The sequence below is a fragment of the Vibrio sp. MEBiC08052 genome (assembly GCF_001506075.1).
GTDB lineage: Bacteria > Pseudomonadota > Gammaproteobacteria > Enterobacterales > Vibrionaceae > Vibrio.
Genome location: NZ_KQ947475.1, coordinates 1762331 through 1820001 on the forward strand (window position 1 = coordinate 1762331; position 57671 = coordinate 1820001).

Here is a 57671-nt window from a genome sequence, read left to right on the forward strand (position 1 = left end):
GCCGCAGCTTTCATCGTGGCAATCTGCGCCGGACTCAGGATAGGCGCCGGGTTATCCGGCTTGGTGGTGATTTCATCGGGTAATTGCGCGGCTTGCCCGCCATAAGCCACCGCACTACCGGCACTGCCGCCGGCGTTGAGGTTAATCGCCGGGCCGGAGAGGTTGACACTGCCGCTGTCGATACTGATAAAACTGCCCCCGGCGGATAAGGTCAAACCGGAGCCCGCCTCAGCAACGATTTTGGCCCCGCTTTTCAGGGTGATGGCACTGCCGGTCTCAACCACCGTCAGGCTGCCGATTTGCTGCGCCAGCGAGCCGCCGATATCGTGGGTCTGGTCTTGGGCGATTTTCAGGCGCTGCTCACCATCAACGGTGAGATGGTCATTCATCTTGATGTGCTCGTAACGGTCGTTTTCCACCGTTAAATGACTGTCGTGACGGATCAGCGTGGTGGCGTCGTTTTCAATCAGCGCTTCGGTGTCTTTCTGGGCATGAATGGCGACTTTTTCATGCTCGGACTGGTCTTCAAAACTCAGCTCGTTAAACCCTTCGCCCTGGTGGGTCTCGGTGCGCAGCACAGTTTTGGTTTTGTGCTCGGGCAACGGGTAAGGCGGTACCTGACTGGCATTGTAAGCCCGCCCGGTCACCAGTGGCTGGTCCGGGTCGCCGTCAAGAAAATCCACAATCACTTCGTGGCCGATGCGCGGCACGGCAACCATACCGTACTGACTGCCCGCCCACTGTTGTGACACCCGCACCCAGCAAGAGCTCAGCTCATCGCCGTTGCTTTCGCGGTCCCACGGGAAATGCAGTTTCACCCGGCCATGCTCGTCACAGTAAATTTCTTCTCCGGCCGGGCCGACCACGGTCGCCACCATCGGGCCGTCCACCCGGGGTTTATTTTCCACCGGTGAGCGCCATAAGTTATCGCCGGGAATGGCGGTAAACTGGTTGGCATAGGTGGTGGCCCCGCTGCCGCCGGACTCTTCCAGTGCCTGCGGCTGACTGCCCTGATGGTCAATCCCGACAATCAGCCAGGGGCGGTTCATTGCGGTATCGAGATGGTCGCTGAGGTCAAACCGCACTCCGGCCTGAAGCATCGCCTGATTACTTTGACCGCTGGCGGTATGCGCCTCACGCCGCAGCGCATCAAGGCGGATTTGGCTGAATGCTTTGCCGGTCGCGTCATCTTTATAGCGCCCCGGCGCATCGAAGTGCTCGTAAGTGGTGAGCTGGTAATCGAGCTGGCTGCCTTCAACGCTCTGTTTAAAACTGTAGGTCGGCTTTTTAAAACTGTAGTCCTGCAACCACACCGCACTGACTTCAGACTGCTTGCGCGCCGTCATCGCAGAGACATACGGCGTGTCAGAAACGCCACCGGACAGCACGTTATACGGCACCGTGCCGCCGAGGCGGGTAAAGCCTTCGGCATTGTCGGTCACCACCAGCGTATGTTTGTCGGTGTCATGGGTGAAGGTGTACATCAGCCCTTCTTCAGCCGCCAGGCGGTGGAAGAAATCCAAATCGGTTTCGCGGTATTGCACGCAGAACTCACGCGGCGGGCTTTCCCGTTTGGTGGAAAAGGCATAGTCGGTGATGTTCATTTCCTGCAGCAGGACGGAGAGGATTTGTGGCACGCTTTTTTGCTGGAAGATACGGCTGTTATGGCGCAGCGAGAGCCGCTCGAATGACGGCACCAGCGTCAGGGAATAGAAGGTGTGGTGATGACCGGTATCACCTCGGCTGAAGTTACGGATAATGCCGTGGACCTTTTGCACCACCTTGCCGCTGCGCAGCACTTCGAGCAGTGCCGTGGTATCGACCATCTGCTCAAAGCTCAAATCACTGTTGCGACTGGCGAGTTCGAGATGATAACGATAGCCATAAACCGGTTGCCCGCCGGCGGCCACTGAAGCTGAAACAGATTCAAATCCCTGATAGTCACGCACCACCAATGACGTATCATTGACCCCATTGATCGTGAGCCTGAAACCTAACGTTGCCATGCAGAAAACCTTTGATGTTTTATGTGAGAATGTCGCTCAAAACGACCCACCCCTATCGTATTGAAACACAATGAATATGATGAGCATATTTTTAGCACTGATGATAAATTTTGAAGCAAGATCTCAATGTAAACCATATTGTTACATCACCTTCAGTGCTCCACCCTCTACACCACTGTTCCGGTAAATCGCCCTTTTCTACCATAACGGCACCGATAAACTCCCCAAACAGCCCACACGAAAGAAAACGTTCCCATTTACATTTACATCATTAAACAGACTGAATATGCGTATATTTCACCTAAAAACCCGACATCGCCAGATAAAACCGATCAACTTTATAGATAATCACCATAAATTACTAACCAAAAAATCAATAGTATGAAATAAGTCAAACTTACCAACACAAAAATAGGGAACGATCCCAAAAAGTGATCTAACCGAAAGTTTCATTCAACCGGCAAATGTAATCTCTAGATTCATCACCAAGATGAAATCAATAAAATTCAATCAATGATTGTCTCCCCGGAAAATAATAAATGTGGATTAAACCACTTATGGGGCTAAAGAATGAGTAACTTTTACGGAGTATAACGATGAAAACAAGTGGTATTTTGAAATTATCAGCAGTCGCCCTACTAACTTCTGCCGCACTCAATGTTCATGCCGGAACCAGCGTGACCAATGAAATGGGTACCTTCGCGATCCACGGTGATGTTGAGTTTAATAACGACTACCGTAACCAAGAAACAACCGGGCCCGATACCACCACTTATGACCAGAATGGCCGTCTTTTGATTGGTGTTTCCGGCACGCGGGATGTGGGTAGCAATGGCTATATCAATGCGAACGCTGAAACATTACTGCATTTGGATGGTGACATTAGTGCCGATGATGCCTGGATTGCAATCGGTGAGAAAGCCGACTGGGAAATTAAAATGGGACGCTTTGAAGCGTATGATTTATTCCCGGCGGGTCAAGATACGTTTGTGAATTACGCGCAAGATGTCTATATGACGAAGTATGCCCGCGGACGCAGTGATAATGGCCAGATTAACCTGTCCAAAACCACTGAACGTGTCTACTTCGAACTGAGTACCAACTTTATGGCCAACGATGACACGAATAAAAATGCAAGAAATAATGCTGTGTTTCTTCGTCCGGTCGTCGCTGCCACACTAACTGACTCATTAAAATTAGCCGTCGGTGCCGAGGTGAATGCAACGGCGGATGCAGAAGATGCTGCGAACGATTTTTCCGGTTATGGTGCAACCCTGAATTATACGACGGGCGACTTCAATATGAACGTGAGCTATGCGACTCGTGACTTTGATGACACCAAGAACCAGGAAGATACCACTTACGGTGTGAACGCTCAGTATCAAAACTTCTTTATTGCTTATGTCTATGGCGAAACCGATACAGGAAAAACCTCAAAAAGCACAACGGTCTATTCCTCGTATAAATTCGCCAATATTATGGATGTAGAAGACCTCGCTCTGTATGCCGGCGGCTATTACTCTGACGTAAAAGACTCAGACAATACCGATAGCGGTTTACGTCTGCGCGTCAAATATCTGTTCTAAATTTTAACGACACTGCCTGTCCGCCCTATATCTGTAGTAACCGATTCGGTTCTCAATCACAGATATGGGGCTGACTCTTTATATCTGGACCGATTCAGTCGATTGAATTGATCAGCGGCACGATCTCTTCCAATGATGCAAAGCATTGATCAGCCAGTGCAAAACGAGGATCCGGATGGAGATCGTTGACAACAAATGTCGTCATCGAAGCAGCTTTGGCTGCGATCATTCCTGTTACACTATCTTCAATCACAAGACACTTTTCAGGCGTAACTTCGAGTTTTTGCGCAGCGCTTAAATAAACGGCCGGATGCGGTTTGCCATATGCTTCATGGTCAGCGCTACAAATTTGGTTGAAATAGTCTTTTATTTCCAGACGCTGAAGCACAGCCTCGATGATTTCCGGTCCGGATGAAGTCGCCAAACCAATGCGATAACCAGCCTGTTTTAGCGCATTCAGAAGTTGATGAACGCCTGGCAGTGAACGGCCATGCTCCCTAACCTGAATGATCAGTTTCTGTATAATTTCCTGAGCCAAAATGGCAGGATCCACCTCAAGCTGACAGCGCTGACACCAAATTGAAGCGATGGCGTCCAAACGTTTTCCCATAGTGTACTGAATACATGCTTCAACAGTGATCTCGGCACCATAAGTTGCCAGCGTTTCAATCTGTGCCTGCCGCCAGAAAGGTTCTGAATCAATTAATACACCATCCATATCAAAAATAACTGCGTTATATGGCAATGCCATCTGCTATCTCTCCTCTGTATGCCGGGACTTCAAATGTAAAAAGCCAGCAAGGTGCTGGCTTAAATCGATCAATCAACGATGGGGAAAATTTAAAGAAAATGGAATGTTGCATTCAGATTGAAAGTTTTCATGTCATCATCCCCCATGACATAAGTCTGGTAGCTGGCACCAAAGGAAATGGGCCCCATCAGGAAGTATTCCGCACCGACACCGTACATCAAGTCAACACCATCATCCACTTTGGCACCATTGACCTTTTCATCCCAAGAATGCAGGCCGCCTTTGGCATAAATATGTAGTGGGCCAAAATCAATACTTGGCTTAATGGCGAAATAGGCGGTTGTCGCCTCAGTTTTATTGATTGGGGAGACATCAATTTCTTCAAATTTTGTAAAACCCGCTTCCAAACCGATCAATGGCAGGAGACCAGTCCCGACGTGAATATTGTAGGCTGTACCATGTTCACCTTTAAAGTCAGATTGTCCAACGGAAGCCCCGCCATAAATCCATGAATCTGCAAAGGCAGATGTTGATGCACCCAAAAGTGCCAATCCAATTAATGTTTTTTTCATGATGAACCTTCTCTACTTTTTCATCGGTGATCATACTAACTATACAGTGATCATACTAAAGCGGCATGAAATTGCCTACGCTCGCCAAAAAACTAACAGAACTATCTGTAATAGATAGTCACATGCAAAAATCGAACCCAAACTAACACTCGTTGATTGCATTCATGATTCGCTTATCCGATACGGGGTAAGGCGTTCCAAGTTGCTGAGCAAAGAAGCTCACCCTTAACTCTTCAATCATCCAGCGGATGGCTTTGACATTCTCGGGAATCGGGGTTCCTTTCGGAATTTTGTTCAATAACTCCCGATAATCTTGCGTCACCGATTCTATTTTCAGCATATGGAGTCGATCTTTGTTTGGATCGATTGGTAATTTCTCTAGTCTACGCTCGATAGCCTTCATATACCTTAGGATATCCGGTAGCTTTTTCCAACCACATTCCGTGGCAAAGCCTTTGAAGATCAAGCCTTCAATCTGTGCTTTGATATCAGAAAGTGCAAATGCCATCGTAAAATCAACTTTTCCTTTCAGTTTTTTGTTGATTTGATACGCCGTGGTCAGAATTTCCTCCACTTGCTTGGCGATATCAACCACGGTATCACCCAATTCAGCACGGACATACTCTTTCAACGTTTCAAATGCCTCAGCTTGCCAGACCAGTCCGTCTTGCTCATCAATCAGTTTATCGATCCCACAGGCAATACAATCATCAATCAGATCCAACACTTTGCCATAAGGATTGAAATAGAGTCCGAGTTTCGATTTGTTCGGTAAATTGGTGTGCAAATATTTCACCGGTGAAGGAACATTGAGCAAAATTAAGCGTCGTTCCCCTGCTCGCATTGCGCGTTGTTGCTCCTGCTCGGTCTCAAATAGCTGAATCGCAACGCTATCTTTTTCATCAACCAGTGCCGGATAGGCCCGGACATCAAAGCCACCCTTTTTCTGCTGATAGACCTGAGGTAGCTCACCGAAACTCCAGGTATGCAGGCCTTTCTGTTCGATATCGTCATCAGCGACCTGAGACAGGGTTTCTTTCACTTTGTCTTTCAGGCTCTCTTTTAACGCGAATAAGTCTTTATTTTCCCGCAGCTTTTTATGACGGTGATCGACCGCCCGGAATGTGATTCGCAGGTGATCCGGGATCTGTTCAACCTGCCAGTCTTCCCGCAGTATGGTTACCCCGGTCATCCGCTTCAGCTCTTTTTCCAGTGCATCCAACAGTGGCAGTTCCTGCGCTGTCGTCCGGGCCAAAAAGGCATCGGCGTAGTTCGGTGCCGGCACAAAATTTTTACGCAATGTTTTCGGCAACGATTTGATCAAACTGACGACTAATTCATGACGCAGCCCGGGGATCTGCCATTCGAAGCCCGTCGGCTCAATTTGGTTTAGTACGGGCAGTGGAATATGAACCGTGACACCGTCACTATCATCACCCGGTTCAAATTGATAGCTGAGCTTCAGCTTGATGCCATTCTGATGCCAGAAATTCGGATAATCGAGTTCAGTCACATGGCTGGCATCCCCTTTGAGCAACATCTCTTTTTCAAAATGGAGGTATTCAGGATTCTCCCGGCTGGCCTTTTTCCACCAAGTATCAAAGTGACGGCCGGAGACCACCTCAGTACCGACGCGCTGATCATAAAACTGAAACAAGGACTCATCATCGATCAGAATATCCCGGCGTCTCGATTTATGCTCCAGCTCTTCAACTTCTTGTAACAGCTTGCGGTTTTGTTTGAAGAACGCGTGTTTGGTTTCCCACTCTCCTTCAACCAAAGCGCTGCGGATAAAGATTTCCCGGCTCAGAACCGCATCAATTGCGCCATAGTTCACCAGTCGTTTGGCGACAATCGGCACACCAAATAATGTAACTTTCTCATAAGCCATCACCGCGGCACGCTTTTTCGACCAATGCGGCTCACTGTAGCTGCGTTTGATCAAGTGTTGTGCCAGCGGTTCAATCCACTCCGGCTGAATTTTTGCGACCACTCTGGCCCAGAGTTTTGAGGTTTCCACCAGCTCGGCTGACATCACCCATTTCGGTTGCTTCTTAAATAAGCCGGAAGCCGGGAAAATATGAAACCGCGCATTTCTCGCGCCGTGGTATTCTTTCTCTTCCTGATCTTTGATCCCGATATGCGACAGTAAACCCACCAGAATCGAGGTGTGAACCCCCTGATAACTGCCGGGCTCTTCATTCAGCTTCAGCCCCAGGTCATGCATACTCTGATGCAACTGAAAATAGACATCCTGCCATTCGCGAATACGCAGATAGTTCAGATAGTCGCTTTTACACTGACGTCTGAACTGGTTCCCGGTCAACGTCTTCTGCTGCTGCTTGATGTAATCCCATAGATTCACCAACGTCAGGAAATCAGAGTCTTCATGGTAAAAACGACGGTGTTTCTCATCAGCGGACTGCTGTTTGTCCGCCGGGCGCTCACGGGGATCCTGAATCGACAAGGCTGCCGCGATAATCATGACCTCTTTGAGACAACCCCATTGCGGGGCTTCAAGCACCATCCGGGCCAAACGTGGATCAATCGGTAGACGCGAGAGTTTTTGCCCAATTTCGGTCAACCGTTTTTTGCGTTCCTGTGATTGGGCCTGAATAGCGCCTAACTCTTCAAGAAGACGGACACCATCTTGAATATTGCGCTTATCCGGGGCTTCAACAAAGGGAAATGCCTCGATATCACCAAGCCCCAAAGCTGTCATCTGCAAAATCACCGATGCCAGATTGGTTCTGAGAATTTCCGGATCGGTAAACTCCGGACGCGATTGAAAATCGTCTTCGGAATAAAGTCGGATACAGATCCCGGCTTCAACCCGGCCACAACGTCCTTTCCGCTGATTGGCACTGGCCTGAGAAATCGGCTCAATCGGTAACCGCTGCACTTTGGTGCGATAACTATAACGACTGATGCGGGCGGTTCCCGGATCAATCACGTATTTAATTCCGGGAACGGTTAAAGACGTTTCAGCGACGTTGGTTGCCAAAACAATTCTGCGGCCACTGTGGGGCTGAAAGATCCGATTCTGCTCACCGGCAGAAAGACGCGCATACAAAGGCACAATTTCGGTATGTTTAAGATTGCGCTTGCTCAAGGCATCGGCTGTATCCCTGATCTCGCGTTCCCCATTCATAAAAATCAGAATGTCTCCCGGCCCCTCATCGCTCAGCTCATCGACTGCGTCAAAAATCCCCTCAAGCTGGTCACGATCACTGTCATCTTCCCCGGCTAAGGGGCGATAGCGGGTATCAACCGGATAGGTTCTGCCGGAAACTTCAATGATCGGCGCTCCGTCAAAGTGCTGGGAGAAACGTTCAGGGTCGATCGTTGCAGACGTGATAATCACTTTCAGATCAGGACGTTTCGGCAACAGCTGTTTCAGATAGCCGAGAATGAAATCAATATTCAGACTACGCTCATGGGCTTCATCGATAATGATCGTATCGTACTGATTGAGGAATCGATCATGCTGAATTTCAGCCAGCAGTATCCCGTCCGTCATCAACTTAATCTGAGTCTGCTCGGAGATCTGATCATTAAAACGTACTTTATAACCAACAAAATCGCCGAGTGAGGTTTTGGTTTCTTCAGCAATTCGAGCGGCAACAGAGCGTGCTGCTAAGCGACGCGGTTGGGTATGACCAATGACCCCATAAGTACCGCGCCCCAGTTCAGCACAGATCTTCGGCAATTGCGTGGTTTTCCCTGAACCGGTTTCTCCCGCCACAATCACAACCTGATTTTTTTCAATCGCTTGGGCAATATCATCCCGTTTCTGACTCACCGGCAGTATTTCCGGGTAGTCTAATACCGCAGAAGTTTGCTGTCTGAGCTCAGCTGCCATCATCGATTTGGCAATATCCTGAGCAATTTCATCAAAAACTGCCTGTTTGGCACTGGGATTGTTAATTCTATTGGCACCCTGAATCCGTTTATTCAGGCGGAACCGATCTCTGAGCATACATTCGTTCAATGCATGACGCAGCGTTTCCGAAGTATTGGGCTGTGCCTGAGGGAGCTGGGTATGTGGCTGTGACGACGTCAAAGCGAATCCTATTGTATACTTGATTAAAACTGGCCGGATTGTATCACTGTCAGGCCATGACACCAAAAACTCCTTGGTTTTCATCATCAGTCTGACTATACAGTTCTCAATCCAATCTGGTGCAGGTTCACCGTTTTTGATGTATATTTCGTTTGATGTCAGACATGCAGGATGAGACCATAGACAACGTGAAAGCTTCTGAATTCATTCATATACTTAATGCCCTGCCCAATGATCCGGAAATCGTGACCGGAGAAACGTGGCTTCCGGAGCGATTGTTGCAAGTCACATATCTCGATGATTTGCTATTTTGTCAGTTTGATAATGCACCGGAAGAGAATGAAGGTGAAGAAGAAGGCAGAGGTTTTGTCGATCATGAACTGTCACTGCTTAAAAGTCATATCATGCAGATCTTTTTGGAAAAAGCCCCGTTGGAACATAAACGGGATGCGATTCTGGCTTTGATTCTTTATGCGCATGAACACTCGTCATCCGATGTTGTCGAAATGCTTGAGCAACTCAGCCTACAAGAAAACAGTTTACAAGAACATGATCAAGACATTTAACCTCACCACATCAGCAAAGTGCCTTGTCAGCGCTCCAACTGCCCGGTCTCAATCAACTGCGCAAAGAAGTCGTTCATCGTCACTGCCAGCGGTCGGTATTTGAGACCCAGTTCCCCGATACTTTTGGTATTGTTGCCCTTCCAAGCATATCCGACATTCTGTGCAATACTTTTCCGAGTCATCGTCGGGTTGAGCATCGGTCCAAACAACCAAACCAGAAACTTCGGCAGTACCCGTTTGGGCAGCGGATAATGCTTGCCATATTTGGGCAACAGTTGACGCGCCATTTCAAGTAATGTCGTGTTATAACCAGAGATAATATATCGTCCCCGGGCATGAGTGGTATAGGCAGCAGATAAATGGGCTTCAGCGACATCCCTGACATCAACGACCCCGACACCCCAGTCCGGCACGCCGGCTTTCATGGAGCCATCGCCCATCTGACGGATGATGTGAAAACTTTCAGATGTCATATACAGGTTAACAGCAGGCCCCATCACCAGTGAAGGATTGATGACGACCAACGTCCACTGTTGTTGGGTCTCTGCAATACGCCACGCCTCTTTTTCAGCTTCAGTTTTAGAATATGAGTATGGATTATGCTCCGGAGAGCTGGAGTGATTCCAGACTTCTTCAGTCACCATACCGTACTCTAAGTCTGACAAATCAGCATTATCGCCATAGATAGCAGCACAACTGCTGGTCAGTACAACACGCTCTACTGACGGTGTTAATGTTGCCTGATTGAGTACATTACGGGTACCTTGAACAGCAGGTATAATCAACTCACTTTGCGGATCGCTGACCTGAAGCCGAAATGGTGACGCGGTGTGAAAGACCACACGACACCCTTGCATAGCCTCGGAATATGACCCGTCATCAAGTAGATTCGCCTGAAAATAGCGGATCGTTCCCGGTGCTGTACGAGCGATTCGGTTAAGATATTTGAGTTTATCCTGATCCATTAAATCACGAACCGTCGCGTGTACCGTCACACCTGATTCCAGTAAGCGTTTTATCAGCCAACCGGCCAGATACCCTGTTGCGCCGGTCACAAGTACCGGCCATTTCCGGTTAATGCTATACATGATTTAATCAATCTCATCTAAACAGGATGCAGAGATCGCAATCCCACGCCAATAAACACGAAATGCCTCTCGAAATATCATTTCAGTCTCATCGCGGGTGTATTTTTTCCGGTTTGCGTACACCACCAATGAATGCAGGTAACTTTGTGCCGTGATACAAGTCAGCTCAGGAGAAATAGGATCTAATGTACCGCAGGCCTGAGCGTCTTTTAGTTTTTCGAGCATCGGCTCCCATAACTCTTCTGCATCTTGACGCGCGCTTTCACCCAATAACTGAGATGAGTTCAGGACATCCAGTGCCCGATATTCCGTCAAATGATCATAGGACCAGTGCGCAAAAGTAATCCATTGGGTAAAACAGACATCGAGAACCGAAGCAGAGAAATCCACATGGCTCAATATCACGTCAGCCATATTTCTTCTAATAAAGAGATAAACATCATCGATCAGCATCTGCTTGGTTTCAAAATGATTAAATAGCGTACCATTGGAGACACCGGCTTCTTTCGCAATGGCAGCGGTCGTGACGCCTACCCCATCCTGAGCGAACAAACGAATCGCGGCTTCAATAATCTGCAGTTTCTTTGTGTTCATCAACAACGTGTTCACCAAAAACAATAATTAGAGTGACTAGTCACTCTAAAGTAATACATAAACACATCATCAGTCAATCATTTATTGATTGAGAATCATTTTCATTTTAATTAATAAAACCAGTCTGACATAAAGGCTCATACTGTGAGCATTGAAAAATGAACCGGCTCGCACTCCGGTGGTCAAAAAAACAAAAGAGGCATCAATGCAGTCTTTCAAGATGGGTGATCCACCAGTCGGATTCCATTGTATAACCTTTTCCCAATGCACTTGGGTATAAAACAATCAATATCGAATCGATCACGTTTATTTTCTGATGATCCTATGATATTTCTTACGGCTGATAATCAAGCGCTTCTGTGAGGAAAATATGTTTAATACCATTACATCGCTTTTTAAGGAACTACTTGAGGGTCAGGATCTCGGTCATCATGAAGACAGTCCGCAACTGGCAATTGCATGTCTGCTGACTGAGGTGTCAGGTGCTGATCACGACATATCTCAGCCAGAAAAAAATGCGCAAACTCAACTGCTTATCAAACTGTGTCAACTGACTCAACCCGAAGCAGACAATCTGTTAAAGCAGGCTGCACTGCAAGTCAAAGATTCAGCTTCGCTCTATGATTTTACATCTCAACTGAGAACTTTATCTCAAGAAAGACGTTTTGAACTGATCCGTGCCATGTGGGAAGTCGCCAATGCCGATCATTATATCGACCCGTTTGAAGATGCGGTAATTCGTAAGACCGCAGAGCTTTTATATGTCGATCACAGTGAATTTATCCGGGCAAAACTGATCGTGACCGATCATAAATCTTAACGGCTCATCCCTCTTCGCGGTATCTTCCGGGATTTCTCGTCACGATAAACGCAACATATTTATATCCATTTATTTCCAGAGAGAGGTCGGACAATCCTGAACGACTTCTTCTGTTCAATTTCTACACGTCCGCTATAATGTGTGCCCTTTGATAACCGGATGATGTTAAAACAGTCTCAAGTCATCCGGAACCACTGTAAGACAACGATTTGAGCCGCTTGGCCGAATCGCTGTTTGATAAGCGGTGACCATTGATAACATACGATTAGGTAGCAAAATAAAGCAATGACAGTCCATACTTATACGCCAAATCAAACCACGACTCTGGATACAGCGCAAAAAACACTGACACAGCAAGAATCAATCAATCATGCAGCGGCAGGCAACAGAATCGGATTTGTCTCTCTGGGGTGCCCGAAAAACCTTGTCGATTCGGAGCGAATTCTGACGCAATTACGCACCGAAGGGTACGATATCGTCAGCCAGTATCAGAATGCCGATTTGGTCATCGTCAACACTTGTGGTTTTATCGACAGTGCCGTTCAGGAGTCTCTGGATGCGATCGGAGAAGCGCTGAATGAAAACGGCAAAGTCATTGTCACCGGATGTCTCGGGGCGCGAGAAGATGAAATCCGAGAAGTTCATCCCAATGTATTAGGCATTACCGGACCACATGCTTACGAAAATGTCCTTGAGCATGTTCATCAGTTTGTGCCGCGTCCGGCACACAATCCATATACCAGTCTCGTCCCGGATCATGGCGTCAAACTGACCCCGAAACACTACGCGTATCTGAAAATCTCAGAAGGCTGTAATCATCGTTGTACGTTCTGCATTATCCCTTCCATGCGCGGTCAGTTAGTGAGCCGCCCGGTTGGCGAAATCATCGGAGAAGCAGAACGACTGAAAAACGCGGGCGTCAAAGAACTACTTGTGATCAGTCAGGATACCAGTGCTTATGGCGTGGATACCAAACACAGCCTTGGTTTCTCAAACGGCACACCAGTGAGACAAAACCTCAAAGCGCTCAGTGAACACCTGAGTCAGTTAGAAATTTGGGTCCGACTCCATTACGTTTATCCTTATCCCCATGTGGATGACATTATTCCATTGATGGCAGAAGGCAAGATCCTGCCCTATCTCGACATCCCCTTTCAACATGCCAGCCCGCGTGTTTTGAAAATGATGAAACGGCCGGGACAAGCAGAACGGACACTGGAACGCATTAAACAGTGGCGTGAAATCTGCCCTCAATTAGTCATTCGTTCCACCTTTATCGTCGGTTTCCCCGGAGAAACGGAAGAAGATTTTCAAATCTTACTTGATTGGCTGCAGGAAGCGCAGCTCGATCGAGTCGGTTGCTTTAAATACTCTCCGGTTGAAGGCGCAACCGCCAATGAACTGGCCGAACAAGTTCCGGAATCGATCAAGCAAGAGCGCTACGAGCGTTTTATGGCGTTGCAGCAAGCAATCAGTACCGCGAAACTACAACGTCGTGTCGGCACTCAAATGCAAGTGCTGATCGATGACGTCGATCAGGAAGGTGCGATAGGCCGTACTTACGCTGACGCACCTGAAATTGACGGCGTGGTTTACCTCAATGGTGAAACGGGGGTAAAAGCGGGAGATTTGGTTAATGTCATCATTGAACATGCAGACGAATATGATCTGTGGGGCAGCCTGATCGCTGACTAGCACGCGCCTCTTTTCTCCCTCAGCATCATCATGATCTCCCGATGATGCTGATTTCTTTTACAAAAGCAGCAACTAAAGCTATGCTGCTTCTTCTTTTTTTCTTTTTCTGATAAAAGAAGGATTCCTGAAGATGTGGATTCTTGTGACCCTCTTTGCTGCGGCTTGCCAGTCCATTCGTACTGCTTATCAAAAAACACTCTCCCAAGAGCAGGGCTTTTTACACGCAACCATGGCACGCTCGTTGTATGGTTTACCCATTGTGAGTGTCTATCTGCTGATTTGTTGGCATTTTATCGGACAAATTACGTTCCCTTCCATCGGACAATTTCTCGGTTATGCTTCTGTCTGTGCCATTGCACAGGTGCTCGCCACTTATTTGATGCTCCGGGTTTTTCAATCCGGCAGTTTTGCGTTAGGCACACTTCTGGCAAAAACAGAAGCGGTTCTGGCAGCGCTGATCGGCATTCCGTTATTACACAATTCGCTGAACCTGATTGCTTGGAGCGGTATCGCACTGGGCGTCACCGGGACGTTAGTGATGAGTATACGACTGAGTAATTTACGTCATGCACATAAAGATATGTCACTACTTGCCGGGTTAGGTAGCGGATTATGCTTTGCCGTCACATCAGTGACAGCGTCACTTGCGAGTCATTCATTACAAGGCTCGATTATTACCAGCGCCGGAATCACCATCTGGTACGTACTTGCACTGCAATCGGTGCTCTTATGTAGCCTGCAAATCTATCGCAGCCGTGATCTCTTCTCGCCTGTGAAGCAGTCTTTCCTGCTCAGCAGCAAAGTCGGTATTCTTAGTTCATTGGGCTCAATCGGTTGGTTCACCGGATTTGCACTGATTAATCCGGCACTGGTCAAAACGCTGGGACAAGTAGAGATTCTTGGCACGCTCTACTTTTCCAAACGGCGCTTTCATGAACGGATGACCTTACAACAATGGCTCGGTGGCAGTATGATCATCGGGAGTGTCGTCTTGGTCGCGGTTGCAACGCTGTGAAATGGTGAGTCTCTGCGTGCCACGAACGACCAGTGCTATAACATCGTCAATGCCAGTTTAGCGAGGTTATAGGCGTCAACATACCCGGAATGCTGACGTCCTTCCCATGGAATCCCAGCCGCTTCCTGAGCCGTCCGGTGTCCGCTCCGGCGTTCTTTCATGCGGTGCTGAATCCGGTACAAAGTTGCCAAATTAATAAACTCATGGATCGGTGACTCGATGCCTTTCTGCTCGCACTCTCGTTGCAAAATCAAATCATCCCTGCCCCATGCCATGTAGACTTTATTGGTTGAACCAAAGTTTTTGATTATCGACTGAACCACCTGCGCCAATGGCCGACCTTGCTTTTCCAATTTGCGCGGGGTGATGCCCGTCAGTTCAGCGCAAAATAAAGACACTTCATCCTGTTCCGGCTGAACATAATACTGGGCTCTTTTCACAATTTTACCTTCATCCAGTGCGATTTCAGCCAAACCGATTTCAATAATTTCTCCGGTTGTTCCGACACCGTTTTCATTCCAACAACACATTTCCAGATCGAAGCAGACTACCCGATTGCAGTTCATAACCTATATACCCAGTCTTTCGCTCAAACCCGTGATCATAATGAAATAATCTCAAAAAGCGAATCACGGATACACCCCCCAGAACAGGATGAACAAATATTCAGCGAACAAGCGCATGATGATAGTAAATCCAGTGCCTGATACATGGCTTTATGGCCTTTTGTGTTAATATTCGCACCACTATTTCAATGTAGCAGAGAATTGCATATGACCTTCGATCTAAACACTATGCCGACAAGTTTCGACATGCTTCATGCCATTCTGGCCCTGTGTGCCATCGTTTTATTCATTTTAGTGATCAGCCGTCGGGCCAAAGTCATCGAAAAAATTGTTGAGAAACCAGTCGAAACCGTCGTTGAAAAACCGGTTGAAAAGATTGTCGAAGTGGAAAAAGTCGTTGAAGTCGAAAAAGTGGTTGAGAAAGTCGTCGAATCCAAACTGGCAACAGCATCAACGGATGCTGCATTACAAATACTGGCTCTGTTTCAGAAAGAAGCCAGACTGATCGATTTTCTCAATGAAGAGATTATTCACTATTCCGACGAAGAAGTGGGAGCCGCTGCACGTGTCATTCACAGTGGCGGTAAAAAAGTACTGGATGACTATCTCCGTCTCCAACCCATTCGTCATGAAGCAGAAGAAAGCCACATCACGATTGAAGCGGATTTCAACCCACAAGCCATTCGTCTGACGGGCCATGTTACCGGTCATGCACCTTATCAGGGACTGTTGGTTCACAAAGGCTGGCAAGTCACAGAAATCAGCCTCCCGCAAATCGCACCAGACTATGATACATCGATTATTGCACCGGCAGAGGTGGAACTGTAATGGAACAACATGCGCGTTATTGTGTCGGTATCGATCTCGGAACCACTCACAGTGTGTTGTCTTATGTGGATATGCACGCTGAAACCCCGCAGGTCACGGTATTATCTATTCCGCAAATGACCGCACCGGGTACGGTGGAATCATTGCCTCAGTTAGGCTCATTTGTTTATCAGCCCCATGAGCATGAAATGTCTCCCAGCGCCCGGATTCTCCCTTGGAGTGATGAGCCACAAGCACTGGTCGGAGCAATCGCCCGTCAGTTGGGTAGTAAAACCCCGATTCGTCTCATCGCCAGTGCCAAATCCTGGCTGTGTCATGGTGGCGTCAACCGCCGTGATGCTTTCTTACCGGCAGGTAGTCCGGATGATGTCAGTAAGCTGTCGCCACTACAGGCCAGCGAACTGTATCTGGCGCACTTACAAAACGCCTGGAACCACCAGTTCCCCCAGTATCCTTTGGCGGAACAAGATGTCACCATTACAATCCCGGCCTCATTTGACCCGGCCGCCCGCGACTTCACGGCAGAAGCCGCTAAAAATATCGGCCTCAGCCGCCGGACACTATTAGAAGAACCTCAGGCCGCACTTTATAGCTGGATTGATGCCAATGGTGACTCATGGCGTGAGCGTGTCAATGTCGGTGATGTGGTACTGGTGGTTGATATCGGGGGCGGAACAACCGACTTATCCCTAGTCGAAATCAAAGAGAGTGACGGCCATCTGGTTCTGGAACGGGTTGCTGTCGGTGAACATATTCTGCTGGGCGGTGACAATATGGATCTCGCCCTCGCCTATCGCCTGAAAATGAAATTGGCACAGAATGGTCAAGAGCTGCAATCATGGCAGATTCAGGCGATCACTCACGCTTGTCGTGATGCTAAAGAAGCACTGCTCAACGATGCACAACTGGATGCATTCCCGATTGTTGTACCAAGCAGAAGTTCGAAACTTTTCGGTGCGACGTTGAAAACCGAACTGACGCAACAAGAAGTCCGCCAGACGCTGGTAGATGGCTTCTTCCCTCAAGTCGGAATTAGCGAGCTGCCCCAACAAAGAGCCCGTGGCGCTCTGACTCAGATGGGTCTGCCCTATGCGCAAGATGCCGGGATTACTCGTCATATCGCCGCATTCTTAACCAAACAAGCAGGCGATTCTTCTGAAGCTGACCCCGTGATGCCGTTTGGCGGAATTCCCGGTCTGGAAACGTCCGCATCTCCTACATTCATTCAACCCAGCGCGATTTTACTCAACGGCGGTGTCCTCAAATCGACATTACTTACGGAACGACTGCTGGCAACCATCAATCGCTGGCTGACCGATGCGGGGGCTGAGTCAGCCCGCACACTGACCGGCATTAATCTTGATCTGGCCGTGTCTCAGGGAGCGGCCTATTACGGTGCGGTACGTCAGGGAAGCGGCGTCAGAATTCGCGGCGGATTAGCCAGTGCGTATTATGTCGGAATTGAAAGTGCCATGCCGGCAATTCCGGGGATGGCTCCCCCACTGGAAGCAATATGTGTCGCCCCTTTCGGGATGGAAGAAGGCGCCAGTGTCACCATCAGTCAACGGGAGTTTGGTTTGGTGATTGGTCAACCGGTTCACTTCCAATTTTTCGGTTCAACGGTTCGGCGGGATGACTCAGCCGGTACCCATCTGGATGCCTGGTCTGCAGATGAACTACAACAACTACCGGAGATTCAGGTGACATTACCCGTGACCGAAGGCCGCAAACATGGTCAGATTGTGCCGGTGACTCTTGCAGCTCATGTCACAGAAGTAGGCACCCTGTATCTCGAAGCGATTGCCACAGATAATGGCCAGAAATGGCATGTCGAGTTTGATGTACGTGAAGGATAACTATGGCGGCACAACATTATTTAGTCGGCATCGATTTAGGCACAACCAATACGGTTGTTGCCTACTGTGAGAACGGTAAGAATCTCTCCGAATGTCCGATCCGACTGTTCGAAATCGATCAACTGATCGGCCCCGGTGAAGTTGCCCGCAAGCCGACATTGCCTTCATTTCGTTTTCATCCGGCACAAGGACAACTCTGCCCGACGGATCTTTCCCTCCCTTGGGTGCATCAGCCAGTCGCTGGTGATTTCACCCCTGTCATTATTGGCGAATGGGCCAGAGAGCTCGGAGCTCAAGTCGAGGGACGGCAGGTCGTCAGTGCCAAAAGCTGGTTGTCGCATCCTGCGGTTGATCGCTACGAAGCGATTTTACCTTGGGCCGGTACGCAGGATGTCGAAAAAGTTTCACCGCTGACCGCCAGCGCCAGTTACCTCAATCATATCCGTCAGGCATGGAATTATCATCATCCGGCCCACCCGCTCGAACAGCAAGACATTGTGGTCACCGTGCCGGCTTCATTTGATGAAAGCGCCCGTAAGCTCACACTGGAAGCTGCGGCATTGGCCGGGATGTCTCATGTTAAACTCCTTGAGGAGCCACAGGCCGTTTGTTATGACTGGTATACCCGCTATCAGTCGCAAGCAACAACACAACTCAAAGATGTGTCCGCGATTCTGATTTGTGATGTCGGTGGCGGCACGACGGATCTCAGCCTGATCGCTGCAACATTGGTACAGGATGAGCTGAAATTGGATCGGGTCGGTGTCGGAGAGCACTTGATGCTCGGCGGGGATAATATCGACCTCGCGTTGGCCCATCTCGCTGAACAACAGTTTGCTCGGCAACATCAGGAACAGCCGCAAAAGCTGAGTGCTGCCCGCCTGAGCAAACTCATTCAGCAGACCCGAAAAACCAAAGAAAGCTTACTTGCGGCTCAGTCCCCCGAATCAGCCAAAATTACCCTGTTGGGCAGTGGTTCAAAACTGTTGGGGGGCACCAAAAGTATTACCCTCGATAAAACGCAGATCCGGCAGATGGCGCTGGACGGGTTCTTCCCGCATACCGCTGTCGATACCCTGCCCGCTCAAAGAAAAGGTGCAGTGCTTGAGTTCGGTTTACCCTATGCTGCGGATCCTGCGATTACCAAACATATTGCAGCATTTTTGGCGCAACACCCACATTTAACTCAAACAACGGAGCACCCTTCAGCGCCACTTGGCCTGCTGCTCAACGGTGGGGTTTTCAACAGTGATCTGATTCAGCAGCGACTGATACAAATTTTGTCGGACTGGACCGGACAACCGATCATTCACCTCGACAACCCTCATCCCGATCTGGCTGTCGCACTCGGTTCTGTCGGATACCTCAAAGCCTGCCGGGGGTCACAACTGAAAATCGGTGGTGGTGCCGCACGGTCTTATTTTTTGCATCTGGAACAGCGTAAGCAGCAGTCGTCTCAGGCGCTCTGCCTGTTAGCCAAAGGCACCGAGGAAGGCCACGAGATCCGCCTGTCGAGCCGCCGTTTTTCGCTCACCCTCGGCGAGCCGGTCCGTTTTAATCTGCTGACCACACGACACGACAGCCTCGATGGCTGTTCCCCCATTCAAAACGGACAACTGGTCGATATTGAAGCCGAGTATTTTTCATCATTGCCGCCCTATATTACGTCACTGGAACGGATTTCTGATCAATCGCTGGCAGCCAATCAAAAAGACCGTGTTGAAGTCTTTCTCTCCACGCAGCTCACGCCAGTCGGCACTTTGAAACTCGAATGTGTTCAGGTTGATGATGAGCAACACCGCTGGCAGTTGGAATTTGAAGTCCGCCATCAGCCACACCATCAAGACGCTACATCGACTGAAACGCCGGGGCTTGCTCAAGCCTGTGAGTTGATTACCGGCTTATACAGTGGCAATAAAAACAGTGAAATCCAAGCCGATCCGCGAACACTGAACAAATCACTGGCACGGCTGCTCGGCGAAAAAGATCACTGGGATATCACCACCAACCGCCAGTTATTTGATCGACTGGCTCAGGGCAAAAAAAGACGGCGACGCTCCGAAGCCCATGAACAAAACTGGCTGCGGTTTGCCGGTTTCACCATGCGTCCGGGATTCGGTGATCCGGTGGATAGTTGGCGTATTGAACAAATTTGGCCGCTCTATCAACATGGGATTCAATTTCAGACCCATCAAACCTGGAGTGATTGGTGGACATTCTGGCGTCGGGTTTGCGGTGGACTCAATCAGGAACAACAAGAAACCATTTTGGCCGATATCGCCAAATACCTCCACCCTGGTGCGCATAACAGCAGTAAACAGCTCAAAGCCGTACAGGAAAAGGGTTATGAGGCGATGGTTCGTCTGGCGGCCTCACTGGAACATCTGGAAACGGAAGATAAGGTACTGTTAGCGAACTGGTTCAGTAAACGAGCTTTGCATCAGCCCCAAGATGCACAAGCGCATTGGTGGGCAGTCGGTCGTCTGGCGGCAAGAGTACTGCTCTATGGCAGCCAGCATAAAGTGATTCCGAAAGCACAACTCAGTCACTGGTTAGCGGAATTACTGCAACAGGACTGGAAAAAAGAACCAATGATCGGTTTCGCTGCGATGATGATGTGCCGGAAAACCGGAGATCGTCAGGTGGATATTGCTGATGACCTCCGTGCAGCGGTTACCGATAAGCTCAAACAGAGTAAAGCACCGCAAAGCTGGCTTGCACTCATCGATGAAATATCTCAAGTCTCCGAAAGTGATTCAAAACGGATCTTCGGTGACGCGCTGCCGAGTGGCCTACGCTTACTGCACTAGTTCAGAGCTAATCGTTGATTCCGTCGGTTGTCAGTAAAATTGAAGGAAAAAAGGTGTGAATGGTTCAGCCGACGGGAAAATCCGGGCGAAAAACTTTGCCCGAATTCGAACCATCAGGTCAGGATTCAATCCTGAAAGGTGCGTTAACCGGGGGAATTCGCGGACAACTCACTCGATAGCAGAGCTTCGATGACAACACATCACTCCGGTCATGAGTGCGTTTGCGTGGCTCGCTTGTCTAAATAGGCTTGCTGGAGTGAGTCCCGGTTGTTCAGGTATTCATCCAGTCCTGCTTGTCTTAAGTGACAGGAAGGACATTCACCGCAACCGTTACCAATCACACCGTTATAGCATGTGAGCGTCTGGTTTCTGACTAATGTCAATGCGCCATAATGATCGGCCATTGCCCATGTTTCCGCTTTATTCAGCCACATCAGAGGAGTGACAATTTTCATTTCTCGATCCATGCCTTGAACCAGAGCTCGGTTCATGGTTTGGATGAATTCGTTACGGCAATCCGGATAACCTGAGAAGTCCGTTTCACACACACCGGTAATCACCGATTCGGCACCAATCTGATACGCATAAATACCCGCCAGTGTCAGGAATAAGATGTTTCGACCGGGCACAAATGAATTCGGTAATCCATTGTCCTGTAACTCATGAGAGACCGGAATGTCGTCCCGTGTCAGCGAACTGATCGCTAATTCATTCAACAAGCCGACATCCATCACTTTATGGGCTTTCACGCCCAATTGAACCGCTAATTGACGTGCGGTCTCAATCTCAAGCCGGTGACGCTGTCCGTAATCAAAAGTAATCGCATGAACTTCATCATAAGTTTGCAGCGCTTCAACAAGGCAAGTGGTCGAATCTTGTCCGCCACTAAAGACAACAACAGCTTTTTTCATAACAATTCCTCAGGCAATACGCAGATATTTATGAGTCTGAATCGATAAACGCCAATTGCGTTCGATACACACCTCAATACATAACTCAGTCGCTCGTGGTTTCTGACTAATCGGTTGTAAAGCAATGATTGTATCATCGGCAACCGGTGTCTGGCGCAGTAAATGTTCGAGCTGCTCAATATCTTTACGTGTGCCGACGGGGTGCTTAATTTCATTGGCCCGTAGTAGTGCACTTTCCAGTACGGGTAAGCGACCTTTCATGACTATTTTTGGTGACACTGTCACCCATGTTTGGGTCGAAGTTCGGATGTCAGCTGTGCCACTGGTTTCGATCTGACAATGACAGCCAATGGCTTCAAACGCTTCGGTTAACAACGTCAAATCATAGAGGCACGGTTCTCCGCCAGTAATCACAATATGTTTCGCGGTATAACCTTGCTGGTGATAGCAATCAATAATTGCTTCTGCGCTCATCTGGCACCAAAGCGGACTATCCTGAGTTTTAACGATGATGTCATCAACAGAACGCTGGTCCTGCGGCTCGGTAAACCAAGTTTGCTTGGTGTCACACCAAGCACATCCCACCGGGCATCCTTGTAAGCGAACAAAAACAGCAGGGACACCTGTAAAGACACCCTCCCCCTGGATAGTTTGAAAGATTTCATTGACTCTATAAATACTCAAAATGAATCCTAATTCAGCAGTCATATTATGCGAGTCGCAGACCTTAATAGAAGCTTGTCGGAAGGTCAAATTAAACCCATACAGTATTAACATGAAAATCAATTCGATTCTCTATAATTGCGATATAATTCAAAAAGATAATCTTCTGCACCGCTTCTCCAGTCAAATATCTGCTCCCCCATTTGGTCGCCCGAACAGAGGATTTCGAGCCCACCAGGGATAGACATTTGATACCGATGATCCGAGATAATGACATCTGAGGTTATGCTTGTATTTGTGCTGAAACTCCCTCATATTGGTGCGTCTTGATATGGGTACGTCTTGGCATTCATTCTATCGATAGAATCCCGTACCACTTGTTATTTTTAGTCCCACATTTTCTGAAGTTACCGGTGATAAATCATGTATAAACTGATTGGACTCGACATGGATGGCACACTGCTAAACAGTCAAAAACAAATTTCAGCCCGCACTCAAGCTGCCATACAGGCGGCAAAAGACAAGGGTGTCCAAATTGTTTTGTCCTCTGGCCGACCAATTGAAGGACTTCGCGCGTATCTCGATCTATTAGGGTTGAATCGCGAACACGATTACGTCGTTCATTACAACGGATCTTTTGTCGAAAATGTGCTGACGGGTGAAATCATTCGCCAACAAGTTGTCAGCGCTGCCGATGTCAAAACCATTGGCCGAACCGCTCGGGCGCTCAACGTCAATACCCATGCTTTCAGCCAGAGACTGGGGCTGATTACACCAAAGAGCACTGAATACACCCGTCTGGAAGCGCAAATCAATGGTATCGAGATTCATGAAATCGATTTTGAGACACTGGATGATGATCATCCCATGATTAAAGCGATGATCGTTGATGAACCGGAAAAACTTGCTCAGGCTTATCGGAACTTACCTGCGGCGGTCGTCGAACAATTTACGATTGTCCAAAGCGCCCCCTATTTTCTTGAATTTTTGAACCCGCAAAGTAATAAAGGATTAGGAATTCAGGCCGTGGCCGAACGTCTGGGGATTCCGGCAGAGCTTGTGATGTGTATCGGTGATGCAGAAAATGATCATCACATGCTCGAATATGCAGGTTTAGGCATTGCGATGGAGAATGCCATGCCACAAACCAAAGCGATTGCAGACTACATTACCGCCAGCAACGATGAAGACGGCGTGGCACGGGCTATTGAAAAATTTGTGCTGGCATAAACGACCAGCTGCCGCAACTGTGTACAAATAAGAATCTTTCTTGATTGAAAGCGCCGGAGATGCTTCATTTCCGGCGCTTTTTAGCGCTTTCCCTTTAACGTATTCCCTTCCTCAGACAATGGATGTGATGGCCGAATCCGAGTTTCTGATAGAGTTTAATAGCAGGCTGATTAAAATCCCACACTTCAACAAAGACTTGTTGCACCCCATAGTCTTCAAATTCTTGTTCTATCCGCTGTAACAGCTGACTGCCGATTCCCTGTCCGCGATAGGACGGAAATACATAAAATTCGTCAATACTGCCCATCAATACCGGCTGGCTGACGGAAGAGATTAAATCGGCGAAATGCCCGGAAACAAAGCCAATACAGTGATGATCGCAGAGAGCAACAAACACTAATCCTTCAGGGGATTCTAAATAATCAGCAATTCGCTTCTCTTCCATCACCGCTTGTGCCGACTTGAAGTGTTGCGGGCAAGCCAAGTGATGCTCATTGTGTAACTCATACATCATCTGTTCAAGAACGGGGAGATCCGACGATTTCGCCAACCGAAGATTAACCATAGCAGCCTCAGGCAAGAGATAGGAGTATGGCTAGTTTATACCCGACGTTCCCCAAGGTAAAAACATAACGCGCCGCAAACCAATGACAAGACAAACGACCGGGGGAGTGCTCCCCCAGCACTGTCCCCCGTCGTCAGCCATATCCGGCACTTTCACCCAGTCTTATGATCTATATCGTGATGCAACGCCTGTTCAAGCTCGGATAAGCTCAGCGGATCATCAATGGTTGAAGGAACCGTATAACTCTCTCCATCAGCGATCTGCCGAATCACGCGGCGCAGAATTTTGCCCGAACGTGTTTTAGGTAACCGTTCAACCACAACGGCGTGGTGAAAACAGGCAATCGCCCCGATTTGGTCACGCACTTGTCCGACTAATTCAAGTTCTAACTGGTGAGTGTCCACTTTCATGCCGTTTTTCAACACCACCAACCCTAATGGAAGCTGCCCTTTCAGCGCATCATGCACACCAACCACGGCACACTCTGCCACGGCTGGGTGTGCCCCGACGACCTCTTCCATTTCTCCGGTCGATAATCGATGTCCGGCGACATTGATTACATCATCGATCCGCCCCATGATGAACAGATAACCTTGTTCATCGGTATATCCTCCGTCACCGGATACATAGTAACCGGGAAACTGACTCAGATACCCCGACTCAAACCGGTCATGGTTACGCCAAATGGTCGGCAAACAGCCGGGCGGCAGCGGCCGTTTCAGTGCCACATAGCCTTGTTGACCACACTGCTGAGGCTCTCCTTGCTCATTGAGTATTTCGACGACATAGCCCGGTGTTGCTTTGGTTGATGAACCCGGTTTGATCGGCATCGTTTCAATCCCTAGCGGGTTACCGGCAATCGCCCAGCCGGTTTCCGTCTGCCACCAGTGATCAATCACCGGCTTATCGGTATGGGACTGAACCCATTCCAAAGTCGGCGGATCCAGCCGTTCTCCGGCCATAAAGATCGCTTGCAATGATTGGAGTGAGTCACGTTGAATGTATGCCCCGTGAGGATCTTCTTTTTTAATCGCTCTGAACGCAGTCGGTGCCGAAAAAAGTACATCGACTTGGTATTGTTTACAAACTCGCCAAAAAGCCCCCGGATCCGGTGTCCGCACGGGTTTGCCTTCATAAAGTACCGTGGCACAACCATGAATCAGCGGACCGTAGACAATATAGGAGTGACCCACAACCCAACCGACATCAGAAGCGGCCCAGAATACACCGTCTTGCGGCATATTATAGATAGCTGACATCGAATACTTCATTGCCACGGCATGGCCACCGTTATCCCGGACCACGCCTTTCGGTTTCCCCGTCGTCCCCGAAGTATAGAGGATATATAATGGATCGGTTGCCCGTACCGGCACACACTCGTGAGGTGTCGCAGCTTCAAACAGAGGCTGCCAGTCTTGATCTCTTGCTTGATTGAGCTCAGCGATATGAGCCGGACGTTGGACGACAATGACGTGTTCCGGTTTCCAGCGACTATCCATAATCGCCTTATCAACCAATGGTTTATACGGAATCACTTTATTGACCTCGATCCCGCATGAGGCCGTGATCAGCACTTTCGGTTCGGCATCTTCGATTCTGACAGCCAACTCATTCGGGGCAAAACCGCCGAACACAACCGAGTGAATCGCTCCCAAGCGGGCACAAGCCAGCATTGCCATGACCGCCTCGGGAATCATCGGCATATACAGCACCACCCGATCACCTTTTGTGACCCCTTGAGCGGCCAACATGCCTGCGACACGCGCTACATCATCCCGTAACGCCTGATAATTCCACTGCTTTTGAATCCCCGTCGCCGGAGAATCATAAATCAGCGCCGTCCGTTCACCCCGACCTTGTTGGCAGTGATAATCCAATGCCATCCATGCGGTGTTCATCACTCCATCGGAGAACCAGCGCTCGATCTGATGTTCATCGACACTTAGAATGGTTTGCGGTTTCTGAAACCAATCCAGTTTATCTGCCTGTCCGCCCCAGAAGATATCCGGGTAATCTCTGGCAAATTGATACTCTTGTTCATATGTAAGCATCATTTCCCCCATTGACAGTGGCCGGTATCAGTCCGATACCAGCGACCTTGGGAAGTTAATTTCACACCCGTTTATTGATCACAAGTTTATTGATCACAAATTAGTTAATCACAAATTAGTTAATCACAAATAGCGCCATAAACTCATCAACCGGTGTACGCTCCAGACGTTGCTGATCCAGACACAGTGTCGTCAGTGCTTCAACACGGCCTTGAGGAAAACGAGTCTGTAAATTACGGATAAACTTCTGCTCGAGTACGGGAATCCCTTCTTCTCTGCGACGCCGATGACCGATCGGATACTCGACCTCGACTTTCTCTGTACATGAGCCATCACGGAAGAAAACCTGAATGGCATTCGCGATCGAACGTTTATCGGCTTCCAGATACTCGCGGCTATAACGGTTATCTTCCTGAATCACCATCTTGTTTCTGAGCTGATCGATGCGAGGATCGCCCTGATGAAAACCATCTTCATAGTATTCAGCCACTAAATCACCATAAAGTAATGGCACAGCCGTCATATATTGCAGACAATGATCGCGGTCTGCCGGATTTGCCAGTTCACCGACCTTGGAAATGATACGAATAGCTGATTCATGGGTGGTCAGTTCAATGCGATCAATCTCATCAATCCGATCCCGGACATGCGGATGTAATTGCACCGCACATTCAACTGCTGTCTGCGCATGGAACTCCGCCGGAAACGATATCTTGAACAGTACATTTTCCATCACATAACTGGAGAATTGTTGTGGGATATCAAATGCTTTGCCTTTGAACAGCACATCATAATATCCCCACTGCGGGGCAGAGAGAACCGTCGGGATCCCCATCTCGCCCTTCATGGTAATCATCGCCAGCCGGACCGCCCTCGATGTTGCATCTCCGGCAGCCCAAGATTTGCGGGAGCCGGCATTCGGTGCGTGGCGATACGTTCGCAGCGCACCACCATCGACCCAAGCCTGAGACAGTGCATCAATAATCTGCTGTCGGCTACCGCCAAGCATCTTCGTCACCACAGCAACCGAGGCCACACGTACCAAAAGTACATGGTCAAGTCCGACCCGGTTGAAACTATTGTGTAATGCCAGAACACCTTGAATCTCATGCGCTTTGATCATGGCGGTTAAAACATCTTTCATCACCAGCGGTGGTTTTCCCTGAGCAACGGCCACTCGACTCAGGTAATCCGCCGTCGCGAGAATACCGCCCAGATTATCAGAGGGATGGCCCCATTCTGCCGCCAGCCAAGTGTCATTGAAATCCAGCCAGCGAATCATACAGCCAATGTTAAATGCGGCCGTGACCGGATCCAGCTCATGGGAGGTGCCCGGCACCCGGGCGCCATGACGTACGGTGGTGCCCGGCACAGTGGGACCTAAATGCTTGGTACATTCAGGAAAACGTAACGCGAGCAGGCCACATCCCAGCGTGTCGATAAGGCAATTGCGCGCGGTCTGATAAGCTTCTTGTGACGTGATAGGCTGTTGATCGACATAATCGGCAATTTGCACCAGTAGTTCATCGGGTTGTTGCCGTTGATTAAAATCTACATTCTGACTCATGAGTCTGTCCTTGGTTAACGCTGTTCAATGGGAATCCAATCTTGATGTTCAGGGCCTTGATAGTCGGCACTCGGACGAATAATCCTGTTATTGTCCCGCTGCTCGAAAACATGAGCGGCCCAACCGGTCAAACGACTGATGACGAAAATCGGGGTAAAGAGTGGCGTCGGAATTCCCATAAAGTGATAAGCGGAAGCATGATAAAAGTCGGCATTACAAAACAGCCCCTTCTCCCGTTTCATGACGGCTTCTACCCGTTCTGAAACAGCGTAAAGGTGGTGATCGCCAACTTGTTGAGAAAGACGTTGCGACCACTGTTTAATCAGTGCATTCCGGGGATCACACTCTCGATATACCGCATGACCGAAGCCCATAATTTTGTCTTTGTGAGCCAGCTTTTCGAGCAGACCGCTTTCCGCTTGTTCCGGTGTTTCCCACTGGGAAATCATGGCCATCGCAGCTTCATTCGCACCGCCATGCAGCGGACCGCGAAGCGTGCCGATTGCCCCTGTAATACAGGAGTGGAGATCCGATAGCGTCGAGGCACACACCCGGGCAGTGAATGTCGAAGCATTGAATTCATGTTCAGCATACAAGATCAGGGAACAATGCATCGCTTGACGGAATTGCTCATCGGGTTCGCGGTCCAACAGCATTTTCAGAAAGTAGCCACCGATAGAGGTTTCACTGTGATCGTCGGTGTTGATTCGCACCCCATCATGGCTAAACCGATACCAGTAGCAGATGATCGCCGGGAAGCAAGCCAATAACCGTTCAGTGGCTGACAACTGCTGAGAAAAATCAGTCTCAGGCTCAAGGTTACCGAGCACCGAACACCCGGTGCGCATCACATCCATCGGATGCGTCTCTGCGGGTAAACGTTCTAAAACGTCTTTGAGTACCTGCGGTAATCCGCGTAACTGCATCAGGTGGGTCGTGTAGGCATCTAACTCTTGTTGGTTTGGCAGTCTGCCTTTGAGTAGCAGGTAAGCCACTTCTTCAAACTGCGCATGATTGGCAAGGTCTGTAATATCGTAACCCCGGTAGGTTAACCCTGTTCCGGTTTTCCCGACAGTACATAAGGCAGTCGTGCCAGCACTCTGCCCTCGCAACCCTGCACCTCCCAATTCCTTGTTTGGCATGTTGAGCTCCTTATTTCCCTGCCGCTTATCTCTGACGGATAATCATTGTCCCCGGATAGGGCATGATTCAGTCGGCCGGGTTAGTTTCACGTGATGGATATAAATTTACTGGTGCTGCTCAGAAAACAGTTGATCCAACTTATCTTCATAAGAGTGATAATTCAGATAGTCATACAATGTCTGTCTGGTCTGCATCTGTGGCAGTAACGCCTGCTGATTGCCGGTTGTGAGCAGATGCTGATACACCATTTCTGCCGCTTTATTCATGGCTCTGAATGCACTCAACGGATAAAGCACCATACTCACTCGTGCCTCGGCAAGCACGTCACAGTCATACAAAGGTGTTTGGCCGAATTCGGTGATATTCGCCAAAATCGGAATAGGTCTCCCTGCGGCTTCTTCCAGTGCTGTCGCGAACTGCTCATATTGACCTAACTCGACCATCGCTTCGGGAAAAATCATATCGGCGCCGGCTTCAACACAGGCAATCGCTCGTTCAATCGCCTTTTCCATGCCCTCTACCGCTAAAGCATCAGTTCGCGCCATAATGACAAAATCATCATCAACGCGCGCGTCCACAGCGGCCTTAATTCTATCGGCCATTTCAGCACAACTGACAATCGCTTTATTGGGTCGGTGACCGCATCTTTTTTGCAGCACTTGGTCTTCAATATGAACCGCCGCGGCCCCCGCTTTTTCCATCGCACGGATAGTTCTGGCAATGCTGAAAGCGCCGCCGAATCCAGTATCGATATCGACGAGCAACGGTAAATCACTTGCATTGGTAATCCGTTCAACGTCCACCAGCACATCATTGAGTGTGGTGATCCCTAAGTCGGGCACCCCATAAGATGCATTGGCAATACCGCCACCGGAAAGATAAATTGCCTGATGCCCGATTTGTTGCGCCATCATCGCGCAATACGGATTAATCGTGCCGACAATTTGCAGGGGTCGGTTGTGTCTGACTGCTGCTCTGAATTTTTTACCCGGACTATTCATGATTGTTCTCCCTGTTCGGACAGCATATGGACTTCAATCAGTTTCCGACTGCCCGCGATATGACGCCGCATCAACATTTCCGCCAGTTCCTCATCCCGTTCCCGTATGGCCTTCAGGATAAACTGGTGCTCCCCAAGTGCTTCTCTCGGCTGACTGTGAGCCCGAGGGGACTGATAACGAAACATGCGCAATAAATGATACAACTCATCACACAATAGCCGGATAAGTTGTTGGTTACGGCTGGCTTTGATAATGCAATAATGGAAATCGAAATCACCATGCTGATGAAAGTATGACGCACCTTCAATTTGGCTAAGATGACAAGCATGTTTTTCTAACAGTGCTTCAAGATTGCTCAACTCTGCCGGTGTGATATATCGGGCAGCAAGGCGCGCGGCCATTCCTTCGAGGGCTTCCCGCACCGCATACAGTTCAATCAATTTTTCATAAGACAGCGCAATCACTCTCGCACCGACATGCGGGATCCGCTCAATCAAGCCAAGGCCTTCCAGCCGCATCAGCGCTTCCCGTAATGGCCCCCGGCTGACCTGAAACTGACGGGCAAGATTGGGTTCGGAGATCTTACTGCCGGGCGCAATCTCTCCCTGAACAATCGCTTCAATCAAGTAATCCGTCAGATGTTCTGATTTGGTGTTGTCTTTCTCCGGCTGAATTAAATCTGTCGCTTGATCCACTGTCGTCTCTCTATTGATGAGGTCTTTTGACCGGCTCCGTATAAAAAATAGCCGATCCACTGACACGTTCGCAAGCAGATTGTTGACAATTTAGACTAATGTCTAACTATGTATTCTCGGTTTTAATATCAATATAAAATTAAATTATTTAAAAACAATCAGATAAAATAAAATCAATTTTTCATCATAAAATATTGTCAACAATCCATACTGTTCACATCGACTTTGTATGTATGTTGCAGCCATTAGTCGAGGTAAATTAGTTGAGGTAAATTGATTGAACTAAATGGAGTATATTGAATTGAATGCATCAATGAATCGCCGGTCAGACAAGCAGTCTGCAACGGCTTACAGGTTCGGGAAAATTAAGTCAGAAGAAAATGAGATAGGCTCATCGCTCAGCATATTGTTCATACCCGACTGAGCGATGATATTCATGCAATGGAGAACAACGAGAGTCAGGCTGCGGACTTGGCTCTCCAGCCAAGATTAATCAGTGAGGTCAGATAGTGATCTTCCCACTGACCATCAATCAACAGAAAATCTTTCAACTCTCCTTCATACTGAAAACCCAACCGCTTCAACACGGCTTCGCTGCGTTGATTGCGGGGCATGTATGTTGCAGAGATGCGATGCATATTCTGCGCTTCAAACATAAACCGACAAGCCATTTTTAATGCCCGGGTCATGATCCCTTTACCCTGCGCATTTTCAGCCAATGAGTAACCGACATAACAGCTGTGAACCGGAAAACGTGAAATTTGGCTAAACGAGATCGTACCAACCATTTCATTGGTAGAAATATCGAAAATCAGGAGATAGAAACCAACTGCCATCGTTTCTAATTCTCTGAGTTTAATCAGACGTTGTGCCCAACCTTGCTCAAGAAAAAATTCCTCTTCTCGTTTCGGCTCCCACGGTGTGAGGTAGCGTCGGTTAACATTGAAATACCGGGCAATCGTTCTGGCGTCATCAATCCGGGCCGAACGAATCACAATATCACCATCGACATCATAAACTTGTTTATACATAAATTACTTAGCGTCCTGTTGCTTATCGCTCCGAGAGTATCAGCCTCGCTAGAAAGGCGATAGACATCCCGAAAAGGTTAATGTTTCCGAATATCGTAATCTCGCAATTTGTTCGCAATTGAGGTATGAGATACGTTCAACCGTTTCGCCAGCTTACGACTAGAGGGGAATGACTGATAGAGTCGCTCTAACACTTTGGCTTCATAATCTTTCATGATGTCATCCAAACAGCCATCGAGATTCAACAGCCCGATCCCGCCATTGACCGCATCAACTCCCGGGAGATGGAAATAGTCGATTTTTAACTCATCGTCCGGCATCTCGGTCAATGCTCTCAGCACCATGTTATCCAACTGACGCATATTGCCGGGCCACTGATAGTGCGACAACTGTTCAATGACTGATTCATCATAGTGAGGTTTTGCCATCCCCATATGGCGCACGTGCTTGGCAATAAAGAGTTCCAGCAATGGCTGAACATCACTGGGGCGCTCACGCAATGGTGGAATCGACAGGGTCAGTACATTCAACCGATAAAACAGATCTTCACGGAATTTATCGGATTCGGCCAAGGCTGCCAGATTATGCCGCGTTGATGCGATCACCCGGACATCAACGTGAATTTCATGCTCTTCCCCGACTCGGCGGAATGTCCCATCCTGGAGAAAACGTAATAATTTAATCTGGAGGTGTGCGCTCATTTCACCGATTTCATCGAGAAACACGGTGCCACCATTGGCCTGCTCAAAAATGCCCTTATGCCCTTCACGGTGATTGAAAGATCCCGGTGCATGACCGAATAACTCGGTTTCGGCAACATCATCCGGCATCGACGCACAACTCACGACCAAGAATGGTCTCGATGAACGTTCTGAGCGATTATGGCAAGCCTTCGCCAACATTTCTTTTCCGGTACCGGTTTCGCCTTCGATCAATAAAGGTTGATCCAGCATCGCCAGCTTCTTCGCCTGATTGATGAGATGTTTGTGCCGGTTTGAAATACCGACGAAGTGTTCAAATCCCAGTTCACTATGAAGCGGTAATTGTGTGAGTTGTATTTCATGATGAAGCTGTCTGGCTCGCAGGATCACCATTGCACTGGCCAGAATCGACTCTTTTGACTCACTCTGAATGTAAACGGGCATAATCTCCAGAACATAGTCCAGACCATTAAGCACAATGTCCTCTCGCTGACGGGATTTACTCCCTTCAAGCCAACGAGAAAAGTTAAAAGCATGAACCAGTGTTGAAATCGCATGGCCGATGACTTCGTGTTGCTGCTTATTAAGCAATGATAAAGCGGCATGGTTTGCAGTATCGACAAAGCCTTTCAAATCCATCGCCAACACCGCATCCGGGAGGTTATTCAGCAGTGAAACCAACTCAGTGTTATGTCGTTCCATTGGCATGAACTGAATTTTCCGGACATCTTTCACACCGGATATCATCCGAATTTGAGCCATCAACTCACTAAACGTCGTGAAATCAATATCCGGGCAATTCAGATAAATAATCCCAGAAATATCAATTTCAATTCCTCTCAAATCGATATTTCTGGAGACCAGAATATCCAGTAGTTCCCGGGTCAACCCGAGCCGGTCTTCGCAAAAGACTTCTAGACGCACAAAAATCAACCCAAACGTGTAAGGAAAAGTTGACAGTAGTTTCTATCAACACGGAATCTCCGTCAAGTTACAAAAATGACCCGATAAAAACAGATGCACTGATATCACAATTTGATAAGCAACTTATCCGAGAATCATCTCACTGGATGTGTTGCCGACAAACATTGACCATCAAGGTGTTTTCATCAGGGCCAGTACTCTCGAAACAATCGCTTTTCTGACGCTGGTCAGTTTCGCTTTCCGTTCAGGAATCCATGGTAATGGCCGCAGTAGTGTGACGGCCTGAAGCCCTAGACGCGCGGTGAGTATCCCGACGCCCACCCCTTGTCCGGCTCTGGCGGATATTTTTCCGGCCAATCCGGCCGAAAGCAAGTCGGTTCCGGCATCAATTGCAATTTCACTGGCACCGGCAGCAGCCATATTGACGAACAGCGTCCGCAACAAACGAACCCGGGACCAGTAACCTAAACGAACACCGTATAAATCAGATAACCGATTGATCATTGCCAGATTGCGCCACGCAACCAACAGCATATCAGTCACTGCCAGCGGACTGACCGCAACCAGTGCTGCAGATTCGGTCGCATGACGGGAAATCAGCTGAATTGCTTTTTCATCGAGATGTTTCAGGACAAACACATCGAACAACGCCAGAATCTCACCATCGTTATAGGCTGTATTCAGATGCTTTTCCCATTCTGCCACATGCTGGGATTCAATCGCTGCCGCTGCACCGTTAACCAAGCCGGCCTCATTGATGATTTTACGACACAGCCCGGTTGCCTGGCCGACACTGTGTGAGTGAATCAGAGTTTCAGCTTCCGTCTGGCGAGTAAAATGTTTTCGCAATGAGCGCAATGTGAACCACTCTTTCACTAACTGGCTGAGACCAACCCCGGCAACAGCCGTCACGAGTGCTGTCCAGCCTAACGTTAACCATTCACCATTCTGATATGCCGCAACAATGGTATCTACTGCCTGCCAGCCGACTAAACCAACAAAAGCGCTGCCACTCAATCGCCAGAACCAAGGCGATTTGCTCCGGGGCCGAATCACCGTATCGAGATTGACATCTTCTGATTCCGCCAGTGACGATTGTGCGACAGGTTCAGGCGTAAATTTTTCTTCATCAAACTGCTGTTGCGCCAGCAGTGAGGCTGTTTTCTCATTTGATGATTCCAAGTCTTGCTGAAAGACTCGTTTCGGTTGATAAGGTGTCATCGCAATTTATCTCCGATTAAATATTCCAGTACCGCGTCGAGACGAATTTGAGGTATCGGTTGCCGGGGGTCAGAAATTTGTGGACGGAACTCGGTAAAATCAAAGCGTTGAGATTGCCAGAATGCCGGGGATGGGAGTTTGTCCGGGACCTCTCCGGGGAAAATTGTTACATTTTCGCCGCTGAGCGTGGTGCCTTGAATCGCATGTATGCGTCCTTCCGGTGCTGAGATATATCCGGATTGCGTCGCCTGAACAGACGCTAAAGTCATGCATTCCATCGCCACGTTTTGATAAGAGACATCCTGCCAGACCGGCTGAATCATTTGATTCAACAAATGTAACAAATGTACGTGTTGATCCGGTGTGACATGATCCGCTTTGGTGGCAGCAAACAGCACTTTATCGATTTTGGGTGCAAACAGTCGTGACAATAAACCACTCCGCCCGTACTTAAAACTTTGCAGGAGGTGCACCAAGGCGTGTTGCATATCGACAAAAGAATCATGTCCGGCATTGAGCGGGCTCAGGCAATCCACCAGCACCACCTGACGATCAAATGTGGAAAAATATTCCCGATAGAAGTTACGCACAACTTTTGACTGATACTCTTGGTAACGCGTTTTGAGCAGGTCATAGTTGGTCGTCAGTGAACGACGTGAACGATACTCCTCTGGCGGGAGACAAGGAAAAAACTGCAGAACCGGTGCACCGGCCAGCTCTCCGGGTAACACAAAACGCCCGGGTTGTACCCAGTGAAATCCTTCAGCTTTACAATGGTGCAAATAATCCGTGTACACGCTGGCAATATCTGCCAAGCGTTGCTCATCTGCTTCTGCATTCAGATCCAGCGCCCGACTCTTCTCAAGCCATCCATCAGCCATTACTTTTCTTTGTCCGCTTAACTGCTGAATCTGCTGCGCTGACCACTGTTCAAAACTCATCTCCAGAAGCGGTAAATCGAGCAACCACTCTCCCGGATAATCGATCAAATCGATATACAATGTCAGTGACTTGCCCAGTAGGCGTTTACTTCTTTTATCCGGTCGGTATTTGATGGCGACTCGTGTTTCACTGACATCCCGGGTTGGTTCCGGCCAAAAAGGAGGATGGTTCTGAATCGCTGAGATGGCCTTTTCATAATCAAAACGAGAAACCATCAGATTGCGCTGTGGAATCCGTTTGGTACCGATGATTCGCTGTTGCTGACTCGCGACCAAAAAGGGCAAATGGTGATGTGTCGAAAGATACTGAATTTGATTGAGCAGTGAGGTGATAAAAGCCGTTTTGCCGGCTCGTGATAGCCCGGTAACAGCGACTTTGATATTCGCATCCAGACCACGCTGAAGCAATTCCGAAACATCCTGACCAATCTGTCGCATTGCTACCGCCTTATTCTTTTAAGCTATTTTTTGAGTTACAGTTAGTAGCTGCAATTATATACTCAAGCTATATAAAAATGCAGCGCTGTGGCTCAGGGTGATGGGGACTGATTCAGTCCCAGCGCTCGCTGTGTCCGTTGACTCAATCCCAATGAAACGATTCGGTAAGATTCAGTAAGATAATACATCAATGCTTCATCCGTTTCGGCTGTACTTTTATCATGCTGGATCCATTTCATCCCGCGGGAAGCAAAATAAGGGGCTGGTCGATATCCCGGTTGCTCACTTAAAAAGTCAAAGTTAAGAGCCGATGTTTTAAACGTAAATGCCGACTGCCCCTCTCGGTTCAGACTCCCAATCGCGAACACCTTGCCACCGATCTTCCAAACATGAGAATTGTGCCACTGCACCACATAAGTCGTTGCCGGTAATGAACGACAGAACGCATTGTACTCATCTAAATTCATAAAAAATACATCTCACACTGAACGGCTATTCATCTTTTATAAACCAGCAAAAAGAGAGACAAATCACCCTAACCAAGCTAAAATGCGATGTCTCTCTTTCCTCCAATCTACTGACCAATATAAGCTGTTATAAAAATGAAATCATCCCAACAACCGATTTTTCCCATCGGTGTCCAATTTATGTTTCTGTCTGCTTTGGGATTTGCCCTCATGACCGCATGTGTCAAAGCCACAAATCAGTACGGGATTCCCGTTTTCGAAATCGTTGCCGCCCGAGCACTGGTTTCTCTTGTCATCAGTTATATCGATGTCAAACGTAAAAAGATTTCTCTCTGGGGCAACAATAAACCGTTGCTGTTTGCCCGAGGGGCTGTCGGTACGGTCGCACTGATTTGCATCTATTATTCTGTGACCACTCTCCCTCTGGCTGAAGCGACGATTTTACAGTATATCCATCCGGTGTTTACAGCCCTGTTAGCTGTATTTTTCTTAAAAGAAAGGGTTCAGCCGGCAACTATCATCTGTATTGTGACCTGCCTGCTCGGACTCTATTTTATCATGCAGTCAGATATATCCTCCGAATCGACTACACCGCTTCCCTTATTGAGCATCGCATTCGCTCTCATGGGTGCATTCGGCAGTTCCATCGCTTATGTGATTGTCAAAAAACTGAGCCCGACAGAAGACAGCTCAGTGATTATTTTCTATTTCCCGTTGGTTGCACTACCGATCGCTGCTTTGCTGATTGGTGATGATTTCGTCTGGCCTGATTTCAATATCACCATCTTGCTGATTTTGGTTGGTGTATTCACTCAGGTGGGCCAGTATGGACTGACCAAAGCAATGCAGACTCAGGATGCCGGCAGAGCTTCAGCATTTGCCTATGTGCAGATCGTGATTTCCGTGATCATCGGTATCGTCGTATTTGATGAAATTCCATCGGTCTGGACTTTGACCGGCGGTATTCTTATCGTCTCCGGTGCGCTGATTAATTTGTTCGGACAGCGGTTAAAACTCGCTCGGTGTTGATAGTTATCTCCGCAAAAAAGATCGGACATGTTGTGAAAAAACAATCTTATGAGGGGGATATTGATTTCCCTCTCGCTAACAGGTGATAGCACCGCTATGATGGTAAAACTAAGCTGAGGATATTCCTCAATATCATCAAGGACATCTGAACATCATGAGATTGATTGCACTGGCTGTATTGCTGCTGCTTAACCTACCCACATTTGCTTACGCAACAGAATCATCTACAGAGCAATGGTCGCTCTATAAAACACATGGTAGCGTCAAAGTATACAGCCACAAAACGACAACGAACCATATAGAAGTTAAAGCTGTCGCAATTGTTAAAGCCATTCCCGGTGCCTTAGTTGCCTTATTGCACGATGCACAACGTGGCCCCGAATGGATTGCGAACTGCCGTCAGGTCGTGATTGAAACCAAATCCGCTCATGAACGGATTATCCATGTTTATTACAGTGCCCCTTGGCCTGTTGAAGATCGGGACATGGTCATCGATTCCGTCATTCATTATGATCCGCAAGCCCAGAAATTAACGATTAGCGTACAAGACGTTGGTGATCAATATCCCCTTGAGCGGAATTATGTGCGAATGAAAGATGTGAGTGGAGAATGGCAAGCTATTCGACTGAATCACCAGCAGACGCAGATCTCGTATCAAGGTCAAGGCAGTGCTGCTGGTCATATTCCACTATGGCTGGAAAATAAACTATTGCTGAGTTCTACTTATGAAACCTTCTTAAATATGGCCACCGTCATTGAAGAAGATGTCTATCAGGTCCCGATCCCCCATTCATAAGCATCATTCACAAACCGAATCACTAGCCAAGCCATAACTGGTCATTGGCTGTCACAACTTCTGAGACAGATGCCTGCTCAGAGATCTGTTCCTGTCCCTGCGGTTCATCGTCAGCAGAAGAAAACAGATAAGTCAGCACGCCAACACTCAACATATAAATACTGGCAGTAATGATTGCGACAATTAGGATGAATTTTTTGAACCACTGCATGGTTGTTCTCGTAAAATTGAATGGGTAGCAAACCATACCAAACTGGATAAAAATTGAAAGTATTTCATCATTCCACAAGACGGCACATCGCAGATTTTATAAAGCCGCTGTCACAATCTGTCACATGACTAACGATAAGCGCTACATTTCACTGATGTTTTTCATTTTATAATAAAAACACATAACTCAATGTTTTTTATTCGCCAAATTACGAAACAATTATTTAATGGAAAACAATAATAATGAAAAAAGTAATTTACAGTACCATGCTGATGGTATCACTCGGTGGCTGCGGTGGCTCTGACGGTGGTTCAAACCCCCTTGTCAATTACCAATCCAATGGATTAGGGTTCAGTGATATTACCAATGGCTTTGATATCTCCGTTCACTTGTATAATCAGTTGAATGAAGACCAGATAGAAAAAGAACATGCCACGGTCACATTCGACATTAACAATAATTCCACATTCGATGACGGTGACATTCGGATTAAAGTCGGCAATACATCAGGCATCCCCAATGTTTACTATGAGACAGGCTGGACTGTCGGTGACTTTATTGTCGAATATAACAAAGCCGGGACTATCTTATCTGTTCGGCCAAACAGCGGGGTCATTGTTGGCGGGAATAATATTCTGACCAACGATATTGGCTCAGTCTCCTACCGACTCACCACATTCAACGATACGTTTGTCAGTAATCATCTGATATTCAGGATCAATCGAGCCTTTACTTCAAGCGATGCGGATGCCCCGCTGATCAAACAAAGTCTGAATAATATTTCCAGTGCGACCCCATTTAATATTGAATTCAGTGATGGCGTCAGCAGTGCAGACTATATTCCCGGTAAAGACGTATTCAGCCAAGGCACATTTAGCGATAACAAAAATGATTACACTGGCAATAATAATCAAGTGGATCTGAAATCAATCAATATCAGCAACATCTAATCATTGGTTATCAGCGCAACGGAGATACGCGCTTTATTAGCAACAGTGCGAGTCACATAGAGTGAGCAACAGATTATTCACAACAACAACGATTCAATGATTAATGATTCCGATGTCAGTCATCCCCCCATCGGAATAAGCCCCAAAAACAAAAGCCTCTGAATAGAGGCTTTTGTTTAATTAGCGCAAAGCGTTTATTTTTCGGCTTCTGCGATTTTCACTTTCCAGACATCCGGGCCGGTCTGGTGCGCGTTGACACCATGAGAATCAACCGCCACAGTCACCGGCATATCTTCGACTTCAAATTCGTAGATAGCTTCCATCCCCAGATCTTCAAATGCCACAACACGGGCTTTCTTAATCGCTTTTGCAACCAAATAAGCTGCACCACCGACAGCCATCAGATAAACCGCCTGATGGTTTTTAATCGATTCAACCGTAGCAGCACCGCGCTCAGCTTTACCAATCATGCCCATCACACCGACATCGTCAAGCATCATGTCGGTGAACTTGTCCATGCGCGTTGATGTTGTCGGACCTGCAGGACCAACGACTTCATCACCGACGGCATCAACCGGCCCGACGTAATAGATAAACTTGCCTTTCAGATCTACACCTTCAGGTAAACCTTCACCATTGTTTAGCATGGTTTGGATACGTTTATGGGCTGCATCGCGTCCGGTCAGGATTTTGCCTGACAAGAGCAGGGTTTCACCGGTCTTCCATTGACGGACATCTTCTTTGGTCACCTGATCGAGATTGACACGACGGGTGTTCTCGCCCGCTTCCCAAGTGATATCCGGCCAGTCTTCCAGTTTTGGCGGCACAAACTCAGCCGGCCCGTTACCATTCAGTGTAAAATGAATATGACGGGTTGCTGCACAGTTCGGGATCAGGCAGACAGGCTTCGATGCAGCATGAGTCGGCGCGGTTTTGATCTTCACATCAACCACAGTGGTTAAACCACCCAGCCCTTGAGCACCAATCCCCAAGCGATTCACTCGGTTGAAGATATCCAGACGCAACTCTTCTTCGGCATTTTGCGGGCCGCGATCAATCAGGTCTTGAATATCGATATGTTCCATCAAAGATTCTTTTGCCAGTACCGCGGCTTTTTCTGCCGTACCACCGATACCGATGCCCAGCATCCCCGGCGGACACCAGCCAGCCCCCATCGCTGGTAATGTTTTTTCGACCCACTCCGCAATATCGTCTGACGGATTGAGCATTACCATTTTAGTTTTGTTTTCAGAGCCGCCCCCTTTGGCCGCAATCTGAATTTCAACCTGATCACCGGGAACCATGTTGATATGAACGACAGCCGGCGTGTTGTCACGGCTATTAATCCGTTTCCCCGCAGGATCGTGCAGGACTGATGCCCGAAGTGGGTTTTCCGGATTGGTATATGCCTGACGAACACCTTCATCAACCATTTCCTGTACCGTCATATCCCCTTCCCACTGAACATTCATACCGATATTGACAAAACAAGTCACGATACCGGTGTCCTGACAGATCGGACGGTGTCCTTCGGCAGACATACGAGAGTTAATCAGGATTTGGGCGATCGCATCTTTCGCGGCCTGACTTTCTTCGCGGTCATAGGCTTTCTTTAATGCCTGAACAAAATCAAGCGGATGGTAATAAGAGATATACTGAAGCGCATCAGCCACACTACTGATAACATCTTCTTTCCGAATTAGCGTCATTGCTTACCTCATTATGTTTATGCTTCCGGAGTTATTTCAGACGACAGACAATCTAACTGCAGCGCGTCAAAAACTGTCATTTACCGGAGATTTCACGGGCTTATATTACTTATAGTCATTGCTTTTTATGATACTCTTGGTTACACCAACAAGCTATGCGACGATTGGACTTTTCGTCACAGTTTATACAAATGAACAGCCATGAAGAATGCCACTGACCGATACATTGAACACAAATCACTCACATATCATCCTCGGCTCGCCATTGAGTATTTCTCTCGCATTGAAAACCTGCCTTGGTCGATGCTGTTGCGTTCTCCGGCGGAACATACCGACAGCCGCTATGATATCCTTGTTGCTCAGCCCGTTGTCACGCTGAAAACACAAGGTACCATCACTCACATTCAAACAAGTGACAGTCAAGCCACATCACCCGACGATCCATTTGAACTCCTGATTCGCTACCAAAATCAATACACCCCAGCCCTTGATGAGATCAGCACATATCCTTTTGTCGGCGGTGCACTTGGCTATTTTGCTTATGATTTGGGACGACGGATTGAAAATTTACCCGCACAAGCAGCACAAGATATTCCGCTGCCAGAAATGGCGGTTGGGATTTATACTTGGGCATTGGTTGTCGATCATCGTCAGCAAACGGCAGCATTGGTCGGAGTCGGGATCGACGCTGCGGAACAATGGCTCATAACACAACAAGCGGTTGAACAGCCCACGTTTCGTTTGACATCAGAGTGGCAAGCGAACATGACTCAAAACGAATACCGGGATAAGATCAACGCCATTCATGACTATCTGCATGCCGGAGACTGCTATCAAGTCAACTTGACTCAGCGTTTTCAAGCTGGCTATACCGGCAGTGAATGGCAAGCCTATCAACAATTGGAAAATGAAAACCGCGCCCCGTTTTCTGCTTATCTGCGAATCGAGGAAGGTGTGATTTTAAGTATCTCTCCGGAGCGCTTTCTGCAATATAAAGCACCGATTATTGAAACAAAGCCCATTAAAGGCACGATGCCGCGTAGCGCAGATCACTGCCTTGACCGGCAGTATGCACAAACATTAGCCGCATCGGAAAAGGATCAGTCCGAGAATCTGATGATTGTCGACTTATTGCGCAATGATATCGGCCGGGTGGCAAAACCCGGTAGTGTCCATGTCCCTCAATTATTTGCGATTGAAAGTTTTCCGGCGGTTCACCATTTAGTCAGCACTATCCAAGCAGAGTTAGAAACTCATTACACTTCAGCAGATTTGCTGCGAGCCTGCTTCCCGGGGGGATCAATTACCGGCGCCCCGAAAATTCGGGCAATGGAAATTATTGAAGAACTGGAACCCCAGCGCAGAAGTGTTTATTGCGGGAGTATCGGCTATATCAGTCGCGATGGTCAGATGGACACCAGTATTACGATTCGGACCCTGATTGCCACGAAGCAACAGCTCTATGTCTGGGCCGGTGGCGGTATCGTCGCCGATAGTGAGTGTGACAGCGAATATCAGGAAACATTTGATAAACTAAGTCGCATATTACCGATATTATCATCAAATCAGCCACAACGAGACTGAAGATGCACCTGACCCGAGCAACGATATTAAGAGACTTTCAACTCCGTCAGCCCAGCGACTATGCCTCGGAATCATTGTCGCAAACCAAACATCTTAGTGAGCAAAACTTACGCCAAGCTGCGGTATTGGTTGCTTTTGTTGAACGGTCAACGGGGTTGAATGTTATCTTTACCAAACGTGCAGCGCATCTGAAACATCATCCGGGGCAGGTCAGTTTTCCCGGTGGCAAATGTGAACGATGGGATACATCCGTCTACGCGACGGCGATTCGAGAAGCAACCGAAGAGATTGGTCTGACTCAGCAACAGGTTGAATTAATCGGCTGTCTGCCGGCATTAAAAACCGTCAGTCGCTTTTCCGTAACACCGGTCGTGGCATTTGCCTCTCCCCACTATCAAGTCACCATGGATCCCAATGAAGTTGCAGAAGTATTTGAAGTGCCCGCAGATTACTTACTCCATCCCCGTAATCTGCATCATGCTACCTTTGTCCTGAAAAATGCCCGCCACCAGGTATTTGCGATCCCTTATCAACGGCATTTTATCTGGGGTGCAACTGCTCAGATCGTTCACGCCTTACAACAACAGATCAATGCGCAAGCCTATCATTCAGAAACATAGTAGCAATTGAGCGTGAAATGTAGTATAAGCTGATGCACATCAACAACTTACCTATCACAATTTTATCCTCTGAATATAGGATTGAACTCATTTTATCCAGATAGTTGGAAATCTCCCCATGAACAAAAAATATTTTTTACTGCTCCCGTTATGTTTGGCCCCCTTCTATGCCAGCGCAGCCGCAGAAAAAGGCACCTATTACATGGGATATCTCCATGAAGATATCAACCAAGGCGGTGTTTTTGAACTTGGTGTCCGTGTCCCTACCTCCCAGTTTACAGAATTCAATGTTGCCGCGATGTGGTTTGCCCACGATCAAAATCTTTACGAAGGGATTAACGCCGGATTTCATCTGACAACTGGTACACCCGTTTTAAAAGGCTATATGGGGGCTGGCTTGTTTTCCGGACAAAATAAAATGTGCGATAAACAATATAGCAATGTAAACAATCGTTATGATTATACCAATTGCGATTCAGACCTAACGGTCGGGGTTTATCCTGAAATCGGGGTTGAACTGTCACTTTTCCGGCTGAAACTGGCAACCTACGCCCGCTACTATAAAACAGCAAACAGCGGCAAGAACGAATATCGGATGTATGGCGCATATCTCGGGCTCAGTTTTTAGCACTTTGAGGCCGTTCATATATCCTAAAAATAACCGTAGATTAAGCAGATTATCAGTTGTGTAGACGGGGGGAGTCATGTACTCTCCTCCGCAATTTCATCCTGCTCAGACGAAATCACTGACTGTCATGCGGGATGAAATCATTATTTGCTGTTATTTATTGATATAAGCTGTTTGTGAGTACGCCATCTATGATTAGTGTTTTTGACATTTTTAAAATCGGCATAGGGCCATCAAGCTCTCATACGGTAGGGCCAATGAAGGCCGGGAAACAGTTCATTGACGAGCTATACCAGAAAGCAATTTTACCCAATGTGACCAAGATTACGGTTGATGTTTACGGCTCTCTGTCGCTGACAGGGAAAGGCCACCAAACCGATACCGCGACCATTCTCGGGCTGGCTGGCTATAGCCCTGAATCGGTAGAAATCGATCAGATTCCTCATTTTATCCGTCAGGTCGAACAGACGGAAAAACTCCCTATCATCTGCTATGACCATCAGGTCGATTTCCTCAAAGCAGACGGGATGACGTTTCATACCAGTAATCTGTCTCTGCACGAGAACGGGATGAAAATCCACGCTTGGCAGAACGATGAACGACTCTACTCCAAGACATATTATTCAATCGGCGGTGGATTCATTGTCGATGAAGAAAACTTTGGTCTGTCGATCGAATCATCTGATGAAGTTCCCTACCCTTATATCAGTGCCTCAGAATTAGTCACTCAGTGCCGTGAATCGGGCTTATCCATCAGTACACTGGTGTTAGAAAATGAAAAAGCACTGCGGACCGAAGAAGAGATTCATGCGCATCTGAGCAAAGTCTGGCAGACCATGAAAGACTGTATCGCCAGAGGTATGAAAACCGAAGGGATTCTGCCCGGGCCATTACGCGTGCCTCGCCGTTCAGCCGCGCTCAACCAGCAACTTCAAACATCTGAACGGACGTCGAACGATCCGATGGCGGTCATTGACTGGGTGAACATGTATGCGTTTGCCGTCAATGAAGAAAACGCTGCCGGTGGGCGCGTCGTTACCGCCCCAACCAATGGTGCTTGCGGTATCGTCCCTGCGGTACTGGCCTACTACGATAAGTTTATTCAGACGGTACATGAGCAAGATTATATTCGCTATCTGGCAACCACCGGTGCAATCGGCGGGCTCTACAAACGCAATGCATCGATCTCAGGTGCAGAAGTCGGTTGCCAAGGCGAAGTCGGTGTGGCTTGTTCTATGGCCGCAGCTGGTCTGGCTGAGCTATTGGGCGGGAGTCCGGAACAAGTGTGTATGGCTGCGGAAATAGCTATGGAGCATAACCTCGGTTTGACTTGTGATCCGGTGGCCGGTCAGGTTCAGGTCCCCTGTATTGAAAGAAACGGGATTGCCGCGGTGAAAGCCATCAATGCCACGCGGATGGCATTGCGACGTTCTTCTGCCCCCCGGGTTTCTCTCGATAAGGTCATCGAAACCATGCTCGAAACCGGCAAAGATATGAACGCGAAATATCGTGAGACTTCACAAGGTGGCCTAGCAGTCAAAGTGACTTGCTAGAAGCTGTTGCGAAACTGAGCTGAACATATTTGGGTACCAACCAAAACGCCCTTCATGATGAAGGGCGCTTTTTTAGTCTGCGTCACTGTGATCAGGCCGCTTACTCATTCTGTGGTTATTCACCGCGATAGACACACCCTGCCGTGCAGGTTTCTTTCACTTCAATTTGACTAAGCAATGGCAGGTTCGGCTTCAGCTCATGCCAGATCCACCGTGCCAGCACTTCACTGGTCGGGTTTTCTAATCCTTCAATCTCATTCAGATAATAGTGGTCGAGGCGTTGGTAAATGGGTTTAAATGCAGCCTTAATCTCTGCAAAATCAATCACCCAACCCGTTTGAGGATCAACCTCTCCCTCCACGGAAACTCGGACCAGAAAAGAGTGCCCATGAAGACGCCCACATTTGTGGCCTTCAGGAACATAAGGCAGATGATGGGCGGCTTCAAATGTAAACTCTTTATATATGATCATCTTAAACTCTATAAATATCAATAACTTAAAATAAAAACAAACAAGTTATTATACGCGAAAACGCGCTATTGTCACATGCTAAGTTGATCAAACTAATATAATCGTCAGTTGATGCAGTTAACGGCTCGAAGCGCGCACGCGCAACTGGTTTAACAGTCTACTGCGTTGACCGCCAATCCGCCGCGAGATGTTTCTTTATATTTATCCTGCATATCCCGTCCCGTATCTCTCATCGTGCGGATCACTTTATCAAGAGAAATAAAATGCTCTCCATTACCACGTAACGCCATATTGGCAGCATTGATGGATTTCACCGCTGCAATTGCGTTTCGTTCAATGCAAGGGACTTGAACCAACCCTCCTACGGGATCACAGGTTAACCCCAAATTATGCTCCAGTGCGATTTCAGCCGCATTTTCAACCTGCCCCGGGGTACCGCCAAGCACTTCTGTCAATCCAGCGGCAGCCATGGCACTGGCAGAGCCGACTTCACCCTGACATCCAACTTCAGCACCGGATATCGAGGCATTCATTTTACACAAAGCCCCAATCGCACTGGCCGCCAGAAAATATTTATTGATATCTTCCGCTTTGGCCTTCGGATGAAAACGCATGTGATACATCAATACTGCAGGCATAATTCCCGCCGCACCATTGGTCGGTGCCGTCACCATCCGCCCACCGGCAGCATTTTCCTCATTCACCGCCAGCGCATAAAGATTGACCCAGTCCATACCACTCAATGAGGTGTATATCACGTTGTCGTCGCTGGATTGAATCAAAGAGCGATACAGAGAAGCCGCTCGTCTCTTCACCTGTAGTCCTCCGGGTAGAATCCCCTCTTGTTCAATGCCGCTGGCAATACATTCCTGCATGACTTGCCACAGTTGAGCAATCCCGGCTTCGATCTCCGGTATCGTCCGCCAAATTTGCTCGTTTTTCATCACCAATTCACTAATCCGCAACTTGTGTTTCTGGCAAATCTCAAGTAACTCTTTCGCGCTCGTAAACTCATAAGGGAGTTCAATCTGTGGTATGACATATTCCGTTTTCTGAATGGATGCTTCATCCAGCACAAACCCACCTCCTATCGAATAATAAGTATTATCGATCACAACTGTACTATCAGCCCCGTAAGCAGCCAGATACATTGCGTTGGGGTGATACGGTAAAACTTCATCAACGAACAGTAAATCGGTATGCCAGTCGAAAGAAATCGTCTTTTGTTTTGCCAGCCGTAACATGCCTGTATCTATCGTCTTCTGGATTGTCGGCTCAATCACTGAGGGATCAATGGTGTCCGGCTGATATCCCATCAGCCCCATCACAGCAGCCTTATCGGTGCCGTGCCCGACACCCGTTGCACTGAGCGAGCCGTATAATTTTATTTCAATCCGCTCGACACTGGTCAACAATTGCTGACTCACCAGTGCTTCAGCAAAAAGACTGGCGGCCCGCATGGGACCGACGGTATGGGAACTGGACGGTCCAATACCAATTTTAAACAGATCAAATACGCTGATACTCATGACTCGCTCCTACAAAAATCCGTTTCTTGTTTTATGCTGAATTATTAGTGGTTCAGACCATGAAGACATGCTGACCACGAATGTCGATGAGAAAAAGATAAAGAGAACCGATAATTGGTTCCCCTTATCATTACTTTATAGCAGAGCGTTGGGCATCTTGCTGCCTCAGCACACTGGCATACATGTGCATTCGTCTATTCACATGCATAGAAAATGAAGTGTTTTAAATGCCTCACCAATATCGATTTGCGACATAGTGGTGAATAAAAAATGAGGATGAAAATGATGACTCAGGCATCGTCAGTCTGTCGCTTCCCCGTTTCAATTGAACAAAGTTCAATCATCACGGTGCAAGATGTCTTAAAAACGTCGTCAATGGATACACTTCTCCGGCTTTCTTCACGCTAAACCATTCAAGAGTCATTGATTTTAGTGTATTGTTAAGCTTTATTGATGCTGGGGAAAGATGACGGTCAGAGACCGCCCCCAACACTTTCGGCATAATTTTTTGATTTGTAATAATTAATTGACTAAAGGATACCAACACTACTATGACGTACGCGCCTGTTGTTGACGTATTAAGCGGCAAGCTCGCGGTTGACAGTGAAGTTACTGTCCGCGGCTGGATCCGTACACGTCGTGATTCCAAAGCCGGAATTTCGTTTCTTGCCATTTATGACGGCTCTTGTTTCGACCCGATTCAGGCCGTGGTCCCGAATAATCTCAATAATTACAATGAAGAAGTGTTAAAGCTGACAACTGGTTGTTCTGTCGAAGTAACCGGCACAATCGTCGCGTCTCCGGCACAAGGTCAGGACTTTGAGCTGGCGGCAACAGCGGTCAAAGTTGTCGGATGGGTCGAAGATGCGGATACTTATCCGATGGCGAAAACCCGTCACTCAATTGAGTACCTGCGTGAAGTTGCTCACCTGCGCCCACGTACCAATGTGATTGGTGCGGTTGCCCGGGTGCGTAACTGTCTTTCTCAGGCTATTCACCGTTTTTATCATGAGCAGGGATTTTTCTGGGTTTCAACGCCACTGATCACAGCCGCTGACTGTGAAGGTGCCGGTGAAATGTTCCGCGTTTCAACGCTGGATCTGACCAACCTGCCGCTAACTGAACAAGGTAATGTGGACTTTAGTGAAGATTTCTTCGGTAAAGAGACATTCTTGACCGTTTCAGGTCAGTTAAACGGTGAAACCTACGCTTGTGCCCTGAGCAAAATTTACACGTTCGGTCCGACATTCCGAGCAGAAAACTCCAATACCAGCCGCCACTTAGCGGAGTTCTGGATGGTGGAGCCAGAGGTTGCATTTGCCGAACTGGACGACATCGCCAAACTTGCTGAAGATATGCTCAAGTACGTTTTTAAAGCCGTACTTGAAGAGCGTCGTGATGATCTGGAATTTTTTGCCCAAAGAATCGATAAAGATGTGATTAACCGTCTGGAAAACTTTGTTGAGTCAGATTTCGCACAAGTTGATTACACTGATGCGATTCAAATTCTGCTTGATTCCGGTAAAGAATTTGAGTTCCCGGTTGAGTGGGGCATCGATATGTCTTCAGAACATGAACGCTACCTCGCTGAAGAGCACTTTAAAGCACCGGTTGTGGTGAAAAACTATCCGAAAGATATCAAAGCATTTTATATGCGGATGAACGAGGACGGTAAAACTGTTGCCGCGATGGATGTACTCGCGCCGGGAATCGGTGAAATTATCGGAGGCTCTCAGCGTGAAGAACGTTTGAACATCCTTGACCAACGGATGCTCGATATGGGGATCGAACCGGAAAGCATGAACTGGTATCGTGACTTGCGCCGCTATGGCACCGTCCCGCATTCAGGATTCGGACTCGGCTTCGAACGGTTAGTCTCTTATGTCACAGGGATGGGTAACATCCGTGATGTAATTCCATTCCCGAGAACACCACGTTCAGCTAACTTCTAAGTGAAGTACCAGTTTACAGGTCTTAATGCCATCGTTTACGGTGGCATTTTTTTATTGTTCCCCCCTTCATGATTTCTGATGACTATATGCCGAAAGGCCGTTTTCCATGCGCGTGAAACAGAATAAAAAATTATTTACTTTTTTCATCGTGTGACGGTTGTAACAAGATAGCCATAGAGGTATAAATAATTGCATTACGATGTCACGAAACTGGCATAAAAATTCACCATTTCCTTTCAATTTTACACGGATGAAAAACATGTTTGAAAAAGTTGTCGCAGCACCGGCTGATCCTATTCTCGGACTCACTGAAGAGTTCAAAAGCGATCCCCGTTCAGAAAAAATTAATCTCGGGGTCGGGATCTATAAAGATGAGTCCGGTCAGACGCCGATCCTCGCGACAGTAAAAAAAGCAGAAGCCATACTGCTCGAATCAGAAAAAACAAAATCTTATCTCACCATTGAAGGAATGGCTGATTATGCACTGGCAGTGCAAAAACTACTGTTTGGGGTCGATGCGGAAATTGTCACCAGCCAAAGAGCCAAAACCTCTCAGGCACCGGGCGGAACCGGCGCACTCCGTGTCGCCGGTGAATTCATCAAACTTCATTTAAGCAGCTCTAAAATTTGGATCAGCAATCCAACTTGGGCTAACCATAACGGGGTCTTTAAGGCTGCCGGCCTCGAAGTCGCGCAATACAGCTACTACAACGCGGAAACCAAAGACAAAGATTTTTCAGCGATGGTTGCCGACCTGCAAGGTGCAGAAGCTGGCGATATCGTTTTATTACATGGTTGCTGCCATAACCCGACTGGTATCGACCCGACAGCTGAAGAGTGGGAAACCCTCGCTAAACTTGTCGCAGAGAAAGGACTGATTCCTCTTTTCGATTTTGCTTATCAAGGCTTTGCCAAAGGGGTTGAAGAAGATGCCGCTGGTCTGCGTGTCTTTGCCCGTTACAATCAAGAGCTACTTGTCGCCAGCTCGTTTTCGAAAAATTTCGGCCTGTATAACGAACGGGTCGGAGCATTCACGCTGGTGGCAGAATCTAAAGAGATTGCAACGACTGCATTTTCTCAAGTGAAAAGTATTATCCGCTCAATCTACTCTAACCCACCCGCTCACGGTGCTGCGGTCGTTACCACAATTCTGAACCATCCGGAACTCTATGCTGAGTGGATTCAGGAAGTGGCAGAAATGCGAGATCGCATTCAGGAAATGCGTGATCTGTTTGTTGCGACATTGAAAGAACAAGGCGTTGAGCAAGACTTCAGTTTTATTGCCCGTCAAAACGGTATGTTCTCATTCTCAGGCCTAAACCCTGAACAAGTGGCACAGCTAAAAAATGAGTTTGGTATTTATATTGTCGGATCCGGACGCATTAGTGTTGCCGGTATGACGAAGAGCAACATGTTGCCACTGTGTAAAGCGATCGCTGCGGTACTTTAATTTATAAATTTATTTTTGTGAAATCACTGAATATTCATCCCGGTATATCCGGGATGAATTGTATTGGTCGGTTTGATCTGATTAAGAAATATGATGAACCGCACAAAGTTTATTGCCTGCCGGATCCCGTAGATAGGCTAAATATAATTCCCGATTGGGATAGGCACGAATACCCGGAGGATCCTCACATGTTACCCCACCATTTTCGATTCCCGCTTGATGCCACACATTTGCAAGTTCCGGGCTCGCGGCTTTAAAACCGATGGTCATACCATTCCCCGGTGTTGCTTCCTTACCATTAATCGGTGGTGTGACGATCAGAACTCCCTCAGAATTTGCATAAATACAGCGACCTTTCTCATCAATCACCCCTGCCGGGTAATCCAGAACTGCCAAAATTGCATCATAAAACGTTTTTGATTTTTCAATATCGTTTGAACCAACGACGATGTGACTAAACATGGTGTATCCTTTTATGACTAGAGTTCGATTTATCTTGCTACAAGGATATCCACCTGTCTAGAAATGTTCTCACAAATCTTACCGAGCACCGCAGTCCCAACGTTTTGAAGAGCGCATCCTTTGCTGAATCATTTCGACACTCATCGGTTTGTCAAAATAATATCCCTGAACCAAACATCCTGTCGCAGTATGATTGGTCAGTGCCAGTAATTGTGCGTAGGTTTCAACGCCTTCGGCAACCACACTGAAGGGAGCTGACTGCCCAATCGCCAGTATTGTTTTAATCAGAGAGCAACTCTCTTCACTACATAACATCTTATCGATAAAACTTTTATCGATTTTGACTTCATCAATCGGGAGCTGATTGAGGTAACTCAGGGAGGCATAACCTTTACCGAAATCATCCAGCGAGATGCGAATACCAGCCCGTTTCAAAGAGAGTAAAACCTCCCTAGTCTGCTGAAACTCACGAATAAAAACACTCTCTGTAATTTCAATATGGATGCGACTGATATCAATCCCCACATGCTTAATGATCGCAACAATGTCATCCACAAATCCCGGTGTTAGAAGCTGTTTAGCCGACACATTGACATTCAGGCTCAATGCATAAAGACCATTCGGACTCAACGCCAAAACCTCCCGGCAAGCCCGTTCAAAAATATAGTTACCCAATGTATAAATCAGACCGACATCTTCCGCGATATGGATAAACTCTTCCGGCTTCACCGCACCGAGGACATCATTATCCCACCGAACCAAAGCTTCAAGACCGAGCACATTCCACGTTTTGACGTGCACTAACGGCTGATAGCAGATAAACATTTCATGTTTACGCAATGCATGTTGCAGCTGTGCCTCAATCGCAAGGAAATGTTGCAAATGTGCATGAATCTCCTGATTGTAGAAGACCACACTGCCCCTGCGTTTTTTCTTCGCCTGATAAAGCACAACATCGGCTTTATGCAATAATTCCTCTGCTGATTTCCCATCATCAGGATATAAACTGGCTCCGATACTGCATGTCGTTTGTAATTGAATTCCACCCAACTCAAAAGGTTCATCGAACACCCGTTGTATTCGTGAAACTTTATGCTCTGCATCGGCTTTTTTTATGAGCTCAGAAAAGCAAAAGACAAACTCATCGCCCCCGAACCTTGAAACAAAATCATGCTCACCCAGTAAGTGACGGAAACGTTCGGCTACGCTCATCAATAGCTGATCGCCCATCGCATGACCATATGTGTCATTAATTTTCTTAAACTCATCCAGATCAACAAACACAATCACCAAATATTGCACCTGCGATTGAGAGCGCAGTCTGAATATTTCCTTTTTAATGCCCTTCAAAAACATCATCCGGTTGGGCAATGAGGTCAATACATCATGCATGGCCATAAAATGCATCTGATCCCGAGTATCTTCAACATGCTCAATATGCTGACGAATTTTTTCCTGATAGCGGTAAAATCGCCCTGCGATGAGCCGACCGATATAAAAAGACAAAAGTAAAACCATACCAGAGAACAACACACTGAAAATGACGATATTCCACAGCGCCTGATCACTTTTCTGTTTGATCTGTTCGAACTTGTGCTGGAAGTAATCATCAAAACGCGCCATAGGAAATCCAGCCACGACATGCCACCCCCAATCCCCCAAACTTTCTATATAAAGCATTGAGTCATCGCTCATCGACCCATTGCTGAATATCATCCGTCCTTGCACAAAACGACTGGGAAGATGAGATTGCGCAAATGATAGCCAAGCATTGGTGTGCCCTTCAGGTAACAATATTTCTTTCAGTTGTCTGCCGATGTAGGCAGATTCATTCTGGGCTAGAACCCGACCATACTGATCGATGACCGATATCATATATGCACCACCATTTTGGTGACGAACATGTTCATAAGGATATTGATCAATCCACTTGAGTAATGACTGTTGGACGTTGTGTTCCATATCTGCAACATTTTCGACTGCACCGACAACCCACCCCAATGGGGAAAAATACTTACCGAATCCCATCTTTTCTCTCTGACTCGGCTCCGATAGAGATGAGGGGAATTGGGACTGAACATCCCAACGAAAAAAAGATTCACCCTGACGTTCAATCTGTCTCAGAAAATCTTCCGAGACGGATGTGTCGGGATGAAAAGAGGCTGGTAGAACTTGAATATGCTCAGGTTGTTTCCTCAACATGCCTGATTGGTGGCGGGACTGAATAAAGAAATAACTAGAACGAGGAAGCTCACCTTGAGATTGAAGTGCCTGCGTGACGGCAAGTTTTATCTCTTCCGGAGAAAGGGCATTCTTCTGATAATAAAGGTGATGTATAAGTTCATATGCGTCGTAAACCCGTTGACGAACTTGAAACTGAAGATGTTGCATCAAGTAGGACTTTTGCCGCTCGAACTCTTTATGGATCAATGCGACATGCTGCTGCGTCAACAACTTCTCTGAGAGCATCATCTCATGGTACAACGCGTTGCTATTTTCAGCTAATCGTTGCCGATCCGCTTCATACAAATAACTATTCAGCACAAGCGCCAAACAACCAACGACAAATATTGGCGCCAGTTGAATAATCCACAATAAATGTCGCTCATTTCCCAAAGGCGAATTTGCACTATTCATAGCCGCGAATTCTCAAATCATATTAGCATTATTTTTTTAACCGCTCCCCAATCAACTATCGCGGGAGTCTTAATAAAACACGTATCATCAATTTATTATTTAATCAGAATATTCTTATTTATAGCAGATTAACTTGTTTAGGTTAGAAAATCATCAACAATATTAAACTCAAGAATTCATTTTAACGAAGTGTTTCAATATTGCTGGCTGACGCTCAATTAGGATTTCTCCGGCTCTGACTGACCAAAGCACTTCACTCTGATTTCTCAAGACAGAAACATCATCGGTGCCATCCAAAATAATCAAATGACCCGGTTTTCCTTCAGCAATCCCGTATTGCTCGGAGATATTCAACACGTTGGCACCATGGTCGGTAATAAAGCTTAATGCGGTTACTAAATCTTCATATCCCATCATATGACAAGCATGAATCGCAAAATCTAATTCACGTAATAATTTCCCATTCCCTAAGGTATACCATGGGTCTTGTATCGAGTCTTGCGCCAAAGCAACATTGATTCCCGCCCGATGAAGTTCCTTGACTCGGGTAATCCCTCGCCGTTTCGGAAATTCATCAAAACGTCCCTGTAAATGCATATTCTCCGTCGGACAGGAGACGAAGTTAATTTGTGACTTTTTCAGTAACCGAAATAATTTCGCACAGTAGGCATTATTATACGAATGCATGGCAGTTGTATGACTGGCGGTGACCTTAGGTCCCATATCCAGTTCCAATGCCACCGTTGCCAGCACTTCAAGAAAACGGGAGTTTTCATCATCAATTTCATCACAATGCACATCGACCAATTTCCCGTGTCGGCGGGCAAATTCGACGACCCAGTGCATCGATTCGACGCCGTATTCCCGGGTAAATTCAAAATGTGGAATCCCACCAACGACATCAATCCCAATCTCTAACGCCTTTTCCATCAATGCTTTGCCGTTCGGGTAAGAGAAAATACCTTCCTGAGGAAAAGCGACGATTTGTAAATCAAGATAAGGTTGGAGTATCGGTTTCAGTTGATTGATCGCTTTCAGCGCTGTCAGTTCAGGATCGGTTACATCAACATGGGTACGAACATACTGAACCCCGTTGGCAATCAGCAACTCAGCCGCAGTCAGCACACGTCGTTTGACATCATCGATATCCAGCAGTGCCTTCCTTTCCGCCCAGCACTCAATCCCCTCAAAGAGCGTGCCACTCATATTCCAGCGCGGTTCACCAGCGGTCAGAATTGCATCCAGATGAATGTGAGGTTCAACAAATGGGGCACAGCATAACTTCCCCATGGCATCAATATCGGCGACTTCATCAAGCAGACGAGGTTGCGACTGAATCTTCTGAAAAATACCATTTTCAATTTGAATCGAGTAAAGCCCTTCAGCGCCTCTTAAACGTGCATTGATAATTTTCATCTCTTATTTCCCTTTGTCATCATTTTTATAACTACCTTGTTTTAATGACTATCCTGTCCATAAAAAGAACCCCGATCACAACGGATCAGGGCTTTTCATTACATGACAGTCATTAAATGATTGACCATATTTCAGAGTTTGAAGCGAGAAATTTCTCGTCCCAGCTCAGTCATCAAACGATGGACTTCCTGTGCTTCTTCAGCCGCCAACTGAGCTTCATAGGTCATCTGGTCACTCACTTCCCGGACAGATTCAGTATTACCATTAATATCTGCGGTCACCAGAGACTGCTCTTCTGCTGCCGAAGCAATCTGTGTTGCCATATCACTGATCATCGTAATCGATTCACTGATCATCTGCAGTTTGTCACCCGTGTGGTTGAAGTCTTGTACACTATTCTCAACCAAGTGATGGCTGGCCTGCATCACGCTGACAGCATTGTTGGTAACTTTCTGCAGCCCTTCAATCTTCGACTGGATTTCTTCTGTGGAAGCATGCGTTCTTTGCGAAAGCACTCTCACTTCATCGGCAACAACTGCAAAACCACGCCCCTGATCCCCTGCTCTCGCAGCTTCAATCGCGGCATTTAAGGCTAACAGGTTGGTCTGTTCGGCAATCGCCCGAATCGTCGATAGAATGGTGGATATTTCATTCGCATGGACTTCAAGATCACCGATAATCCCGGCAGCGCGAGTCAGTTCTTCAGCCAATTGGTTAATCGACTTCATACTCTTCTGCATCTGTTCATAACCTTCGGCACCCAATTCAACCGACTGGTTGGCACTCTTCGCAGTGTTTTCAGCATTACCGGCAATCTCAGCCGTCGCAGAAGCCATTTCCGTCACCGCCGTTGCAACCATGGTGATCTCATCCTGCTGTGTCTTCAGTTGCTGGCTACGTTTTGTCGCAGCCGAGGCCGCACTATCTGCTTTCTGATTCAGCGCGATCGACACATCGTGAACTTTTTTCACCATTGCATGGAGTCGATCGACAAATTTGTTGAATCGATTGGCCAACATGCCGACTTCATCTTGACGATTGACATCCAAACGCTTGGTCAAATCACCATTTCCTTCGGCAATTTCAGCCAGTGCCTCACCGATGTCACCAATGGCTTTGAGTTGTCGGGAGAGTACCCACGATGTTAATAGTGCAATCACGACAAGGATCACGATAGCGATGATGATTTGATTGAGCAGCAATGAATTCATCGGTTTTTCCAGTGTTGCCTGATCCATAATCATCAGCAACATCCAGTCCGTGTGTGCAATATTTTGCCCCATCACTACTTTATCTTTCCCGTCAATATCGACGAACAGTGGTTTTCCTGAATCAGAGGCCTGAGTCAGAGACTGAATGTTCAACTGTGGGATCGCTTCGCTGATAGGTTTCAGGATCAAATCTTTGTTCGGATGCGCAACGACCGTTCCTTTTTTATTCACCAGAATAGAATAACCGTCACCCAACACTTTCATTTTCAGGACGTCATTAATTAACTGGTCCAACGCCAGATTCGACGCAGCAACACCAATCAACTGACCATTTTGCCGAACCGGTTCTGCCAGCGTCACAACGAGCTGTTGCATCGTCACACTGACATACGGATCCGTCGTTACAACTTCGTTCTTTGACTTCGCCAGTTTATACCAACCTCTGACGCGTGGATCATAACCGGGTTTGTTCAGGGAAGGGTCTTGTCTGTACATTTCCCCTTTTTCATTGCCGTAATAGCTCAAACCAAATCCGCCGGATTTCAACGTTTGTCTTAAATGAGGTACAACATCTAAAGTCGGACTCCGTTCGATTTCGTCTTTTAGCCCTGTAATTGCCAATTGCTTATCATGAAACCATTCACCGATCCCTTTTGCATAAGCCTGCAGCGTATTGCGACTCTCACTCTGAATAGCACGCCAGCTATCTTTCTTAAATGACTGATAACTGACCATCACTAAAATGGCTGCCGTTAAAGTAATTGCAGCAACGACAGAAAGAACAATCTTCCTTTTCAAACTCAATTGCATAGGAAGTACTCCCTAAGTTTGTGAAATAACTTCGTATGTTATTTTAATAGATAACTCATAATAATATGATGAGGCGTTTCCCCCGTCACATGAACTCTTTTTTACCGACTTACTCATTTCGTATTCACTTATTTTCCTACTTCCTAACTATAGGTGAACAACATAAAAATAGGACAAAAGATATGTGAAACACCTCTGAATCAAGCACTAAAAACGTTTTCATGATATATATTGCTGTTCATTGTGACCTATACATACATCTCATTCCTGAAAGCACCGAGATTTTC

Annotated in this window: 46 protein-coding genes; 18 read left to right on the forward strand and 28 right to left on the reverse strand. The window is 47.4% G+C overall.

Annotation, left to right across the window (positions count from 1 at the left end):
• Positions 1-2006: type VI secretion system Vgr family protein (locus VRK_RS07705; RefSeq protein WP_059120828.1), on the reverse strand; the 2006-nt coding region annotated here is incomplete at its 3' end.
• A 596-nt stretch (positions 2007-2602) separates the two neighbouring features.
• Between VRK_RS07705 and VRK_RS07710 the strand changes: the two genes are divergently transcribed.
• Positions 2603-3592, forward strand: a complete 990-nt coding sequence (locus tag VRK_RS07710; RefSeq protein WP_059120829.1) for a carbohydrate porin — start codon at positions 2603-2605, stop codon at positions 3590-3592.
• A gap of 94 nt (positions 3593-3686) precedes the next feature.
• On the opposite strand, the gene hxpB is transcribed toward VRK_RS07710, so the two are convergent.
• The 3 genes from hxpB to hrpA form a co-directional block, all read right to left on the reverse strand.
• Positions 3687-4343 carry a hexitol phosphatase HxpB gene (gene hxpB / locus VRK_RS07715; RefSeq protein ID WP_059120830.1) on the reverse strand — a complete coding sequence of 219 codons (657 nt, stop codon included), beginning with the start codon at positions 4341-4343 and terminating at the stop codon, positions 3687-3689.
• 89 nt (positions 4344-4432) lie between these two features.
• The gene (locus VRK_RS07720) at positions 4433-4915 is read right to left on the reverse strand and encodes an outer membrane beta-barrel protein (protein ID WP_059120831.1); all 483 of its coding nucleotides are present in this window, start codon (positions 4913-4915) and stop codon (positions 4433-4435) included.
• 142 nt (positions 4916-5057) lie between these two features.
• Positions 5058-8978, reverse strand: a complete 3921-nt coding sequence (hrpA, locus tag VRK_RS07725; RefSeq protein WP_059122703.1) for an ATP-dependent RNA helicase HrpA — start codon at positions 8976-8978, stop codon at positions 5058-5060.
• A gap of 188 nt (positions 8979-9166) precedes the next feature.
• On the opposite strand from hrpA, the gene VRK_RS07730 reads away from it, so the two are divergent.
• The gene (locus VRK_RS07730) at positions 9167-9544 is read left to right on the forward strand and encodes a VC1380 family protein (protein WP_059122704.1); all 378 of its coding nucleotides are present in this window, start codon (positions 9167-9169) and stop codon (positions 9542-9544) included.
• A 26-nt stretch (positions 9545-9570) separates the two neighbouring features.
• On the opposite strand, the gene VRK_RS07735 is transcribed toward VRK_RS07730, so the two are convergent.
• Both VRK_RS07735 and VRK_RS07740 read right to left on the reverse strand, forming a co-directional pair.
• Positions 9571-10632 (reverse strand): NAD-dependent epimerase/dehydratase family protein, encoded by a 1062-nt coding sequence (locus tag VRK_RS07735; protein ID WP_059120832.1) that lies wholly within the window; start codon positions 10630-10632, stop codon positions 9571-9573.
• Positions 10633-10635: 3 nt separating this feature from the next.
• Complete coding sequence (locus VRK_RS07740; protein ID WP_059120833.1) at positions 10636-11226, reverse strand: TetR/AcrR family transcriptional regulator; 591 nt, start codon at positions 11224-11226, stop codon at positions 10636-10638.
• A 370-nt stretch (positions 11227-11596) separates the two neighbouring features.
• On the opposite strand from VRK_RS07740, the gene VRK_RS07750 reads away from it, so the two are divergent.
• From VRK_RS07750 to VRK_RS07760, 3 genes are all read left to right on the forward strand, one after another.
• A complete protein-coding gene (locus VRK_RS07750) occupies positions 11597-12046 on the forward strand; it encodes a tellurite resistance TerB family protein (RefSeq protein WP_059120835.1) in 450 nt (149 codons plus the stop codon).
• A 285-nt stretch (positions 12047-12331) separates the two neighbouring features.
• Entirely contained in the window at positions 12332-13741 is a 1410-nt protein-coding gene (rimO, locus tag VRK_RS07755; RefSeq protein WP_059120836.1) for a 30S ribosomal protein S12 methylthiotransferase RimO, read from the forward strand.
• Between the two features lie 130 nt (positions 13742-13871).
• Positions 13872-14756, forward strand: a complete 885-nt coding sequence (locus tag VRK_RS07760) for an EamA family transporter (protein ID WP_059120837.1) — start codon at positions 13872-13874, stop codon at positions 14754-14756.
• Between the two features lie 35 nt (positions 14757-14791).
• Here the strand turns inward: VRK_RS07760 and VRK_RS07765 are convergent, their stop codons facing one another.
• A complete protein-coding gene (locus VRK_RS07765) occupies positions 14792-15322 on the reverse strand; it encodes a 3'-5' exonuclease (protein WP_059120838.1) in 531 nt (176 codons plus the stop codon).
• A 207-nt stretch (positions 15323-15529) separates the two neighbouring features.
• Between VRK_RS07765 and VRK_RS07770 the strand changes: the two genes are divergently transcribed.
• The 3 genes from VRK_RS07770 to VRK_RS07780 are packed head-to-tail and all read left to right on the forward strand — an operon-like array spanning position 15530 to position 20816.
• Positions 15530-16150: a DUF2760 domain-containing protein gene (locus tag VRK_RS07770; RefSeq protein WP_059120839.1), complete on the forward strand. Its 621-nt coding sequence runs from the start codon at positions 15530-15532 to the stop codon at positions 16148-16150.
• Positions 16150-18006: an Hsp70 family protein gene (locus VRK_RS07775; protein WP_059120840.1), complete on the forward strand. Its 1857-nt coding sequence runs from the start codon at positions 16150-16152 to the stop codon at positions 18004-18006. The genes VRK_RS07770 and VRK_RS07775 overlap by 1 nt, the downstream gene beginning before the upstream one ends.
• 2 nt (positions 18007-18008) lie before the next feature.
• Positions 18009-20816, forward strand: a complete 2808-nt coding sequence (locus VRK_RS07780; RefSeq protein ID WP_059120841.1) for an Hsp70 family protein — start codon at positions 18009-18011, stop codon at positions 20814-20816.
• Between the two features lie 209 nt (positions 20817-21025).
• On the opposite strand, the gene queC is transcribed toward VRK_RS07780, so the two are convergent.
• Positions 21026-21727, reverse strand: coding sequence for a 7-cyano-7-deazaguanine synthase QueC (queC, locus tag VRK_RS07785; protein ID WP_059120842.1), 702 nt, complete (start codon positions 21725-21727; stop codon positions 21026-21028).
• Between the two features lie 9 nt (positions 21728-21736).
• Complete coding sequence (gene queE, locus VRK_RS07790; RefSeq protein WP_059122705.1) at positions 21737-22435, reverse strand: 7-carboxy-7-deazaguanine synthase QueE; 699 nt, start codon at positions 22433-22435, stop codon at positions 21737-21739.
• 378 nt (positions 22436-22813) lie between these two features.
• On the opposite strand from queE, the gene yidA reads away from it, so the two are divergent.
• Positions 22814-23620, forward strand: a complete 807-nt coding sequence (gene yidA / locus VRK_RS07795; RefSeq protein ID WP_059120843.1) for a sugar-phosphatase — start codon at positions 22814-22816, stop codon at positions 23618-23620.
• A 94-nt stretch (positions 23621-23714) separates the two neighbouring features.
• On the opposite strand, the gene VRK_RS07800 is transcribed toward yidA, so the two are convergent.
• The 11 genes from VRK_RS07800 to VRK_RS07850 form a co-directional block, all read right to left on the reverse strand.
• Positions 23715-24185 (reverse strand): GNAT family N-acetyltransferase, encoded by a 471-nt coding sequence (locus VRK_RS07800; protein ID WP_059120844.1) that lies wholly within the window; start codon positions 24183-24185, stop codon positions 23715-23717.
• A 152-nt stretch (positions 24186-24337) separates the two neighbouring features.
• Complete coding sequence (locus VRK_RS07805) at positions 24338-26236, reverse strand: propionyl-CoA synthetase (protein ID WP_059122706.1); 1899 nt, start codon at positions 26234-26236, stop codon at positions 24338-24340.
• 115 nt (positions 26237-26351) lie between these two features.
• The gene (locus tag VRK_RS07810) at positions 26352-27803 is read right to left on the reverse strand and encodes a bifunctional 2-methylcitrate dehydratase/aconitate hydratase (protein WP_059120845.1); all 1452 of its coding nucleotides are present in this window, start codon (positions 27801-27803) and stop codon (positions 26352-26354) included.
• A 14-nt stretch (positions 27804-27817) separates the two neighbouring features.
• Positions 27818-28945, reverse strand: a complete 1128-nt coding sequence (prpC, locus tag VRK_RS07815) for a bifunctional 2-methylcitrate synthase/citrate synthase (RefSeq protein ID WP_059120846.1) — start codon at positions 28943-28945, stop codon at positions 27818-27820.
• Positions 28946-29050: 105 nt separating this feature from the next.
• Positions 29051-29947 (reverse strand): methylisocitrate lyase, encoded by an 897-nt coding sequence (prpB, locus tag VRK_RS07820; RefSeq protein ID WP_059120847.1) that lies wholly within the window; start codon positions 29945-29947, stop codon positions 29051-29053.
• A complete protein-coding gene (locus tag VRK_RS07825; RefSeq protein WP_157371877.1) occupies positions 29944-30642 on the reverse strand; it encodes a GntR family transcriptional regulator in 699 nt (232 codons plus the stop codon). The genes prpB and VRK_RS07825 overlap by 4 nt, the downstream gene beginning before the upstream one ends.
• Positions 30643-31100: 458 nt before the next feature.
• Complete coding sequence (locus VRK_RS07830) at positions 31101-31673, reverse strand: GNAT family N-acetyltransferase (RefSeq protein WP_059120848.1); 573 nt, start codon at positions 31671-31673, stop codon at positions 31101-31103.
• A gap of 77 nt (positions 31674-31750) precedes the next feature.
• Positions 31751-33298, reverse strand: coding sequence for a transcriptional regulator TyrR (tyrR, locus tag VRK_RS07835; RefSeq protein ID WP_059120849.1), 1548 nt, complete (start codon positions 33296-33298; stop codon positions 31751-31753).
• Between the two features lie 171 nt (positions 33299-33469).
• On the reverse strand, positions 33470-34519 hold the full coding sequence (locus VRK_RS07840; protein ID WP_059120850.1) for a YcjF family protein: 1050 nt from the start codon (positions 34517-34519) through the stop codon (positions 33470-33472).
• A complete protein-coding gene (locus tag VRK_RS07845; protein WP_059120851.1) occupies positions 34516-35898 on the reverse strand; it encodes a YcjX family GTP-binding protein in 1383 nt (460 codons plus the stop codon). The genes VRK_RS07840 and VRK_RS07845 overlap by 4 nt, the downstream gene beginning before the upstream one ends.
• 92 nt (positions 35899-35990) lie before the next feature.
• Positions 35991-36365, reverse strand: coding sequence for an MmcQ/YjbR family DNA-binding protein (locus tag VRK_RS07850; RefSeq protein WP_059120852.1), 375 nt, complete (start codon positions 36363-36365; stop codon positions 35991-35993).
• A gap of 135 nt (positions 36366-36500) precedes the next feature.
• Between VRK_RS07850 and VRK_RS07855 the strand changes: the two genes are divergently transcribed.
• Both VRK_RS07855 and VRK_RS07860 read left to right on the forward strand, forming a co-directional pair.
• The gene (locus VRK_RS07855) at positions 36501-37394 is read left to right on the forward strand and encodes a DMT family transporter (RefSeq protein ID WP_059120853.1); all 894 of its coding nucleotides are present in this window, start codon (positions 36501-36503) and stop codon (positions 37392-37394) included.
• 154 nt (positions 37395-37548) lie between these two features.
• Positions 37549-38190 carry an SRPBCC family protein gene (locus VRK_RS07860; protein WP_059120854.1) on the forward strand — a complete coding sequence of 214 codons (642 nt, stop codon included), beginning with the start codon at positions 37549-37551 and terminating at the stop codon, positions 38188-38190.
• 22 nt (positions 38191-38212) lie between these two features.
• On the opposite strand, the gene VRK_RS07865 is transcribed toward VRK_RS07860, so the two are convergent.
• Positions 38213-38401: a hypothetical protein gene (locus VRK_RS07865; RefSeq protein ID WP_059120855.1), complete on the reverse strand. Its 189-nt coding sequence runs from the start codon at positions 38399-38401 to the stop codon at positions 38213-38215.
• Positions 38402-38643: 242 nt separating this feature from the next.
• On the opposite strand from VRK_RS07865, the gene VRK_RS07870 reads away from it, so the two are divergent.
• On the forward strand, positions 38644-39351 hold the full coding sequence (locus tag VRK_RS07870; RefSeq protein WP_059120856.1) for a hypothetical protein: 708 nt from the start codon (positions 38644-38646) through the stop codon (positions 39349-39351).
• Positions 39352-39545: 194 nt separating this feature from the next.
• Here VRK_RS07870 and VRK_RS07875 read toward each other — a convergent pair whose 3' ends face one another.
• Positions 39546-41060, reverse strand: a complete 1515-nt coding sequence (locus tag VRK_RS07875) for a fumarate hydratase (RefSeq protein ID WP_059120857.1) — start codon at positions 41058-41060, stop codon at positions 39546-39548.
• 201 nt (positions 41061-41261) lie between these two features.
• Between VRK_RS07875 and pabB the strand changes: the two genes are divergently transcribed.
• The 4 genes from pabB to VRK_RS07895 all read left to right on the forward strand — a co-directional run bounded on the left by pabB (position 41262) and on the right by VRK_RS07895 (position 45445).
• Complete coding sequence (pabB, locus tag VRK_RS07880; protein WP_059120858.1) at positions 41262-42644, forward strand: aminodeoxychorismate synthase component I; 1383 nt, start codon at positions 41262-41264, stop codon at positions 42642-42644.
• Between the two features lie 2 nt (positions 42645-42646).
• On the forward strand, positions 42647-43264 hold the full coding sequence (locus VRK_RS07885; protein ID WP_059120859.1) for a CoA pyrophosphatase: 618 nt from the start codon (positions 42647-42649) through the stop codon (positions 43262-43264).
• Between the two features lie 118 nt (positions 43265-43382).
• Positions 43383-43892 (forward strand): hypothetical protein, encoded by a 510-nt coding sequence (locus VRK_RS07890; protein ID WP_059120860.1) that lies wholly within the window; start codon positions 43383-43385, stop codon positions 43890-43892.
• Positions 43893-44083: 191 nt separating this feature from the next.
• Positions 44084-45445, forward strand: a complete 1362-nt coding sequence (locus VRK_RS07895; protein ID WP_059120861.1) for an L-serine ammonia-lyase — start codon at positions 44084-44086, stop codon at positions 45443-45445.
• A gap of 115 nt (positions 45446-45560) precedes the next feature.
• Here VRK_RS07895 and queD read toward each other — a convergent pair whose 3' ends face one another.
• Entirely contained in the window at positions 45561-45917 is a 357-nt protein-coding gene (gene queD, locus VRK_RS07900) for a 6-carboxytetrahydropterin synthase QueD (protein WP_059120862.1), read from the reverse strand.
• A 149-nt stretch (positions 45918-46066) separates the two neighbouring features.
• On the reverse strand, positions 46067-47446 hold the full coding sequence (locus VRK_RS07905; protein WP_059120863.1) for an L-serine ammonia-lyase: 1380 nt from the start codon (positions 47444-47446) through the stop codon (positions 46067-46069).
• A 551-nt stretch (positions 47447-47997) separates the two neighbouring features.
• Between VRK_RS07905 and asnS the strand changes: the two genes are divergently transcribed.
• Entirely contained in the window at positions 47998-49398 is a 1401-nt protein-coding gene (asnS, locus tag VRK_RS07910; protein WP_059120864.1) for an asparagine--tRNA ligase, read from the forward strand.
• 259 nt (positions 49399-49657) lie between these two features.
• A complete protein-coding gene (locus VRK_RS07915; protein ID WP_059120865.1) occupies positions 49658-50848 on the forward strand; it encodes an amino acid aminotransferase in 1191 nt (396 codons plus the stop codon).
• A gap of 81 nt (positions 50849-50929) precedes the next feature.
• Here VRK_RS07915 and VRK_RS07920 read toward each other — a convergent pair whose 3' ends face one another.
• The 4 genes from VRK_RS07920 to VRK_RS07935 all read right to left on the reverse strand — a co-directional run bounded on the left by VRK_RS07920 (position 50930) and on the right by VRK_RS07935 (position 57384).
• On the reverse strand, positions 50930-51310 hold the full coding sequence (locus tag VRK_RS07920; protein WP_059120866.1) for a VOC family protein: 381 nt from the start codon (positions 51308-51310) through the stop codon (positions 50930-50932).
• A 78-nt stretch (positions 51311-51388) separates the two neighbouring features.
• Positions 51389-53947: a bifunctional diguanylate cyclase/phosphodiesterase gene (locus VRK_RS07925; protein ID WP_059120867.1), complete on the reverse strand. Its 2559-nt coding sequence runs from the start codon at positions 53945-53947 to the stop codon at positions 51389-51391.
• Between the two features lie 168 nt (positions 53948-54115).
• Complete coding sequence (codA, locus tag VRK_RS07930; protein WP_059120868.1) at positions 54116-55363, reverse strand: cytosine deaminase; 1248 nt, start codon at positions 55361-55363, stop codon at positions 54116-54118.
• 131 nt (positions 55364-55494) lie between these two features.
• Complete coding sequence (locus VRK_RS07935) at positions 55495-57384, reverse strand: methyl-accepting chemotaxis protein (RefSeq protein WP_059120869.1); 1890 nt, start codon at positions 57382-57384, stop codon at positions 55495-55497.
• Positions 57385-57671 lie beyond the last annotated feature (287 nt).

Excerpts from the sequence above, each read along its gene's own strand:
- VRK_RS07935 (WP_059120869.1), bottom strand. The coding sequence starts at position 57,384 with ATGCAATTGAGTTTGAAAAGGAAGATTGTTCTTTCTGTCGTTGCTGCA.
- VRK_RS07925 (WP_059120867.1), bottom strand. The coding sequence starts at position 53,947 with ATGAATAGTGCAAATTCGCCTTTGGGAAATGAGCGACATTTATTGTGG.
- queD (WP_059120862.1), bottom strand. The coding sequence starts at position 45,917 with ATGATCATATATAAAGAGTTTACATTTGAAGCCGCCCATCATCTGCCT.
- VRK_RS07895 (WP_059120861.1), top strand. The coding sequence starts at position 44,084 with ATGATTAGTGTTTTTGACATTTTTAAAATCGGCATAGGGCCATCAAGC.
- VRK_RS07780 (WP_059120841.1), top strand. The coding sequence starts at position 18,009 with ATGGCGGCACAACATTATTTAGTCGGCATCGATTTAGGCACAACCAAT.
- pabB (WP_059120858.1), top strand. The coding sequence starts at position 41,262 with ATGAAGAATGCCACTGACCGATACATTGAACACAAATCACTCACATAT.
- VRK_RS07905 (WP_059120863.1), bottom strand. The coding sequence starts at position 47,446 with ATGAGTATCAGCGTATTTGATCTGTTTAAAATTGGTATTGGACCGTCC.
- prpB (WP_059120847.1), bottom strand. The coding sequence starts at position 29,947 with ATGAATAGTCCGGGTAAAAAATTCAGAGCAGCAGTCAGACACAACCGA.
- VRK_RS07830 (WP_059120848.1), bottom strand. The coding sequence starts at position 31,673 with ATGTATAAACAAGTTTATGATGTCGATGGTGATATTGTGATTCGTTCG.
- yidA (WP_059120843.1), top strand. The coding sequence starts at position 22,814 with ATGTATAAACTGATTGGACTCGACATGGATGGCACACTGCTAAACAGT.
- VRK_RS07750 (WP_059120835.1), top strand. The coding sequence starts at position 11,597 with ATGTTTAATACCATTACATCGCTTTTTAAGGAACTACTTGAGGGTCAG.
- VRK_RS07890 (WP_059120860.1), top strand. The coding sequence starts at position 43,383 with ATGAACAAAAAATATTTTTTACTGCTCCCGTTATGTTTGGCCCCCTTC.
- queC (WP_059120842.1), bottom strand. The coding sequence starts at position 21,727 with ATGAAAAAAGCTGTTGTTGTCTTTAGTGGCGGACAAGATTCGACCACT.
- prpC (WP_059120846.1), bottom strand. The coding sequence starts at position 28,945 with ATGCCAAACAAGGAATTGGGAGGTGCAGGGTTGCGAGGGCAGAGTGCT.
- VRK_RS07805 (WP_059122706.1), bottom strand. The coding sequence starts at position 26,236 with ATGCTTACATATGAACAAGAGTATCAATTTGCCAGAGATTACCCGGAT.
- VRK_RS07920 (WP_059120866.1), bottom strand. The coding sequence starts at position 51,310 with ATGTTTAGTCACATCGTCGTTGGTTCAAACGATATTGAAAAATCAAAA.
- asnS (WP_059120864.1), top strand. The coding sequence starts at position 47,998 with ATGACGTACGCGCCTGTTGTTGACGTATTAAGCGGCAAGCTCGCGGTT.
- VRK_RS07870 (WP_059120856.1), top strand. The coding sequence starts at position 38,644 with ATGAAAAAAGTAATTTACAGTACCATGCTGATGGTATCACTCGGTGGC.
- VRK_RS07760 (WP_059120837.1), top strand. The coding sequence starts at position 13,872 with ATGTGGATTCTTGTGACCCTCTTTGCTGCGGCTTGCCAGTCCATTCGT.
- VRK_RS07875 (WP_059120857.1), bottom strand. The coding sequence starts at position 41,060 with ATGACGCTAATTCGGAAAGAAGATGTTATCAGTAGTGTGGCTGATGCG.
- VRK_RS07770 (WP_059120839.1), top strand. The coding sequence starts at position 15,530 with ATGACCTTCGATCTAAACACTATGCCGACAAGTTTCGACATGCTTCAT.
- VRK_RS07735 (WP_059120832.1), bottom strand. The coding sequence starts at position 10,632 with ATGTATAGCATTAACCGGAAATGGCCGGTACTTGTGACCGGCGCAACA.
- VRK_RS07765 (WP_059120838.1), bottom strand. The coding sequence starts at position 15,322 with ATGAACTGCAATCGGGTAGTCTGCTTCGATCTGGAAATGTGTTGTTGG.
- VRK_RS07855 (WP_059120853.1), top strand. The coding sequence starts at position 36,501 with ATGAAATCATCCCAACAACCGATTTTTCCCATCGGTGTCCAATTTATG.
- VRK_RS07720 (WP_059120831.1), bottom strand. The coding sequence starts at position 4,915 with ATGAAAAAAACATTAATTGGATTGGCACTTTTGGGTGCATCAACATCT.
- VRK_RS07840 (WP_059120850.1), bottom strand. The coding sequence starts at position 34,519 with ATGACACCTTATCAACCGAAACGAGTCTTTCAGCAAGACTTGGAATCA.
- VRK_RS07800 (WP_059120844.1), bottom strand. The coding sequence starts at position 24,185 with ATGGTTAATCTTCGGTTGGCGAAATCGTCGGATCTCCCCGTTCTTGAA.
- rimO (WP_059120836.1), top strand. The coding sequence starts at position 12,332 with ATGACAGTCCATACTTATACGCCAAATCAAACCACGACTCTGGATACA.
- VRK_RS07740 (WP_059120833.1), bottom strand. The coding sequence starts at position 11,226 with ATGAACACAAAGAAACTGCAGATTATTGAAGCCGCGATTCGTTTGTTC.
- VRK_RS07845 (WP_059120851.1), bottom strand. The coding sequence starts at position 35,898 with ATGCGACAGATTGGTCAGGATGTTTCGGAATTGCTTCAGCGTGGTCTG.
- queE (WP_059122705.1), bottom strand. The coding sequence starts at position 22,435 with ATGACTGCTGAATTAGGATTCATTTTGAGTATTTATAGAGTCAATGAA.
- VRK_RS07810 (WP_059120845.1), bottom strand. The coding sequence starts at position 27,803 with ATGAGTCAGAATGTAGATTTTAATCAACGGCAACAACCCGATGAACTA.
- VRK_RS07850 (WP_059120852.1), bottom strand. The coding sequence starts at position 36,365 with ATGAATTTAGATGAGTACAATGCGTTCTGTCGTTCATTACCGGCAACG.
- VRK_RS07860 (WP_059120854.1), top strand. The coding sequence starts at position 37,549 with ATGAGATTGATTGCACTGGCTGTATTGCTGCTGCTTAACCTACCCACA.
- VRK_RS07865 (WP_059120855.1), bottom strand. The coding sequence starts at position 38,401 with ATGCAGTGGTTCAAAAAATTCATCCTAATTGTCGCAATCATTACTGCC.
- VRK_RS07775 (WP_059120840.1), top strand. The coding sequence starts at position 16,150 with ATGGAACAACATGCGCGTTATTGTGTCGGTATCGATCTCGGAACCACT.
- VRK_RS07885 (WP_059120859.1), top strand. The coding sequence starts at position 42,647 with ATGCACCTGACCCGAGCAACGATATTAAGAGACTTTCAACTCCGTCAG.
- VRK_RS07710 (WP_059120829.1), top strand. The coding sequence starts at position 2,603 with ATGAAAACAAGTGGTATTTTGAAATTATCAGCAGTCGCCCTACTAACT.
- VRK_RS07915 (WP_059120865.1), top strand. The coding sequence starts at position 49,658 with ATGTTTGAAAAAGTTGTCGCAGCACCGGCTGATCCTATTCTCGGACTC.
- codA (WP_059120868.1), bottom strand. The coding sequence starts at position 55,363 with ATGAAAATTATCAATGCACGTTTAAGAGGCGCTGAAGGGCTTTACTCG.
- hxpB (WP_059120830.1), bottom strand. The coding sequence starts at position 4,343 with ATGGCATTGCCATATAACGCAGTTATTTTTGATATGGATGGTGTATTA.